Genomic DNA, 57,389 nt, shown 5'->3' with positions numbered 1-57,389 from the left:
CCGAACCTGACGAACCGTCCAGTCGGCACGATCCAGGGAGCGTCCTTGACCACGGGCAACACAGCAACGATCAAGAGAAGCGCCGGAACGATCACGAGAAGCGCCGGAACGACGCGGCGCGGGTTCATCTCCTCGCTGGCGGTGGTGTCGGCCGCCGGTCCGCTGGCGGCCGCCTGCGGGGGCGCGGCCGGGAGCGTACGGAAGACCAGCACGCTGCGTTACCAGGGCTGGACCGGGCAGGTCACCCTGCCGGAACTGGCCGCCGACCTCGGCTACCTGGGCGAGGTGAAGCTGGAGTGGGTCGGCAACACGATCAGCGGCCCGCAGGACGTCCAGTCCGCCGCGACCGGCCAGGTCGACTTCGGCGGCGCGTTCAACGGCGCGGTCGTCAAGCTCCAGGAGGCGGGGGCGCCGATCACCTCCGTCATCGGCTACTACGGCAGCGACAAGCAGACCTACACCGGGTTCTTCGTCCTGGACGACAGCCCGATCAGGACGCCACGGGACCTCATCGGCAAGAAGGTCGGGATGAACACGCTCGGCGGCCACTCGCAGGCCGTCCAGGACCTCCACCTGCGGCGCAACGGGCTCGCCTCGGGCGACATCGGGAAGGTCGAGTCGCTGGCGGTGCCGCCGGTCACCATGGAGCAGTCGCTGCGCCAGGGACGGCTCGACGTCGCCGCGCTGAGCGGCATCTTCCGCGACAAGGCCATCGCCACCGGCGGCGTCCGCACGCTGTTCAAGGACATCGACTTCCTCGGCGAGTTCACCGCCGGGTCGTACGTCTTCCGCGACGACTTCGTCAAGCGCAACCCCGACACCGTGCGGGCCTTCACCGCCGGGGTCGCCAAGACCATCGAGTGGTCGCGGCAGCGGCCCCGCGCGGAGGTCGTCGCCCGCATGACGGCGGTGCTGCGGCGGCGCGGCCGCAACGAGAACGCCGACGCGCTCCAGTACTGGAGGTCGTGGGGCGTCGCGTCCAAGGGCGGCGTGATGGGCGACCGGGAGTTCGACACCTGGCGGGCCTGGCTGGAGGACGTCGGCCAGATCCGCAAGGGCCGCGTCAAGGCCCGCGACCTGTACACGAACAAGTTCAACCCCTACGCGGGAGGGGGGAGCAAGGGATGACCGCGAAGATCAACGTGTCCGGCGTCGGCAAGGTGTTCCCGGTCCGGGGCGGCGGCGAGTTCACCGCGCTGCGCGACGTCCACCTGGACGTCGCCGAGGGTGAGTTCCTGGTCGTGGTGGGCCCGTCCGGCTGCGGCAAGTCGACCCTGCTCGACCTGATCGGCGGGCTGACCGCGCCGACGTCGGGCGGCGTCCTGATCGACGGCGCGCGGGTCACCGGCCCCGCCCTCGACCGGGGCATCGTGTTCCAGCAGTACGCGCTGCTCCCGTGGCGGACGGCGCTGCGCAACGTCGAGTTCGGCTTGGAGGCGGCGTCCGTCCGCACCCGGATCGGTCGCCGGGAACGGTCCAAGATCGCCCGCGAGCATCTCGACCTGGTCGGCCTGTCCGGGTTCGCGGACCGCTACCCGCACGAGCTGTCCGGCGGCATGAAGCAGCGGGTCGCCATCGCCCGCAGCCTCGCCTACGACCCGGACGTCCTGCTCATGGACGAGCCGTTCGCCGCCCTCGACGCCCAGACCCGCGAGTCGCTCCAGGACGAGCTGCTGCGCATCTGGTCGGCCACCGGCAAGACCGTGGTGTTCATCACCCACGGCATCGACGAGGCCGTCTACCTCGGCGAACGGGTCGCGGTGCTGACCGCGCGGCCCGGCACCGTGAAGGAGATCGTCGACATCGACCTCGGCCCCCGGCACGCGGACCGGGACCTGCGCTCCAGCCCCGAGTTCGCCGAGCACCGGCACCGGGTCTGGTCCCTGCTGCGGGACGAGGTCCAGACGGCCCAGCGGGCGACCGTCACGGCGCCGCGCGGAGAGGAGATCAGCCATGGCTAGCACCACCCGGGCCCCCGAACTCACCCCACGCCCCGCGCCGCCGCCGGAACCGGGCGGTCGCGCGGGCCGGGCCGTCGCGGCCGCTGTCGCCTCGACCGTGGGCACCGCCTTCCGGCGCACGATCGCGCTCGTCCTGTTCTTCGCCACCTGGGAGTTGGCGCCGCGTGTCGGGCTGGTCGACCCGATCTTCCTGCCGCCGGTGTCGGAGGTCGTCCCGGCGCTGTGGCATCTGGCCGAGGACGGCCAACTGTGGACCAACACCAGGACGAGCCTCGTCCGGTCCCTGTCGGGGTTCGGGCTGGCGATCGTCCTCGCGGTCCCGCTCGGCCTGCTGATCGGTTGGTACCGGCCGGTCGCCGAGCTGCTGAACCCGCTGCTCGAACTGTTCCGCAACACCGCCGCGATCGCGCTGCTGCCGGTGTTCATCCTGATCCTCGGGATCGGGGAGACGTCGAAGGTCGCGATCGTCCTGTACGCCTGCACCTGGCCGATCCTGCTGAACACGATCAGCGCCGTCCGCGCCGTGGACCCGACGCTGGTCAGGTCGGCGCGGTCGCTCGGGCTGTCCGCGCCGCGCGTGTTCCAGAAGGTCATCCTGCCCGCCGCCGTCCCCACGATCTTCACCGGGATCCGGCTGGCCGGGGCCACCGCCGTGCTGGTGATGATCGTGGCGGAGATGGTGGGCGCCAAGGAGGGCCTCGGGTTCCTCATCAACTCGTCCCAGCAGAACTTCGCGATCAACGACATGTACGCGGGGATCGTGGCGATCTCCGCGCTGGGGCTGTTGTTCAACCATGTGCTGATCCTGATCGAGCGCCGCTTCACCCGCTGGCGGACCGAGCCAACCGGCTGAGCGTGGCCGAACGCGGACACATCCCGCCGAATCGCGCCTTGACGGGGTGTGTCCGTCTGTATCATTCTTTGTTGACCAAACATGTAGGGAAAGTTGGGGAGGGGCACGATGACTGGACGCAAGCCGGGGTGGGTGCTGGGACCCGCCGCCGTGGCGGCCGCCATCGTCGTCGGGGCGGCGGCATGCGGGGGATCGGGGTCCTCGGGCGGCGGGAAGGTCCGGCTCTCGCTGGTGGCCTACTCGACGCCCCAGGCCGCGTACGAGGCGATCATCAAGGAGTTCCAGAAGACGCCGGAGGGCAAGAAGGTCACCTTCACCAAGTCGTTCGCGGCGTCCGGCGAGCAGAGCCGCGCGGTGGCGTCCGGCCTGAAGGCCGACATCGTCGGGTTCTCGCTGGAGTCGGACATGACGCGGCTGGTGGACGCGGGCCTCGTCGACACGACCTGGAACACCGACCCGCAGAAGGGGATGATCACCGACTCCGTGGTCGTCCTCGCGACCCGCAAGGGCAACCCGAAGAACATCAGGACCTGGGACGACCTGCTCAAGCCAGGCGTCCAGGTCATCACGCCCAACCCGTTCACGTCCGGCGGGGCGCAGTGGAACATCCTCGCGGGGTACGGCGCCAAGGCGAACAAGGGCACCAACAAGGCCGCCGGGACCGCCTACCTGCACGCGCTCTTCAAGAACGTTCCCGTGCAGGACTCCAGCGCGCGCAAGTCGCTCCAGACCTTCGCGGGCGGCAAGGGCGACGTGATGCTCTCCTACGAGAACGAGGCCATCTTCGCCAAGCAGAACAACCAGCCGCTGGACTATGTCGTCCCGGACTCCACCATCCTGATCGAGAACCCGGTGGCGGTGACCAAGAAGAGCGAGCACCCGGCGGAGGCCAAGGCGTTCCTGAAGTTCCTGCACGGCAAGAAGGCGCAGGAGATCTTCGTCAAGAACGGCTACCGGCCCGTGGTGGACGGGGTCCCCGGCGCCGAGAAGTTCCCGACGCCGTCCGGGCTGTTCACCATCGCCGACCTCGGCGGCTGGCCCAAGGTGAAGAAGGAGTTCTTCGACCCCAAGGGCAGCATCATGGCCGATGTCGAGAAGGGCATCGGCGTCTCGGTGGAGGGTTAGTCCCTTGTCGACGATCGAGAAGACCACCGAGAGCGCGCCCGAGGACACGTCGGGCCCGCCGAAGCCGCCGCCCGACCGCCGGATCGCCGTGCCCGCCTGGGGCGGCACGGCGGTCGGCCTCGGCACCGCGACGATCTTTCTCAGCGCGGTGGTGCTGATCCCGCTGGGCGCGGTGCTGTGGAAGGGGACCGAGCAGGGCCCCGGCGCCTTCTGGGACGCGATCACCACCCCCGACGCCTGGGCCGCGCTGAAGCTGACCGTCGTCGCCTCGCTGATCGTGGCCCTGGTGAACCTGGTCATGGGCACGCTGATCGCCTGGGTGCTGGTGCGCGACAACTTCCCCGGCAAGGGGCTGCTCGACCTGCTGATCGACCTCCCGTTCGCGCTGCCGACGATCGTGGCGGGCCTGGTCCTGCTGGCCCTGTACGGGACCGACAGTCCGCTCGGCGTCTCGCTCGCCTACACGCGGATCGGCGTGGTGGTCGCCCTGCTGTTCGTGACCGTCCCGTTCGTGGTCCGCACCGTCCAGCCGGTCCTGATGGAGATGGACAAGGACATGGAGCAGGCCGCCGCGTCGCTGGGCGCGGGCAACTGGACGATCTTCCGGCGGATCATCCTGCCGAACCTGATCCCCGCCATGCTGGCCGGGACGGCGCTGGCCTTCACCCGCGCCGTCGCCGAGTTCGGCTCGACGGTGCTGATCTCCGGGAACGTCCCGTTCAAGACGCAGGTCGCGGCCGTGCACATCTTCGGCCAGATCGAGAGCGACAACACCGCCGCCGCGGCGGCCACCTCGACGGCGCTGCTCGTGCTGTCGCTGCTGGTCCTGCTGATGATCGACCTGCTCCGGCGCTGGGGGGTGCGCCGTGGCTAGGTACGCGCTGCGCTCGGCCGCCCTCGTCTACCTGCTGTTCCTGCTGATCCTGCCGGTCGGGCTGATCGGCTGGCGGACGTTCGAGGACGGCGTCGGCCCGTTCGTCGACGCGCTCACCACCCATTCGGCGCTGCACGCGTTCCGGGTGACGTTCGTGGTCGCGGGCTGGGCCGTCGTCCTCAACACCCTGTTCGGGGTGCTGGCCGCGCTGCTGCTCGTCCGGCGCGACTTCCCGGGCAAGCGCCTGTTCAACGCGCTGATCGACCTGCCGATGGCGGTGTCCCCGGTCGTCGTCGGCCTGGCGCTGATCCTGGTGTACGGCGCGTTCAGCCCGGTCGGCGGCTGGCTGGAGGGCCGCGGCTTCCAGATCATCTTCTCCACCCCGGGGATGGTGCTGGCGACGGTGTTCGTCTGCCTGCCCCTGGTGGTCCGCGCGGTCGCGCCGGTCCTGGAGGAGATGGGCGACGAGCAGGAACAGGCCGCGCGGACGCTGGGGGCGGGCGGCTGGCAGACCTTCAGCCGCATCACGCTGCCCGGCATCCGCGCCGCGCTCGGCTACGGCATCGTCCTGTCCCTGGCCCGCGCGCTGGGGGAGTTCGGCGCGGTCGCCGTCGTGTCCGGCCGGACCGTGGACGAGACCCAGACCCTCACCCTGTTCGTCGAGGAGCGTTTCGAGAACTTCGACGCACAGGCCTCCTACGCCGCGGCGTTCGCGCTGGCGGTGATCGCGGTCGTCGGACTGCTGGCGACCAGGCTCCTGCGACCCAAGGACGGCACCTGATGGCGATCGAGATCCGAGAAGTGAACAAGTCCTTCGGCGAGGCGGCGGTGCTGCGCGACGTCTCGGTGGACGTGACGTCCGGCTCGCTGACCGCGCTGCTCGGCCCGAGCGGCGGCGGCAAGTCGACCCTGCTGCGCGTGATCGCGGGCCTGGAGCGGCCCGACTCGGGCCAGGTGCTGATCTCCGGCCGGGACGCGACCCGGCTGCCCCCGCAGCGGCGCGGCGTCGGGTTCGTGTTCCAGCACTACGCCGCGTTCAAGCACATGACCGTGTTCGACAACGTCGCGTTCGGGCTGAAGATCCGCAAGCGGCCCAAGGACGAGATCAGGCGGAAGGTCGAGGAGCTGCTGGAACTCGTCCACCTCGACCGGTTCGCCGCCCGGTACCCGGCGCAGCTGTCGGGCGGGCAGCGCCAGCGCATGGCCCTCGCGCGGGCGCTGGCCGTGGAGCCCGAGGTCCTGCTGCTGGACGAGCCGTTCGGCGCCCTGGACGCCCAGGTCCGCAAGGAGCTGCGCACCTGGCTGCGGCGCCTGCACGACGAGGTGCACGTCACGACCGTGTTCGTCACCCACGACCAGGAGGAGGCGATCGAGGTCGCCGACACGATCGTGGTGCTCGCCGACGGCGTCGTCCAGCAGGCCGGGGCGCCCGGCGACATCTACGACAACCCGGCGAGCCCGTTCGTGATGCGCTTCCTCGGCCCCGTCACGGAGATCGGCGGCCGCCTGCTCCGCCCGCACGACGTGGAGGTCTCCACCGAGCCCGGCCCCGACACGACCCCGGCGGTCATCACGCGGGTGGTCCGCCTCGGGTTCGAGATCCGGGTCGAGTTCAAGGTGCGGGAGACGGGGGAGGAGCGCCAGGCATGGGCGCAGCTGACCCGGGAGTCCGTCGAGCGGATCCGGGCCGAATCGGGCACGGAGATCCATGTCAGACCCGCACTGAGCGCGGCGACGGTCCCGGCGAGCTGAGGCGACCTGGGACCGGGAGGCAGCGCGTTGTACGTCACCGCCCGCACCAACTACGCGATGCGCGCCCTGCTGGCCATGGCGGCGGCGGGGCCCGACCCGGTCAGCGCGCCCGCGCTGGCCGAGGCCGAACAGATGCCCTTCACCTTCCTCCAGACGATCCTCGGCGAGCTGCGCCGGGCCCGCCTGGTGGTCAGCCGTCGCGGACACGACGGGGGATACCGCCTCGCCCGACCGGCGATGCAGATCACGGTCGGCGAGGTGGTCAGGGCCATGGACACCACCTTCGCTCCCACCACCGTCGAGACGCACCGGGGGCGACCTCCGTCCGGCGCCACGGAACAGCTCGACCAGCTGTGGCGCGCGGCGGAGATCGCCCTGCGCGGCGTGCTCGACGAGACCACGCTCGACGACCTCACCCGCGGCCGCCTGCCCGCCCATGTGCGCACCCTGGTAGACTCAACTATTCCGATTGATTAAGTAGGAATTCATCCAGGGGGAACACGGGCATGGCCATCAGCACGACGACGCGACGGGAGACCGGGCTCGCCGCCACGGCCGCGACACTGGCGGAGAACTCGGACGAATGGTTGCCGCGCGTACGGCTCGACCCGCAGGGACGCTGGTACGAGCGCCTGCACCGCATCGACGACCAGGAGATCTGGCTGATCAGCTGGCTGCCGGGCCAGACCACGGGCCTACACGACCACGGCGGGTCGCGCGGCGCGTTCGCGGTCGCGCTCGGCAGCCTGGAGGAACGCGATCTCGGCGGCGTCCGGGAGTTGACGTCCGGGCAGTCCCGCGCGTTCGGCTCCGAGTACGTCCACGAGGTCCGCAACACCTCGGCGGCACCGGCGGTCAGCGTGCACGTCTACTCACCGCCACTCGCCACCATGAACCGCTACGACCTCGTCGGCGACCGGCTCGTGCGCCTGGTCACCGAGGAGGCCGGCCAGTGGTGAGCCGCCCCCGCTCCATCGACGAGATCCTCGCCGACGCCCGTGCCCGCCTCCGGAGGCTGACCCCGGAGGCGGCGCACGCCCGCTGGCAGCGCGGCGCCCTCCTGGTCGACATCCGTCCCGCCGCCCAGCGCGTGACCGAGGGCGAGGTCCCCGGCGCGCTGGTCATCGAACGCAACGTCCTGGAATGGCGTCTGGACCCCACCAGCGACGCCCGCATCCCCCAGGCCACCGGCCACGACGTGGACGTGATCATCCTCTGTTCGGAGGGCTACACCTCGAGCCTTGCCGCCGCCGCCCTCCAGGACCTCGGCCTGGACAGCGCGACCGACGTCGACGGCGGCTACCAGGCGTGGCGCGCGGCGGGCCTCCCCGTCACGTGAGGACCCCGGCGGCACGGGCCGCCCGGAGCCACTGGGGGAACTCGCCGAGCAGCCGGTCGTAGAGTTCCTCGTCCGACACGGAGTCGATGTCGTCGACGGCGAAGAACCCCGCGTTGTCGACGACACGTCCGGGCAGCGTGTCGAGATCCTCCAGAATGCCGTAGTTCGACTCGCCGAGCCCCACGAACTGCCAGAAGATCGGCAGCGCGGACGCCTCGCGCAACAGGTCGGAGATCTCCTTGTTCTCGTAGACGCCGCCGTCGGAGAAGAACAGCACCAGCATCGGGCGGCCCGTCGGCCGCGCCCGGCAGAAGTCGATGACGTCCCTGATGACCACGGGTTCGTTGTTCCCGTAGCCCAGCCCTTCCCTGCGCCGGATCTTGCGGCCGCGTCCCTGCGGGCTCGCGTCGCGCACCGGCAGCCGCGTGGGGACGTTCTCGGGCACCCACCGCGGCAGTTCGGGGATGGTGAGGGACGGCAGCCGGGCGGAGCGGTCGGCGAAGATCCAGGCGTCGAGCGAGCCGTCCTCGTCCAGGCGGGCGGCGACCGGCGCCATTCGCTCCACCACCCGTCTGACCGTCCCCTCGCGGTGACGCCGTAGTCGGTGGCGAGCCCGCCGAGCCCGCTGTCGTAGCCCTGCCCGATCGCCCGCAGCTTCCACTGCTCCCCGCGGCGGTACAGTTCGCCCAGCACGAGCACGGTCTCGCCCACGGCGCCGTCCACCCGATACCGGACGATCGCCTCGCCTTCGGCCTCCACCAGCAGTTCCAGCCCGGTCAGAGCGCCGAAGTCCAACGAGGCGGCGACGACCACACGCTCCACCCGCGCGGGCAGCGCCCCTGGCCGGACCGCCAGCCCCTGTTCGCCACCCTCGCCACCGAGATGCCGCACCGCCCCGGCCACCGCTTCCGGCTGGTTGTAGAAGACGAAGTCGGCGTCGGACGCGACCTTCCCCGACGCGCCGATCAGCAACGCCGAGGCGTCCACCGCCGGGCCGCCCGGCTCGGCCGACCAGCGGACCCTGACGACGAGATCGCCGCCGGGAACCCCCGTGTTCCCGCCCTTGCTCAAAAGGATCATGGCCGAGGCTATCCGCCCCGCACCGCTCCCCACCCGCGCTCTGTCCAGGTACGGCCACCCGCGCCCGCACCCCACGGGACACGACCAGATCGCTCCCTTCGCCCTGATCACCCGCCGCCTCCCGGGACGACGCGCCTCAACCAGCACTGACCTGGTCGGCCCATGGAAGCGACCACATGGGTAAGAACGTTCCCTTACCACTCTGCTGAGGTGTGTCAGAACAGCAAGCCGAGACGAAGCACCTCGCATTATGCGCACATGCTTTCGAGGCAACTCCCCGCAGTTCAATGACGCCTCACCGTAATTCCCGGTCACCCATTTCCCTGAGGTCCGACCGGCAGGCCAGCGCCTATACGCGCCCACCACGGCTGCCCCCGCGCGAAACCAACAAACACCGGCACCCCGCCCCCCGGACGGGCTAGCCGCCCCAGCCCAAGCAGGCACACAAAGCCCCCAGCCACCCACCACCAGGACCTCCGTGCCAACGTTGACCTGAGGGCAAACAAGCGGACTGAAATGCTAAACATGTAATCTGTCCGCATGGCCGAGCAAGCTGATCTACCACCGGGTTCGGGCTACTTGCTCTGGCATCTGTCGCTGCGCTGGCGGGTGGCCATGGACCGTGCACTGTCCCCACTGGGGCTGACGCACGCCCAGTACGCGGTGGTGGCCTCGCTTCACAGCATGGAAAAGGGTGGCGACAAGCCCAGCCAGCGGCAACTGGCCGACTACAGCGGCCTGGAGCCCATGTACGTCTCCAGGCTCGCCCGCGCACTGGAAACGGCCGGCATGGTCGAACGTCGGCACAACCCGTCCGACCCCCGCGCCGTCCAACTGTCACTTACCCCGAAAGGAACCGCGACCGTGGAGACGGCGGTCAACACGGTGCGCGACCTGGAAGACCACCAGATGCGCCCGCTCGGTGGCAAGGACAGCCCCGAGTCCCTGGCGATGAGACGGACCCTGGTGACCTTGCTCGACCACGCCAGATCCCTCCCCGCCCACTAGAACGGCCCACCGGGCCGCCGCGGAGTTCGGCGGCCCGGTGCTCAAGCGTTGCCCACCGGCCGCGTCCCGCAGGCGACCACTCCACCAACGGTGGCAACGACCAACGCCACGGTCATGGCCCAGGCCCCAACGAACCCGCCCACCGGGCTCAATTCGCTCAGCCTGTCCGCGCCCTTGAACGCGAAGACGCCCAGATTGAGCAGCCCCGCGGCCGGAGCGGCGAGGAACACGGCCCGTCCAGGCACAAAGGCGACCAGCCCAGCCGCCCCCACGATCGCGATCAGCCCCGGCGGAACAGTGGGCGTGTCCGTTATCCCGGCAAGCATCTGAAGTACGAACCCGACACCCCCGACCACCAGCGCCCACAAGGTCACCCCGCCAACTCCGGAGCTGAGACCCCACGCACGCATCACGTCACTCCTCTCCCATCTCGACGGAAACTATACATGTTTACTATAAACATAGTTATCAGCCGCCGCGACGCCTCCACGACCAAGTGGCGCACCCCCCCCGGCTCGTCGCCCTCGCCACCGGCCGCGCGGCGCTGACCGACCGGAGACGCCATACCGGCATGCGTTCGGAGAGGAGGGAGCCCGCGTTCCCCGCGGGCACACCTCTCCCATTGCGAGCGGGCGATACTGGGGTCGAACCAGTGCTTGATTCGCATGCCTCGCTTTGCGGCGGTCTGGCTCCGCCATCCGCCTGCTGAACTCCTTCGGGTTGGCGGCGGAGTTCACTCGGAACCGGCACAGTGGTGGCCCTGTAGGGAGGCAACGCGACCGAGGAAGGCGAGGTCGTCAAGCCAGCCGTTCAGCTGAGGTATCTTGGAGCGACGCGAGACGACGCGATGTACCGGCTTGAACATTGTGGGTATGCGGAAACTTGCGTGACAGCGTCCGGATCACCACTTCTGTCGTTGAGGCGATAATCGAGTTGACTTCTAAGAGACCGCGTACGTCGAAGAACGGCCTTGTCGAGAGCCGGAACCACTTGGATGATCTGAGCCCGTCGCTGCGGGAATACGTCTTGGACCGTTGCAAGCGTGAGGGGATCCTCGTCACGTCAGTTCGCGTCGTCTCCTCAACCGAGGTCATCATTCCCTGATCGCTGAATCGGCTGGTGGGCCAGCGCTCCAGCGTGTCGGCGGGAACCCTCGATCGGATCTACCGTCGGCGTCGATAACATCGATCACCGCATTTGGTCAGCCGTTCAAGGTACCGCTTGAGTCCGCCTGCCCAGACCAAATCCAGACCAAATCAAGTCCGATGCCATGAGCGCCTCCAGAGGCGTTTTCGATGGATACGCGGCAGATAGCCTGACGTGGATGAGGTTTTCGGCGCGCACAGCGACAGGAGCGTCCGCTGAAGCCGTGATGGCATCTGCGGGGGCGTTCTCTTGATGGGGTCGGGAGACGCCGCCGCGGACTCGCACCTGCCGAGTGCGCTCCGGCAGAACCCCTGATCAGGGGCCGGCTGTTCAGCTGTGGGTCTGTCGGTGGACGGCGTCGGTGATCGGTTCGGGGCCTTGGGTGAGTTCCAGGATCTGGTGGTGGATACGTGGCGTGTGGACGAGTTCGGCGAGGGAGCCGTCGATGGCGGTGGTGGCGGTGGCGCCGCCTTCGCCGCCGGCTCCGGCGGTGAAGACGAGGACGTCGGCGCCGTGGAGGAAGGCGGCGAGGGCGGGGGCGTCGAGGCGGGTGAGGTCGCCGTGGGTGGCGTGGATGCCGTGGGTTTCGAGCTCTTGGCCCTGTTCCGGGCGGCGGTAGAGTCCGTCGACCTGGTCGCCGGACGCGGTCAGCAGACGGGCCAGGCGGCTGCCGATGCCGCCGGCGATGCCCACGACGAAGACCTTCATTGCTGTCGCTCTCCTTGATCGGTGTGCCGACGAGCGGCGGGATGCGCGGCCGGGCCGCTGATCTGTGCCTCCAGCCGTGCCAGGTTATGCGCGGGACTTGTCGACCTCGTCGAGGAGGGCGAGGAGGGCATCGGCTCCGGGCCCGGAGGACGCCGGGTTCTGGCCGGTGACGAGCTGGTCGTCGGTGAGGACGTGTGGCTGCCAGTCATCGGTCTTGGAGTAGTCGGCGCCGAGGCGCTTGAGTTCGTCCTCGACGAGGAAGGGGACGATGCCGGTCAGGCCGACGGCGGCTTCCTCCTCGTTGGTGAAGCCGGTGATCCTCCGGCCCCGGACGAAAGGCGTGCCGTCGGGGTTGGTGACGTGGCGCAGGGCGCCGGGTGCGTGGCAGACCAGGGCGAGGGGTTTGCCCGCGCGGACGATGGTCTCGATGAGCCGGACGGAGTCGGGGTCTTCGGCCAGGTCCCACAGGGGTCCATGGCCGCCCGGGTAGAAGACGGTGTCGTAGTCGTCGGCGGACACGGAGCCGAGGCGGACGGTGTGGGAGAGGGCCGCCATGGCTTCCGGGTCGGCCTCGAAGCGGCGGGTCTCGTCGGTCTGGAAGGCGGGTTCGTTGCTCTTGGGGTCCAGGGGCGGCCTGCCGCCCTTGGGGGAGGCGAGGACGACCTCGGCGCCGGCGTGCTTGAAGCGGTAGTAGGGGGCGGCGAGTTCCTCCAGCCAGAAGCCGGTCTTGCGGCCGGTGGTGCCGAGTTCGTCGTGCGAGGTGAGAACGATGAGGACCTTCATGGTGCGAACTTCCTTTGAGTGGACCGGTCGTCTCGACGGGTGCGAGAATTGGTCGGTGTTCGGACGGCACTTGGGGGCGTGAGCGGGTTCTACAGGTGCAGCAGTTGGCGGGTGACTCTGGTCGTGGTGTCCAGCGGGCCGATGTCGCGGTGGATCTTGGCCATGACGCTGGCGCCGAGCCACATGTCGTACAGGACCTGCGCGGTGTCCCGGGAGGTGCCGTCGACGGCGATCGATCCGTCCTTCAGACCGCTGGCGATCGTCCGTTCCAGGCGGTCGATGATGGCGGTGGTGCCTTCCTTCAGGGCGAGCCGCATCGTCTCCGACAGGTCGGAGACCTCCGCGCCGAGCTTGACGGCCAGGCACTTGCCCTGGCATTCGTCGACGCTTTGCGTCTCGCGCCAGTTCTCCCAGTAGTTCATCAGCCGCTGTGCCGAGGTCAGGTCGGGCTCGGCGAGGATGCGGTCCATGTCCGCCAGGTAGCCGGTGAAGTAGGCCCGCATCATGGCCTCGCCGAAGGCGTCCTTGGAGCTGAAGAAGTGATAGAACGACCCCTTCGGCACCCCGGCCGCGGAAAGAACTTCATTGATGCCCACCGCGGAGAATCCCTTACGGGACATGATCCGCTGGGCGGCGTCGAGAATGCTGCGGCGAGTGTCGCCATGGATGGCTGCCATGCTTTCCATCCTACCGAGCATTAGACCGGTCGTATATTCGAGTCGGTGCGTCACCCGCGCCGCCTGACACGTCACTGGCCGAGGAAGTCCAGAAGGATCTCGTTGACCTCGGCGGTGTGGGTGGTGAGCAGCCCGTGCGGCGCCCCGTCGATCTCGACGTACTTCGCGGTGGGCAGCGCCTTGGTGAAGCGGCGTCCAGTGGCGTCGATGGGCAGGGTCCGGTCGCCCGTGCCGTGCACGATCAGGGCGGGCACGTCGATCCGGGGGATGTCGGCCCGAAAGTCGGTGGGCCAGGTCAGCGGTGCGGCGGCCGAGGCGATCGGCCCCGCGCCCGCCGCCACGTTCCAGGCGTTGCGGACGGCTTCCTCGCTCACCCGGGTGCCCAGGTTCTCGTCGAGGTTGTAGAAGTCAGAGTAGAAACCGGTGAAGAAGGCGTGGCGGTCCTTCTTCACCGTCTCGGAGATGCCCTCGAAGAAGGACAGTGGGGCGGCGCCGTCGGGGTTGTCCTCGGTGACGGCCAGATACGGCTCCAGTGACGCGAGGAAAACGGCCTTGGCGACGCGTCCGGAACCGTAAATGGACAGGTAGCGGGCGACCTCACCCGTGCCCATCGAGAAGCCGACCAGCACCGCGTCGCGCAGGTCGAGAGTCTCCAGGACGATGTTCAGGTCGCCGGCGAAGGTGTCGTAGTCGTAGCCGGTGGACGGCTGCGAGGACTTGCCGAACCCGCGCCGGTCGTAGGTGACGACCCGGTAGCCCGCGGCCAGCAGTGCCGGGACCTGCCCCTCCCAGGAGTTGCCGTCCAGCGGGTAGCCGTGGATCAGCACGACCGGCTGCCCGCTTCCCTTGTCCTCGTAGTGCAGTTCGATGTCGGTGCTGTTCTCCGTGCCGACCTTGATGCGCCCCATGATGCCTTCCCCTTCCGGGAGTTCGATGTCCGTCGCGCTCTGACGATCAGGACTATACGACCGGTCTACTCAAACCGCAACTCGCTCGGCCATCCACGTCCGTCGCGGAACTCGCGCCGCACGGTTGTGAGCCCGGCGAGCCCGGGAGAAGCGTTACGCGGGCCAGGCCCGGGCCGCGTGACGGGCCGCGTCCAGCAGTCGGGTCCGGTCGGCGCCGTCGCGAGCCAGGGCGGCCATGCCGGCCAGTACGGTGTCGACGAACGCGGCCACACCGTCGGCCTCGGCGTCCGACGCGAGTTCTCCCTCGGCGGCGGCCCGGCGTAGACGTGTCCGGATCATGTCGCGTGTCCTGTCGCGCCGTTCGGCGAGCCGGGGCTCGCTCATGACGAGGCAGCCGGGGGGCTGCCCGGGCGCGGAGAAGTGCTCGGCCGAGGACCGCAGTAGACGCTCGATCGCCTCCCGTGCCGTCGGTGCCGAGAGGTCGCGCTCCAGGTCCTCGTCCAGATGTTCGGTGTAGAGCGCGGACGCCTTCTCGAACAGCGCGTTCTTGTCGCCGAAGGCCGCGTACAGACTCGGTGCGGCGATCCCCGCCTCCGCGCACAGCTGGGCGACGCTCACTCCGTCGTAGCCGCGCTCCCAGAACGCGCGCATCGCCATCCGGAGCACCGCGTCCTTGTCGAACGTCCTCGGTCTGCCCGTCACACTCATACTGTATCGCACGCTAAAGAACGTGCTAGGCTCCTTCTGTAATGTACATTAAACAACGTCGGGTGGCCGTGCCGCGGCATGCGCCCGGAGGAGTGCGGCGATGAGCTACAACGGTTACAGGTCCCTGGTCGTCCGCGTGGAGGACCGGATCGCGTGGGTGACCATCGACAACCCGCCGGTGAACATCGTCGACGCCACGCTGGCCGGCGACCTCAAGGCGTTCGCGGACGAGGTGGCGTCCGACGAGAACGTCGCGGTGATCATCTTCGAGTCGGCCGACACCGAGTTCTTCTCCGCCCACGCGGACTTCGAGTGGTCCTTCGATCCGAGCACCCTCATGGCCCTGGCCGACCCCGATGCCGACCCCGCGCTCAACCCGCTTCAGCAGCTCAACGAACGCCTGCGCACACTGCCGCAGGTGACCATCGCGAAGCTGCGCGGTTACGCCCGCGCGGGCGGCGCCGAGTTGGCCATGGCCGCCGACATGCGATTCGCGGCCGCGGACCGGACCTGGCTGTCCCAGCCGGAGTCGCTGATGGGCATCTTCCCGGGCGGCGGCGGCACCCAGTACCTCAACCGGCTGGTCGGTCGGGCCCGCGCCCTGGAGATCGTGCTGGGGGCCGAGCTGTTCGACACCTCCGTCGCCGAGCGCTACGGGTGGATCAACCGCGCGGTGCCGGACGAACACCTCGACGCGTTCGTCGACGCCCTCGCCCACCGCATCGCCCGCCTGCCCCAGGGCGTGGCCGCCGCCGCGAAGGAGGCGCTGGACGCCGCCGAGGCGAGCGGCCCCGTCCCGCACCTGGCGGAGGAGGCCGCCGCACACGCGAAGGTCTACCCTTCGCCGGACGACGTCGTCCACCGGCTCCGCGTGCTGATGGACCACGGCGGCCAGACCCGCGAAGGCGAAAAGGGCCTGGAGCGCCTGCTCGAATCCATCCCCTGGGCCCACCGCTCCTGAACGAACGTAGGTCATGTCCGCCGGACACCGCATCGTTGGGTTCCGGGCTGGACCCGGCCGAAGGGTCCAGCCCGACTCCAAGAAGAAGCTGTGAGTACTCACCGGCGCCGTCGGTCTCCCCGGCGTCCTCCGCGCCGGACACGGCGTCCATGCTGGTCGGCGAGCGCGCAGCCGAGATCCTCACAACCGAACAGGGCCTGAGCTGAAAAGGCCGATCTCAGGAGCAGGGTGCGCGCGAGATCTGGAGGAGCAGAGATGATCGGTCACCCCGCAGGGGTGCCTCCGACCAACAACCTGAACCGGCAAAGACCGTAGAAGTGAAGCCCCCACATCGAAGCCCGCCGCCGTCAACAACCCAGCCCGGCAAGGCCCGTAACCCCCCGCCGATCAATGACCCGGCCCGGAGGGGGCGTAGGGGCGGAGCCCCACAAGGGGGGGCGAGGGGCGAAGCCCCACAGGGGGTGTGGGGGCGGAGCCCCCACCTCGGGGGTCTGGGGGTCGCCCCCCAGACAAACACCGGGGAATGGCCCACGCTCTCCGTGGGCATACCTCCCCTACGTGGGCGATACTGGGATTGAACCAGTGGCCTCTACCGTGTCAAGGTAGCGCTCTCCCACTGAGCTAATCGCCCTTGCGAGGTGGAGACGGGATTCGAACCCGTGTGGACGGCTTTGCAGGCCGCTGCCTCGCCTCTCGGCCACTCCACCAGAAGGAGACCTCTGGGGGATAGCCGGAAGGCCCCTCAGAGCGGAAGACGGGATTTGAACCCGCGACCCTCACCTTGGCAAGGTGATGCTCTACCCCTGAGCCACTTCCGCTTGCGCCTTGCGGCGACGTGGAAAACCTTAGCGCGTCGGGGGCGGTTACCCAAACCGGTTTCGTGGGGGACGCTTCGATGCCGGTCGAAGGGTGGGGCGCTTAGGGTCGACGTATGGGACGGAAGTACGACCTGAGCGTGGATTTCGCGCCGGTGGCGGCGCTGCTGGCGGACCGGGCGCGGGCGGCGATGGTGACGGTGTTGTTGGACGGACGGCCGCTCGCGGCGGGGGAGTTGGCGCGGGTGGCGGGGGTCAGCGCGCCGACGGCGAGCGCGCATCTGGCGCGGCTGCTGGACGGCGATCTGGTCACGGTGGTGCAGCAGGGGCGGCACCGGTACTACCGGCTGCGGGGGGCGGAGGTCGCGCAGGTGGTGGAGGCCTTGTCGCGGATCAGTCCGGCGGTCGAGGTGCGGAGTCTGCGGCAGTCGCGGGACGCGCGGCGGCTGCACGAGGCCCGGACGTGTTACGACCACCTGGCGGGGGAGGCGGGCGTGGTGTTGTTCGCCGCGCTGGTGGACGGCGGGCTCATCGAGGCCGACGGTGACGAGTCGTTCGAGGTGACTGTGAAGGGTGAGGAGCAGTTCGGGGCGCTGGGCCTGGACGTGGCGGCGTTGCGTAGGTCGCGCCGCAGGTTCGCGTGGCGGTGTCTGGACTGGACGGAGCGCAGGCCGCATCTGAACGGCGCGCTGGGCGCGGCGCTGACGGCGCGGATGATCGAGTTGGCCTGGTTCGAGCGGGGGTCGACGCGCCGCGCGCTGGCGGTGACGGACGTGGGCCGCGCGGGCCTCGCGGATTCGTTCGGGTGCGTGCTGGGGTGAGTTTCGCGTATGCGGGCGGCCTGCTGGCGACGGGTCTCGCGGATGTGACGAGCGATGTGGCGGCCCTGGATTCGCGGGGCTGGTGGGCCGTGGTCGTGACCTACGAGGGCAAGGTGACGTGCGCCCGTTTCACCGACGTGCGCCGGGCGCCGCACCCGGAGGGCATGTGGGCCGCGCCGGGGGAGTGGAGCACATCGCTGGACGAGGCCGCGTACAAGGCGGGCGTCCAGCGGATCAGGGACGAGATCGCGGACGGCGTCGTCTACCAGGCCAACCTGTGCCGGGTGCTGTCGGCGAAGTTGCCGCCCCGGGCGACGATCGAGGGTCTGGGGGCGCGGCTGATCCGGGGGAATCCGGCGCCGCACTCGATGACGGTGAAGCTGCCCGGACTGGAGGTCGCGTGCGCGTCGCCGGAGCTGTATCTGGCGCGGGACGGGGACGTCGTCGAGTCCCGTCCGATCAAGGGGACGGCGCGCACCGCGGCGGGCCTGCTGCCCAAGGACCAGGCCGAGAACGTCATGATCGTCGATCTGGTGCGCAACGATCTGGGCCGGGTCGCCGCGGTCGGGTCGGTGGAGGTGCCGGGGTTGTGCGAGGTCGAGGAGCATCCGGGGCTCGTCCACCTGGTGTCGACGGTGCGGGCGCGGCTGGCGGGCGGCGGCTGGCCGAAGCTGATCGCCGCGACGTTCCCGCCCGGTTCGGTGACGGGTGCCCCGAAGTCGAGTGCGGTCGAGCTGATCGGGGTACTCGAACCGGTGCCGCGCGGCCCGTACTGTGGGGCCATCGGCTGGGTCGACGCGGACTCGCGGCGCGGCGCCCTCGCGGTGGGGATCCGGAGCTTCTGGGCCGAGGAGGGTCTGCTCCGGTTCGGCACCGGCGCGGGCATCACGTGGGGGTCCGATCCGCTGCGCGAGTGGCGCGAGACCGAGCTGAAGGCGGCACGGTTTATGGAGGTGGCCTCCGGTGACGGAGCAGGCCAGGATCTGGCTGAACGGTGAGCTCGTCGACCCCGGGCTGGCGATGGTGCCGGTCCTCGACCACGGGATCATCGTCGGTGACGGGATCTTCGAGACGATCAAGGTGCAGGGCGGGACGGTCTTCGCGCTGACCCGCCATCTGCGGCGGTTGGCCCGGTCGGCGGCGGGCCTCGGCCTGCCCGAACCCGATCAGGACGCCATCACGCGCGGCATCGCGGACATCCTGGCGGAGTCCCCGAGCTGGCCGCTGGCGCGCGTCCGCGTGACGGTGACCAGCGGTCCGGGTCCGCTCGGATCGGCGCGGGGCGACACGGGACCGACCGTGTCGATCATTGTGGCGCCGCAGGACCCGTTCCCCGAGACGGCGGACGTGACGGTCGTCCCATGGCCGCGCAACGAGCGGGGCGCGCTGGCCGGGCTGAAGACGACGTCCTACGCGGAGAACGTGCTGGCCCTCGCCTACGCGCGGGAACGCGGCGGAGGTGAGGCGATCTTCGGCAACACGGTCGGGAACCTCTGCGAGGGGACGGGCAGCAACATCTTCGTGGTCATCGGCGGGCGCCTGATCACGCCGCCGCTGTCGGCGGGCTGCCTCGACGGGGTGACACGGGCCCTGACGCTGGAATGGTGCGGCGGCGAGGAGGCGGACATCGCGCTCGACGACCTGTACCGCGCGGATGAGGCGTTCCTGACGTCCACCACCCGGGACGTCCAGCCGATCCGGGCCGTGGACGGGACGGTCCTGCCCGCCGCCCCGGGCCCCATCACCGCGAAGGCGAGAGCGGCGTTCGCCGCCCGCTCCGCCGAGCACGTGGATCCCTGACCGGATGACGGTCCATCGAGGGCGTTGGAGCCTGGAAGACCGCCTCGAGCGGCCGCTTCGCGAACTGCCGTTCGACGTCCCGCCCGGCGCGGCGTCGATCACGGTCGAGCTGTCCTTCGAGGGCGGCGTCATCGACCTTGGCTGCCACGGCCCGGACGGGTTCCGTGGCTGGTCAGGAGGGGCCCGCCGCCAGTACACGGTGGGCGCGGAGTGGGCGACGCCCGGATATCTGCCCGGTGAACTCGAACCGGGCATCTGGCACGTCTGGCTCGGCCTGCACCGGATACCGCCGGACGGCGTCCCCTACGAGGTCACGATCACCACGTCCACCTCGGCTGCGCGCCACCAGGACGAGGCGCCGCCGCCCCCGCCGGAACGTCCCCCGCCTCGGGATCTCCCCGCGCCGGACGGCCTGCGGTGGCTCGCCGGTGACCTGCACTCCCACACCGTCCACAGCGACGGGACGCTGACCGTCCACGAACTGGCGTGCCTGGCCGCGTCCCGGGGGCTGGACTTCCTCGCCGTCACCGACCACAACACCGTCAGCCACCATCCGCTGCTGCCCGCCGCCGGGGCCCACGCCGGGATCACGCTGCTGCCCGGCCAGGAGGTCACCACCGACCTCGGGCACGCGAACGTGTTCGGCGACGTCGGCTGGGTCGACTTCCGGCGGCCGAGCGCCGACTGGGCCGCGTTCGCGGCGGCGCGCGGCGGGCTCATGTCGATCAACCATCCGCTGAGCGGCGACTGCGCGTGGCGCCATCCGCTGCCTGAGGAGTCCCGGCCCCGGTTCGCCGAGATCTGGCATCCGTCCTGGTGGGACCGGCGCTGGGGCGCGCCGCTGGCCTGGGCTGACCTCTGGCGGCCCGGCGGGGTCGTCCCGCTCGGCGGCAGCGACTTCCACGACCCGGGCCAGTTCAAGAACCTCGGCGAGCCCCTCACCTGGGTTCTCGCCGAGGACGGAGGCGCGGCCAGCCACGTGCTGGACGGCATCGCGGCGGGCCGGACGGCGGTGTCGGCCGGGCGGGACGCCCCCGGCCTGCTCCGCGTCGACGACGAGCTGATCGCGGTCGACGCCGACGGCACGGTGCTGATCCGCCCGGACGGCCGGCGCACCGCGATCCGCGGCGACCGCGTCCGGATACCGGCGGACGCCCCGGGCATGCACCGCCTGGAGACCCACGAGAACGAGGTGATCGCGCTGTGCGGGTGACGGAGACGGAGGAACGCCGGGAGATCGTCGTCGTCCCGCACACCCACTGGGACCGCGAGTGGTACCTGCCGTTCCAACGTTTCCGGCTCCGCCTCGTGGCGCTGCTGGACGCGGTCGTCGACCACATGGAGGCCGACCCGCGCTGGCGGTTCACGCTGGACGGCCAGATGGCGGCGGTCGACGACTACCTGGAGGTCCGTCCCGACCGCCGTGACCGGCTGGCCGCGCTGGTCGCGGACGGGCGTCTCGCCGTCGGTCCCTGGCAGATCCTGCACGACGAGTTCCTGTGCTCGGGGGAGAACATCGTCCGCAACCTGGAGCTCGGGATGCGGCGCGCGGAGGAGCTGGGCGCGGCGATGATGGTCGGCTACCTGCCCGACCAGTTCGGGCATTGCGCGCAGATGCCGCAGATCCTTCGGCTCGCGGGCATCGACCACGCCTGCGTGTGGCGCGGCGTGCCCGCCCGCGTCACGTCCCGCGCGTTCGCCTGGGAGGCGCCGGACGGGACCGCCGTCCGCACCCAGTACCTCCCCGAGGGCGGCTACGGCAACGCGGCGTCGATGTTCGAGCGGGTCGGGGACGGCCCGCCGCCGCTGTCCCGCCGCGCCGCCGGTTTCGCGACGGCGATGGGCCGCTGGTATCCGGACGGCGGCCCGCTGCTGGCCATGTACGGCGCCGACCACACCGCGCCCGCCGCCGACCTCGCCGACCGGATCTCCGGCGCCGGGCTCCCCATGCGTCTCGACACTCTCGCCGGATACTTCGCGGGGGAGACCACGTCGGTGGACGGGCTGCTCCACGTCCGGGGCGAGCTGCGGTCGCACGCCCGCGCCAACATCCTCCCCGGGGTGCTCTCCGCGCGCGTCAGGCTGAAGCGGCTGCTGGGACGCGCCGAACGCCTCGTCGAACGGTACGCCGAACCGCTGGCGGCCCTCTGGTACGCGGGCGACGCGCGCACGTTCCTCGACCTCGCGTGGCGCCGCCTCATCGAGACGAGCTGCCACGACTCGGTCACCGGCTGCGGCAGCGACGAGACCGCCGAGCAGGTCGCCGCGCACATGGCGGAGGCCGAGCAGCTCGGCCGCGCCGTCTGCGACATCGTCACCGCCGAGCGCGCCGCGTCCGTGCCGCTCGGCTCGCACCTGGTGTTCAACCCGACTCCGGCGCCGCGCACCGGCCTGATCATGGTGGACGTCCCGTCCGAGGGTGAGCCGGGGCTGGTGACGGGCGACGGCCGTCCCGTTCCTGTACAGACTCTCGACATCGCGCCGACCGTGCTGGACGACGCCGTCCACCAGGCCGCCGAGCTGCCGATCGTGCTGGAGCGCGTGTACGGAAGGGTGCTCTTCGGGCAGGAGGTCCGCGACTGGTCGGTGTCGCGCGACGACCGCACGCTCACCTTCCACGTGACGGCCCGCGCCGACACGCCGTTCGACATCGGCGACGTCCGGGCCGCGCTGCGCGATGTGGAGGGGGAGTGGCGCGTCCGAATCCTGGCCGATCCGCGCCGGACCGTCGCCGCGCTCGTCGACGCGCCCCCGCTGGGCCTGACGACCGTGTCCCCGGCGCCGCCCACCGCCGTGGAGGGCCCTGTCACCGCCTCCGAGGGCGTTTTCGACAACGGCCTTCTCCGCGCCGAGATTGACGACGACGGCACGCTCACGTTGCGCACCCCGTCCGGCCACATCGTCGAAGGCGCCGGACGGATCGTCGACGGCGGCGATCTCGGCGACTCCTACAACTATGCGCCGCCCGCCGCCGACCGTCTCGTCGAGAGCCCGCTGACCGTCCGCGTCGAACCCGTGTGGAGCGGGCCGCTGCTCGCCGCGTACGACATCGTCCGGACTTACCGGTGGCCCGCGTCAGGGGACGTCGAGAACGACGCGCGCTCCCAGGCCGAGGAGGACGTGACCGTCACCACCCGCGCCGAACTCCGCGCGGGCGAGCCGTTGCTGCGGCTGCGCGTCACGTTCGACAACCGCTGCGACGACCACCGGGTCAGGCTGCACCTTCCGCTGCCGCGCGCCGCCCGCGCGTCGTTCGCCGAGGGCCAGTTCACGATCACCGAGCGGGGGCTGACGGCCGAGGGCGGCTTCGGGGAGCGTCCCGTTCCGACGTTTCCCGCGTCCGGGTTCGTCGCCGCCGGGGGCCTCGCCGTCCTGCTGGAGCACCCCACCGAGTACGAGGTCACCGGCGACGGCGGGGAGCTGGCCGTCACCCTGCTCCGCTCCATCGGCTACCTGTCGCGCGACCGCAACCGCTACCGCGACCAACCCGCCGGCCCGCAGCTTCCGACCCCGACGGCCCAGTGTCGAGGCCCCCTGACGACGAGCCTCGCGATCATGCCGCACCACGGGGAACGGCCGGGCGCCGACGTCATCCAGGCCGCCGAGTCATACCGCCACGAGCTGCTCACCGCCGCCGGATACGGGCCCGTCTCCGCGTCGCCGCCACCGCCCCGCACCGGGGTCGCGATCACCGGCGACGGCGTCGTGATGACCTCGCTCCGGACCCGCGACGGCTGGATCGAGACCCGGCTGGTCGCCGAGTCAGCCGAGCCGACGACGGCCGTCCTGCGCGGCCCGTTCACCGAGGCCGCCCGCGTCGACCTGCGCGGACGTCCCGTCCTGCCGCTCGACGTCCGCGCCGGGACGGTCACGCTGGCGCTGCGCCCCTGGGAGATCGCGACCGTCCGCCTCAGACAGGGCTGAGGGTCGTTCCGGCGGCGGCCATGGCGGCGCCCACGATGCCCGCGTTGTTCACCAGCCGCGCCGGGACGACCTCCGCCCGCAACCCCGTGATCAGTGGGACGAAGTGCGCCGACTTCCGGCTCACCCCACCGCCCAGGATGATCAGCGACGGGGAGATCAGCGCCTCCAGATGCCGCAGGTACGCCTCAAGCCGCCTGGCCCACTTCTCCCAGCTGAGGTCGTCGTCCTCGCGGGCCTTCGACGACGCCTTCTCCTCGGCGTCCCGTCCGCCCAGTTGCAGGTGCCCGAACTCGGTGTTGGGGACCAGGACGCCCTCGGTGAACAGGGCGCTGCCGATGCCCGTCCCGAGCGTGAGGACCACGACCGTCCCGCCGCGCCCGCGTCCCGCGCCGAACCGCATCTCGGCGATCCCGGCGGCGTCGGCGTCGTTGAGCAGCGTCGCCCTCCGCCCGGTCGCGTCGGAGATCAGGGCCGCCGCGTCCAGGTCGACCCAGTGTTTCGACACGTTCGCCGCCGACAGCGTCATCCCGTCGATCACCACGCCCGGGTAGGTGACGCCGATCGGGCCGTCCCACCCGAAGTGCTCCACGATCTCCGCCAGCACCTTCGCGACGGCCTTCGGTTTGGACGGATGCGGCGTCGCCACCCGGAACCGCTCCCGCGTGAACGACCCGTCCGCCAGATCGACCGGCGCGCCCTTGATTCCCGACCCGCCGACGTCGATCCCGAGCATCTCCTTCGCCATGCCCTATCTGTGCCCGGTCTGTGGCCGATCTTCACCCCGACGATTCCTCGACGAGTTGCAGCCCGATGACGCCGACGACGATCAGCGCGAGGAAGCCCAGCCGCGCGGGCGCCGCGCTCTCCCCGAACGCGATCATCCCGGCCACCGCGACGCCGACCGCGCCGAGCCCGACGAACACCGCGTACGCCGTGCCGACGGGCAGCGTCCGCAGCGACAGCGCCAGCACGACCACGCTGAGCAACGCGACGCTCAGCCCGATGACCGTCGGCCAGAGCTTCGTCAGGCCGTCCGACTCCTTCAGCGCCGTCGCCCACACCAGCTCCATCAGCGACGCGACGATGAGAAACACCCAGGCCATCAGGCCGCATACCCCCCGTCCACGGCGATCGCCGCGCCCGTCACGTAGTCGCCGCCCGGGCCCGCCAGGTGCGCGACCATCGCGGCGATCTCCTCAGCGCGACCGTACCGGCCGAGTGCCGTGAACCCCCGTTCGAAGTCCGCGTCCGGCGAGTCGGCCGGGTTCATCTCGGTGTCGGTCGACCCCGGCTGGACGACGTTCGCCGTGATCCCGCGCGGCCCGAGATCGCGTGCCAGGCCCCGGGTCAGCCCGGTCAGCGCCGACTTGCTCATCGCGTACAGCGTCCAGCCCGGGTACGGGACGCGCTCGGCGAGGCTGCTGCCGATGTTGACGATCCGCCCGCCGGGGCCGAGATGGCGGGCCGCCGCCTGAGCCGCCACGAACGCCGCCCGGACGTGCAGGGCGAGGGTCTGGTCGATCTCCTCGGCCGTGACGTCCTCCAGCGGCCCGTACGGCGCGATCCCAGCGTTGTTGACCAGGATGTCGAGCCGTCCGAGTTCGCGTGCGGCCTGGTCGACGGCCCCGGCGGCGGCCGCCGGGTCGGCCGCGTCCGCCTGGATCGCCGTGCCGCGCCGTCCGGCCGCCTCGATTCCCCGGACGACCTCCGCGGCCCGTTCGGCGCTCCTGACGTACGTGACGGCGACGTCCGCGCCCTCTCCGGCCAGCCGCAACGCGATCGCCGCGCCGATGCCGCGCCCGCCACCGGTCACCAGGGCCGCCCGTCCCGCGAGTTCCGCTGCCATCCTCACCCTCCCGATAACTGGAAAAACTTCCGGTTATCGAGATTAACTGGAGAACTCTCCGGATACAACTCCGGCTACGCTGCTGTGCTGTGCCGAAAGGGGACAGGATGCGGGACCTGCCGGTCGTCGGAACCCCGCCCGCCGAACGCGCGGACGCCGCGCACAACCGGCGCCGCATCGTCCGCGCCGCCGCCGAGCTGATCGCCACCCGTGGCCCCGAGGCCGTCTCCATGGACGAGGTCGCCCGCGCCGCCGGGGTCGGCGTCGGCACCGTCTACCGCCGCTTCGGCGACCGCGCCCGCCTCGTCTACGCCGTGATCGACGACCGGGAGCGCGAGTTCCAGACCGCGTTCATCCACGGCCCGCCGCCGCTCGGCCCCGGTTCGCCCGCCCCCGACCGCCTCCGCGCGTTCCTGCACGCCCTGGCCGACCGCACCGACGCCCAGGCGGACCTGCTGTTCATGGCCGAATCCGGCCCGTCCGACGCCCGGTTCAGAGACGGCTCCTACGGCCTCTACCACCGGCACGTGGCGATGCTGCTGGCCCAGGTCCGTCCCGGCGCCGACACGGCCTACCTGGCGGACGCGCTCCTGGCCCCCTTCGCCGCGAACCTGTTCCTGTTCCAGCGCCGCACGCGCGGCATGACCCTCGACCGTGTGAAGACCGGCCTGGACGCGCTCGCCGACGCTCTCATCGTTCGAACCCTTTAACCGGACCGCCACGGACCGTCAGACTGGTGGACGTGACTGACTTCGATCTCCTCGTCCTCGGCTCGGGCCCCGGCGGTCAGCGCGCCGCCATCGCCGCCGCCAAACTCGGCCGCAAGGTCGGCATCGTCGACCGCCGCGACATGATCGGCGGCGTCTGCATCAACACCGGGACGATCCCGTCCAAGACCCTCCGCGAGGCGGTTCTCTACCTGACCGGGCTCAACCAGCGCGAACTGTACGGCCAGAGCTACCGGGTCAAGGACGACATCACGGTCGCCGACCTCGGGATGCGCACCCAGCACGTGATCAGCCGCGAGACCGACGTCGTCCGCAACCAGCTCGCCCGCAACCGCGTCACCATCCTGCCCGGACGGGGCCGGTTCCTGGAGCCCAACACCATCGGGATCAGCAGCGTCGGCGACCGGGAGCAGAAGGTCACCGCCGACCGCGTCGTCGTCGCCACCGGCACCCGCCCGGCCCGTCCCGACACCGTCGCCTTCGACGACCGGGCGATCATCGACTCCGACGGCATCATCCACATGGACCGCATCCCCGAGACCATGGTCGTCGTCGGCGCCGGGGTCATCGGCATCGAGTACGCCTCGATGTTCGCCGCCCTCGGCACCAAGGTCACCGTCGTCGAACGCCGCGAACGCATGCTCGACTTCTGCGACCTGGAGATCATCGAGGCCCTCAAGTACCACCTGCGCGACCTGGCCGTCACGTTCCGGTTCCGCGAGACCGTCGCGTCCGTCGAACGGATGCCGCAGGGGGCGATCACCGTCCTGGAGAGCGGGAAGCGCATCCCCGCCGACACCGTCATGTACTCGGCCGGACGCCAGGGCATGACCGACGACCTCGGCCTGGACGCCGCCGGCCTCACCGCCGACCACCGGGGCCGGATCAAGGTCGACGAGAACTACCGCACCGCGGTTCCGCACATCTACGCCGTCGGCGACGTGATCGGCTTCCCCTCGCTCGCCGCCACGTCCATGGAACAGGGCCGTCTCGCCGCCCACCACGCCTGCGGCGAGCCCGTCGCGGAGATCAACGAGACCCAGCCCATCGGCATCTACACGATCCCCGAGATCAGCTTCGTGGGCCGCACCGAGGACGCCCTCACCGAGGCAAAGGTCCCCTTCGAGGTAGGCATCTCCCGGTACCGCGAACTCGCCCGAGGCCAGATCATCGGCGACTCCTACGGGATGCTGAAACTCCTCGTCTCACCCGAGGACCGGCGCCTGCTCGGCGTCCACGTCTTCGGGACGGGGGCCACCGAACTCGTCCACATCGGGCAAACGGTCATGGGCTGCGGCGGAACCGTCGACTACCTCGTCAACGCCGTCTTCAATTACCCCACCTTGGCCGAGTCGTACAAGGTCGCCGCCCTGGACGCGATGAACAAGATGCGCCACATAGCCCGCCTGTCCGGCTAGGACGGCCAGAGCAGGTTCTCCAACTCCGCGTCGATGTCGATGAACTCGGTCTCCTCACCTGCCGGGACGGTCTGGTACGTCCGGTGCAGGAAATCGGCCAGCGGCGACAGCGGCACCTCGAACAGCGCGTCCCCGAACGGGGACGACAGCGCGATGTGGAGCGTGCCGTCGTCGGGGCCGGGCCAGACCTCCACGTCCCCGTCCCCGACCTTCCGCACGATGCCGACCGTCAGCAGTTCCCTGGCGAAGATCCACTCCACCGGCTCGTCGTCGCCCACATAGAAGGCCATCCGGATCGCGTACGGGTCGTCGGCCGCGTACTCCAGCCCGGCCAGCAGAGGGACGGTCGTGCGGTCGGGGACGACGAGTCGAAGGCCCAGCTGCGCTGAGACGGTGGTGTTCATAGGCCATTCCCTCTTACGTCGGTCCCGCTGGCGGGGCCCCGGTGAGTACATCCCCTCCCTCACCGACATCCCCGCGAACTAAGACGCCTAACGGCCTGAGCTCCTCCGAACATTCCGACGTCCTTACCCAATGTGACCCATCTCACCGCACCTGACCTGCGCAAAGACCGCCTCAACCCACCGCTCACCGTGGCCTAGGGTAAAACCGTGGCAATCAAGGACGCAGAGAAGGCCCCACCACCACAGCCGCCCCGCATCCACCGCTTCCGAGAACGCATTCGCCGCAACAGGCTCCTCAACACAGCCTGGCGCCTGGGCGTCCTCCTGGTCGGCTCCACCGTCCTCCTGGCCGGCCTGATCATGATGGTCACCCCGGGCCCAGGCATCCTCGGCATCATCCTCGGCCTAGCGATCCTCGCCACCGAGTTCACCTGGGCCCAACGAGCCCTCCACCGCGCCCGCGCAGCCGCAGACCGCGCCAAGGACAAGGCCCTGGACCCCCGCAAACGCCGCCGCAACCTCATCCTGGGCACCCTGGCCACCGCCCTGGGCATCGCCGCAGCAGTCGCGTACCTGGTCATCTACGGCTTCGTGGTCCCCTGGCAGATAGACGACCTGACCTTCTGGACCTGACCGCCCCCATAACGATGCACGCCCTGCCCCCGACATGCGCTAAAGTTTGCGACGTCGAGGGCGATTAGCTCAGTGGGAGAGCGCTTCGTTCACACCGAAGAGGCCACTGGTTCGAACCCAGTATCGCCCACCCCTATGACACAGGCCCTCCAGCAATCTCGCCGGAGGGCCTCAGTGATCAACTGGGAGGATTTTGGGAGATCATCTCCCTCCCGCCCAAACAAGGTCACAAGAATGCCTCTACGATCCATCACTCTCCGTAGCCGCATAGCGGGGGTGGACGCATGCGTCCACCCCCGCTATGACGACCGTCACGCGCTGACGAGAAGCTCTCGCGAACCCTTCCTCTTCCGCGCGGCCTTCAGCAGCCCGTTGAGCACCGACACCGGCGAGTGAGCCCCGAATTCGAGCCGCGCCGCCAGTGAGTCCTCCCACCTCCGTTGGAGCTTGGCCTTGAGGTCGTCGCGCATGCTCTCCGACACATGGGAGTACACGCCCCGGATCCCTGGCACGGTGTGCCCCAGCCTTTCGGCTTGAACGATCTCGGGAATCGCGTCCTCCAACATCCAGGTCATGTGGCTGTGCCGCAGCCCATGCGGAGTGAGCCCCTCGATCAGCGGCAGCCACACCGCGACCGAAACGTCCTCACCGATGACCTGGATTCCTCGACCGCGTGGAGGGACGAACACCGTCCCGGGTACAGCGTCCGGCCAGGCAGGGATGGGCGTGCCCGGCCATACCGCCGCATCGACCAGGACACTCCTTCCGACCTGCCGGGTGCCGCGGGGATACCGACCGTCGGCCGCCGGCTGGAAGATCCGGCGGGCGTAGGTGGATCGCCGATGATGACGCCCGTTGGGGCTGAGGAAGAGGTACTGCCCGCCGCCCCCGCATTTCGGAGTGCGGCCCTCACAGCCGCATCGTCCCCGCGTGCGTGTGCTCTGGTCAGACACCAGCGCAGCCAAGAAAGGTGGCATGTCCATGGGCCGATGCGAGTCGTCCTTGGGAGGCACCTTCTCCACCTTCCCGGCGAGCTCGCGCAGCTGCCAGTCGATCTGAATACGATCCAGTCGGCAAGCAGGCCGCTCCAGCCCGTGAACCTCCCCCCAGCGCATGCCGGTGTACGCGGTGAGGACGATCAGGACGAAGTCGTCGTCACGCCCCGACAGCAGTGCGCACCGCTCGGCCAGCAGCAGCACCTGCAACGGCGTACCCCACACTTTCTCCGGACCCCTTACAGCGACCGTCCGGCGAGTCCGCTTGCGCCCACGTCCTCGCCGCTTGACGGCGACATTCGTGGCGACCATTCCCCGATCCTTGGCGTCCCCAAGGACGGTGCCCAGCAGAGAGCGCGCGTCCGCCGCCGTACGGTGCGAGAACCCCTTCGTCCGAGTCCGCTTCTCCCAGGCGACGATCTCCTCTGGGCTGGTGAACGTGTTGATCGGCCGGTTCCCGAACGCCGGAACGATGTGGTGATCGATCAGGTAGCGGTACTTGGCCTCAGTGGTGGCCTCCAGATCTTGCCCCGACCACCACAGCTCGACCCAGTCGGCCAGTAATCCCGATCCATCCCGAGGATCGTTCCACCTATGTCGTCGGATCTCCGACTCCTGCTCTTCTCCCCACTGGAGCGCGGCCTGCTTGGTCTCGAAACCCGACTCCGACGCCGCGCTGCCATCCGGCCGCGTGTACCGCACTCGCCACTTCTTCCCACGCTTCTCGGCATATGCCATGAGTTCCTCCTTGTTCGCCTGGACGCGGCTCACCTCCGGTCGCGTCGTCGAACGACCGGCTGCTTGGCGCCGGCCGCGATGATCGCGTCGATGTCCTGCTCGCTGAACCGCAGATGCTTGCCGATGAACGTGCAGGGGACCGTCCGAGCGCTGGCCTTCTTCCTCAGCCAGGACTCCCGCACCTGCAACATCGCCGCCGCCTCGGCCGGCGTGTACAGCCGGACGTCATCAGCTCTGCGCTCGCCACGACGTGGAAGCCGGTCGTTCTGCAAGGGCACACCTCGCCTTATCAACGGGCCGCAGGACGTGCCGCCGTGCAGGCTCGCTCTACAGCCCTCTCCGTGAGATGGACAGCGGCTTTCGCGAGAGTACGACGATCTTGCCGAGATTTTACACTTAGGGTAGTCATCACGCTACTCACGGGCGCGTGTCGGCTGATCATAGTTAGCCGCGACCACCGGCCGTTCCGTCGCCGTTGCCACGCCGCGGACGCCGGTTCGTGTGCTGACGAGGGGGCCGACACCGCATTGCCCGTCCGCAGTGTGAGGCCACGCCTGGAGGCTGTCGCCACCGCGGCGGCGCCGGGGCAAGAAATGGAAAACGTTCACTTAACGCCGTTGGACCGGGCGCGGTCCAGCGGAACGGACGAGGGATCGGGCGCGATCCGTCCGGGCCGGGCGATCGGCTGACGGTGTCGTGAACCGCGTGCACAGGTCCTCTAGGGTGGTTCACGTCATGCGGGAGGCCGGATGGTGTGGACGCTGGTGCCGGGAGGTGCGGTGGCGCGGGACGAGGGGATGGTGACGGCCAGCGAGATCGCCCGGCTCGCCGAGGTCGGCAGGGCGGCCGTGAGTAACTGGCGCCGCCGCTTCGACGACTTCCCCGACGCCGTCGGGGGGACTCCGGCGAGCCCGGCTGTTCTCGCTGGCCGACGTGGAGGGGTGGCTGGTCCGGCGCGGCAAGAACGGTGAACTCTCGCCGGCGGGCCGCATCTGGCGGCGGCTCCGGACGGCTGCGGGCGACGCCGACCTCGCCGACCTCGTCGGCGTGCTCGGAGCCTTCCTCGTCTATGCGGAACGGAACCGCGACGACTGGACGGCCCTCGCCGAGCAGGACGACGGCGAGCTCGCGGTCAGGCTCCCCAAAGCCGTGGCGATTGGCGTCCCCGAACTGCCCGGCGAGCTACCGGCCGCCGTCGACCCCGGGGTGATCCGCGAACTAGCCGAGATCTCCGCCGAGGACGCCGCCGGCCTGTTCGACGACCTGTGCCGCAGGCTCGCCGAGACCCAGGGGCGCCGCGTGCGGGTCGCGCCGCCGGAGGTGGCCGCGCTCATGGCGAGGCTGGCGGGGACGGTGGGCGGCACCGTGCTCGACCCGGTGTGCGGGCTGGGCGGCCTGCTGACGGCCGCGGGAGACGTCGACCTGCTGATCGGGCAGGAGCCACGGACGGCGGCGGCGCGGATCGCCGCCGCCCGGCTGCTGCTCCGGGGTCGGCGCGTCCGGATCGCCGTCGGCGACGCGCTGGGCGAGGACGCGTTCCGGGACGTCGAGGCCGGCGCGGTGGTCTGCGCCCCTCCGCCCGGCGACCGCGGCCGGGGGCATGAGGATCTGCCGGGTGATCCGCGCTGGGTGTGCGGACTGCCACCCCGCGGCGAGCCGGAACTCGCCTGGCTTCAGCACTGCCTCGCCCACGTGGAACCGGGCGGCCGGGTCGTGATGCTCATGGCCGCCGCGGCCGGCCGCCGATCGGGCCGCCGGATACGCGCCAACCTGCTGCGCGCTGGTGCGCTTCAAGCCGTCATCACCGTCACGCCCGGGAGCGGTGCGTCTCACCGTGCCCCCGACCTGTGGGTGCTGCGGCGTCCCGAACGCGGGGAGCGTCCGCCTTTCCACGTGCGCTGATGGCCGACGCGTCCGGTGACCTGTCGATCGCCGACTCCGCATGGGCCGCGTTCGCCGAGGACCCCGACGGCACACCCGATCTTCCGGCCGGATGTCGGGCCATCAGCGGTGCGGATCGTTCGCGGCGTCCCCGACATCGTCCCCGGCGACGTCCCCGGTGATGAGGGACGGGAGACGCCCCGCACCAGCGTCGCGGAACTCGTCAAGGCCGGTGCCGTCGTCCTGCTCCAGGCCCCGATGACGCCCGACGTCGGCGACGGCGATCACCTCCTGCTGACCGCCAAGGACGTCCGCCTGGGACGCCGGCCCTCCCAACGCGCCGCCTACGCGGACGGGGCGGTGCTGACCGAGGCGGGGACGTGGTGGTCCCCGCCGCCGCGAGTGGCACGACGGTACAGGTGCTCCACGAAGGCGGTGCCGTACTCGGGCCGCGGCTCTACCTCTTCAGGGTCGATCCCCAGCGGATCGACCCTTTCGCTTTGGCCTGTTTCCTCCGCGTCGCCTGCGGTTCCCGCCCGTCCCGCACCTCGTCCGCGTCGCCCAGGACCGATCCGCGCCGCGCGCGGATCCCGATGCTTCCGCTCGAAACCCAGCGACGCTACGGGGACGTCTTCCGCGGGCCGTCGCCCTGGAGGCGGCGGTGCGGGACGTCCGCGTGCCGGGGGAGCAGGCCGTCCAGGCGGCGTTCGACGTCATTGCTGAGGGATCCCTACGACCCTGACCACGCTCGGTGTAACTTTGCCCCATAGCGGGGTACTTGGGAGGGCTGTTGCCGTCGGAGCAGACGATCATCGGTGGTCGTTACGAGCTCGAACCGCTCCCGATCGGCCAGGGCGGTATGGGGCAGGTCTACGCGGGCTATGACCAGCGCCTCGACCGGAAGGTCGCGGTCAAGCTCATCCGGTTCCCCTACGGCGAGTACGACGAGGAGCTGGTGCGGCGCTTCCGGCACGAGGCCCGCATCATGGCGAAGCTGGAGCACCCCGGGGCGCCGTCGATCTACGAGGCCGACGTGCACGACGACCCGCGGCGTGGCGCCCAGCCGTACCTGGTCATGCAGTACATCGACGGCATCACGGTAGAGGATCTGCTGGCCGAATACGGTCCGCTGCCGGTCGGCTGGGCCGCCGCGATCGCCGCGCAGGTCGTCGCCGTCCTGCACGCGGCGCACGGGCGCGGGATCTTCCACCGCGACCTGAAGCCGTCCAACCTGATGCTCGGCCCGGACGGCACCGTGAAGGTGCTCGACTTCGGGTTGGCCATGTTCCACGACCCCGACCTGACGCGGTTGACGCGCAGCGGGGTGCCGCTCGGAACCCCTTCGTACATGTCCCCGGAGCAGGTGCGTGGAGCGGCGGTCGGCCCCCAGTCGGACTTCTACTCCCTCGGCCTGGTCGTCCACGAGACGCTGACGGGCCGTCGGCTGTTCGAGGGCACGACCGACTACGCGGTCTTCGAGCAGCAGATCAACGACCCACCGCCCCCTGTCCGCGACCGCCGCGACGACGTCCCCGCCGGACTGGACGCCCTGGTGCTGCGGATGCTTTCCAAACGGGCCGAGGACCGGCCCTCCGACGCGCCCGGCCTGCACGCGGAGCTGGTGCGGTACGCCGCCGACCTTCCGTTCCTCGTCGGCGTGGTCGCCCCGGAGCCCAGCTCGATCCGCATGTACGCCGACGTGCTCGTCCAGATCTCCCCGGACCACCGGGCGGCCAGGCTCCCGGGACCGGGCCCGCGTCCGGTCCCGGTGCCGGCGGACTTCAGCCGCGGCGACCTCCAGCGCGCCCGCGCGCAGGCGGAGAGCCTCGCCGGGGCGTCCCGGTACGGGCAGGCGGTGGAGGTCCTCGGAGCCGTCCTCGACCCGGCGGGCCGGGCGCTCGGTCCCCAGGACGCGGACGTCCTGCGGGTGCGGATGTACATGGCGGAGGTGCTGTTCGAGGGCGGCGACTACCGCCGGGCGGAGCCGGCCTTCGGCGACCTGGTCCGGGACGTCGCGGGCCGGTACGGGCCGCGCGACGACCGCGTGCTGCACTGCCGCCGCCAGGAGGCGACATCGCTCGCGCTTCTCGGGGAAACCGGGCAGGCCATCGCGCTCCTGCGGCGTCTGCTCGCGGACGAGGAGGAGATCTACGGCCCGAGCGAACCGCCAGTGTTCGAGCTACGGCGGCAGATCGGGCTCCTGGAGCTGGGCGCCGGGGACACCGACGGCGGCGCGCACACCCTCGCCGTCCTGCTGGACGACCTCGCCGAGACCTACGGGCCCGATCACCCGGACACCAGACGGGTCCAGGACAGCCTCGCCCGCCTGTCCTTCGAATGATCTAGGCGCGATGTGGTCAGCGGCTTGCGCTGCCGGACGTAATGGTGAAAACTGAAGTGGATTAATCCTCCGGTTCAAGGTTGAGGTCTTTCTTGCCTTGTGGAGTTTCATCAAGGTACCTAGCTGATTCTGCTACGAGCAGTAGGCGCATGCCAGACGAGCGGCATAATTTGGAAGGGTCTCTCGTAAGTGACCGATCAGTCCACCATTTTCCTCGGTGATGATCGGTGAGCGCCAGACTTGAGGATCTGACTCCTGGGGCATTGGTAGGCGGGGTGGTGCCGACAGGGGATGTGGTTGTCGTTGCTGTCGAATGGTACGGATCCAATGCCGTCAACCTCACCTGCCGAACCGATGACGGCGTGGCCGACCGGCTCATCTACCGCGATCACGAGCCCCGTCTCGTCCTCCGGCGGCCGTCCGCAGCGTACAGATTCGACGGCGCTGGCGCCTTGTTCAAGCTGATCGCCGAGGCACTCCGCATCCGGATGGCAGCCCTTTTCGACCCCATGCTTGCGGTGACCAGCAGCGACTTGGAGCCGTTACCGCACCAGATCCAAGCCGTCTATGGCGAACTGCTTGACCGGGTGCCGCTCCGTTTCGTCTTGGGCGACGATCCGGGTGCAGGCAAGACGATCATGGCGGGTCTGTACGTAAAGGAGCTGATGCTCCGCGGCGACCTGGAACGCTGCCTGATCGTCGCGCCCGGCGGGCTGGTCGAACAATGGCAGGACGAGCTGACCCACAAGTTCGGCCTCCGGTTCGAGGCGCTCACCCGCCAGCTCATCGACGCGCAGGCCGGTGACAGCGTCTTCGACCGCTACCCGCTCCTCATCGCCCGGATGGATCAGCTCTCCCGCAGCGACGAGCTTCAGGAACAGCTCCGGCGCAGCGACTGGGACCTGGTCGTCGTGGACGAGGCCCACCGCATGTCCGCCCGCTACTTCGGCGACGAGCTGAAGAAGACCAAGCGCTACCAGCTCGGCGAACTGTTCGGGCGGATCGCCCGACACCTGCTGCTGATGACGGCCACCCCGCACGCGGGCGACGAGGCGGGCTTCCAGCTCTTCATGGGCCTGCTCGACTCCGACCGCTTCGAGGGCCGCTACCGGGAGGGCATCAGTTCCAACGACACCGACGGCCTGATGCGCCGCATGGTGAAGGAGGACCTGCTCACCTTCGAGGGCAGGCCCCTGTTCCCGGAACGCCGCGCCTACACCGTCCCGTACGAGCTGTCGCCCGCCGAACGGCAGCTCTACGAGGTCGTCACCGAGTACGTTCGCGAGCAGATGGGCAAGGCCCAGCAGCTCGCCGCGAAGGGTGAGGGCCGCCGCGGCAATACGGTCGGGTTCGCGCTCACCGTGTTGCAGCGCCGCCTCGCGTCCAGTCCCGAAGCGATCCTGAAGTCCCTCGAACGCCGCCACCGCCGCCTCCAGCGGCTCCGCCACGACCTCGCGACCGGAGGACAGGCGGACGGCCGCCTCCCGCCGCACCTGGCGCACCTCCTCGGCGACGACATCGACGCCGACCTCGAAGAGATGCCGAGCGCCGAGGTCGAGGAGCTTGAGGACGATGTCACCGACGCCGCCACCACGGCCGAGACCATCGCCGAACTCGACATCGAGATCGGCATCGTCGCCGACCTCGCCGAGGTCGCCCGCCGCGTCCGGGGCTCCGGCACCGACCGGAAGTGGACCGAGCTCTCCGAGCTGTTGCAGAGCAACACCCTCATCCGCGACTCGGGCGGCGTCCCGCGCAAACTCATCGTGTTCACCGAGCACCGCGACACCCTCGACTACCTGGTCGACCGCATCCGCGGCCTGATCGGACGGGACGAGGCCGTCGTCGCCATCCACGGCGGCGTCCCCCGCGACCAGCGCCGCTGCGTCAAGGAACAGTTCACCCAGGACAAGGACTGCCGCGTCCTGGTCGCCACCGACGCCGCGGGCGAAGGACTGAACCTCCAGCGCGCCCACCTGATGGTGAACTACGACCTCCCGTGGAACCCGAACCGGATCGAGCAGCGCTTCGGCCGCATCCACCGCATCGGCCAGACCGAGGTCTGCCACCTGTGGAACCTGGTCGCCCTCGACACCCGCGAGGGCGCCGTGTTCACCCGCCTCCTCGACAAGATCGAGGAGCAGCGCCGCGCTTACAAGGGGAAGGTCTTCGATGTTCTCGGCGAGGCGTTCCAGAGCGCGCCGCTGCGCACGCTGCTCATGCGGGCCATCCAGTACGGCGACCGGCAGGACGTCCGCGACAGGCTGAACGAGGTCGTCGACGCGTCCGTCGGCGACGGCCTGGACAAGCTGATGGCCGAACGCGCCCTCGCCTACGACAGGCTGGCCGAGGCGGACGTCGCGACCTGGCGCCTGCGGATGGAGGAGGCCCGCGCCCGCCGCCTCCAACCCCACTACATCAAGGCGTTCTTCCTCTCCGCGTTCACGCTCCTCGGCGGCCGGATCACCGAACGGGAGAGCGGACGGTACGAGATCACCCACGTCCCCGGCGATCTCCTCGCGCACGACCGGCAGATCCGCGCCGGCGTCCCCGTGCTGCGCCGGTACGAGCGCGTCACGTTCGACCGCGACCTGGTACGCCCGCCCGGCCGCCCCCGCGCCGACCTGCTCGCCCCCGGACACCCGCTGCTCGACGCCGCCGTCTCCCTGGTGATCGAAAGGTACGGCGGGCAGCTCAAGCAGGGCACCGTCCTGGTCGACCGCCGCGACGAGGGCGAGGAACCACACCTGCTCGTCGCCGTCGGCCAGGAGATCACCGACGGCCACGACCGCCCCATCAGCAAACGGTTCGACTTCGTCGAGTTCGGCAGGACCACGGCCCGCACCGCGGGCACCGCCCCCTACCTCGACTACACGCCCGCCACCGACGAGGAGCGGGCGCTCACGGCCCCGCTGCTCGACGAGGACTGGCTGGCCTCCGGCGCGCAGGACCTCGCCGTCGCCTGGACGATCGAGAACGGCCTCGCCTCCCACCTCGGGGAGATCCGCGCCCGCCTCGCCCGGCAGAACGAACGCACCCGCACCATGGTCCGCCGCCGCCTCCTCCAGGGCATCAACTACTGGGACGCCCGGCACGCGGAACTCCTGGACGCCGAACAGACCGGCCGGAAACTGAAGACCAGCCCGGAGACGGCCTACAAGCGCGCCCGCGACCTGGAATCACGCCTCGAACGCCGCATGGCCGACCTGGACCGCGCCGAATTGCTCCAGGTCCGCACCCCCGTCGCTGCCGGTGCGGCGCTCGTCGTCCCGCAGGGCCTCCTGGACCGCCTGTCCGGCCTGCGCGACGGCCCACCCGACGCCTACGCCCGCGACACGGCCCGCGTGGAACGCCGCGCCGTCGATCGCGTCCTCGACGAGGAACGCAAGCTGGGTCGCCTCCCTGAGGAGATGCCGCACAACAATCCCGGCTTTGACATCCGATCCCGAACTGCTGACGACCACTGGATCTTCATCGAGGTCAAGGGGCGGATCAACGGGGCCGAGGACTTCCACGTCACTCGCAGGGAAGTCCTCACCGGCAAGAACGCCGGCCGGAACTTCCGGCTCGCGCTCGTCAGCGTGCACCCGGACGAATCGGAACACGACGTCGTCCGCTACATCGCCGACCCGTTCGCGCACGTGGACTTCGGAGACTTCGCCGCCACTGACCTGGTCGGCGATTGGCCAGAGGAATGGGATAGAGGAAGAGCACCATTTTGAGCACGGAACCCCCCACATATAAAAAGAAACTGATCGAAGTCGCGCTTCCCCTCGACGAGATCAACAAGCAGTCGGCCCGCGAGAAGTCGATCCGCCACGGTCACCCCTCCACCCTGCACCTATGGTGGGCCCGCCGCCCTCTCGCCGCCTGCCGCGCCGTCCTGTTCGCCCAGTTGGTCGACGACCCGTCCGCCCACCCCGACAAGTTTCGGAGTGACGAGGACCAAGCGCTGGAACGCAAGCGTCTGTTCAACATTATCGAACGCCTCGTCAACTGGGACAACATCAACGACAAGGCCCTGTTTGAGGAGGCCCGCAAGGAGATCTGGAAGTCCTGCGACGGCAACCCGCCGCCCATCCTGGACCCCTTCGCGGGCGGCGGCTCCATACCCCTGGAGGCCCAGCGCCTCGGCCTGGAGGCCCACGCCTCCGACCTGAACCCCGTACCCGTGCTCATCAACAAGGCCCTCATCGAGATCCCCCCGAAATGGGCCGGAATGCCGCCGGTCTTCCCCGGCGCAGCCGACGAGCGCATGGGCGACTGGCCCGGTGCGACCGGCCTGGCGGAGGACGTCCGCCGCTACGGCAAGTGGATGCGCGACGAAGCCGAGAAGCGTATCGGCCACCTCTACCCCAAGGTCAAACTCGAGGACGGCACCGAAGCCAACGTCATCGCCTGGATCTGGGCCCGCACCGTAACCTGCCCCAACCCCACCTGCGGCGCAACCATGCCTCTCACAAAGTCATTCTGGCTTAGCAAGAAGAATGGAATGGAGCGCTACGTTGAGCCAATTACTAGTGGTAAAGACGTTCGATTCGAAGTTCGGGGACCTGAAGGTAAGCCCAGGGAAGGGACACTTCAGAATCGCAAGGCTACATGCCTTGTATGCGGTTCTCCCGCAAAGACGGATTATATCCAGGGTGAAGGCCGAGCGAGCCGAATGGGCGTCAAGCTTCTGGCGATTGCCGCAGAAGGGCGACGCACGCGCTACTACGTTTCGCCTAGCGAAAAGCATGAATGTGCTGCGGAAGTCGATCGTCCAGAAGATATTCCCGACGCATTGCTTGCGGATGATCCTCGAAACATCTGGTGCGCAAACTACGGTCTAGATAGCTTTGCCAAGCTATTCACTAATCGACAACTTGTTGCAATTGTCGAATTTAGTGACCTTGTAGCGGAGGTTCACGACAAGGTGATCATCGATACCGATGCATTCAATGCGGGGATGGAAGATTCTCCGTATCTGGCGCGTAGTGAGGAGTATGCAGCCGCTATCGCCCTATACCTTGGATTCCTGGGTAGTGCACTAATTGACGATCTTTCGAGCCTGGTTTCCTGGCGGCCATCTCACGGTACTGGCGCTACAAGGTCAACTTTCTCACGACAATCCCTTCCTATGGTTTGGGACTATGCTGAAAGCAATCCCTTCGGCGGTGCTGCTGGGGACATATCGTCAGGTGTAGCTACGCTTTCAAAGGCCATTGAGGCCCTTCCAGCGTCGCTTCCAGCGGGTAGTGTTCGCCAGGTAGATGCGGCATCGGTTCGTAATCAAGGGCGTCTTGTGACGACGGACCCGCCCTATTATGACAATATATCCTATGCGGACCTCTCTGACTTCTTCTACGTTTGGCTACGGCGGACGCTGAGAGAGTACTGCCCAGATCTACTTGACACGATGCTTACCCCTAAGGCGCAAGAACTGATCGCTAATACATATCGCCAGGGTGGTAAGGATGAGGCTAAAAAGTTCTTCGAGGATGGTTATCGAAGGATGTTCACTTCCATCCGACCTGACGCACCTCTCTCATTCCCCATGGCGGTGTTTTATGCGTTCAAACAGGCCGAGAGTAGCGAACTGGGCAAAGTTTCGACAGGCTGGGCAACTCTACTCGAGGCGATGATTGGTGCAGGGTGGTCAATTACTGCCACCTGGCCCGTGCGTACTGAGCGCGTAGTCCGTATGCTCGGCAATAAATCCAACGCTCTTGCTTCATCGGTGGTACTGGCCTGCCGCCCGCGAGGTGAGCACGCACCTGTGATCGATCGACGAGGCTTGATCAATAAACTCCAAGAGGAACTTCCCGCTGCGCTAGGGGGCCTGCGGCAAGGGGGAATCGCTCCTGTTGATCTGGCGCAGGCCGCGATTGGGCCGGGGATGGCAGTGTATTCGCGCTATTCGCGAATAATGGAGTCTGATGGTTCCTCCATGTCCGTAAGAGCCGCACTTGCCCTGATCAACAGCATCCTTGCGGACGTCTTGGCCGAGCAGGAAGCTGACTTCGATTCGGACACTCGTTTCTGCATTAAGTGGTTTGAGACATATGGGTTTGACATGGGAAGATTCGGTGAGGCCGATACCCTAGCCAGAGCCATCGATACATCGGTCGCTGGACTTGACCGTGCGGGGATCATCAAAGCGCGAGGTGGGATCGTGCAATTGCTCGATCCGAGTGAGCTAACTGAGGAGTACGATCCTGTAACAGACGACCGGATATCGGTTTGGGAAATTGTTATGCATCTGGCCAAACAATTCCATGAAGGCCAGGAGAAGAAGGGTGGTATCGACGTTGCAGCACGGTTGATGGCTGCGGCCGGGAGTCGAATCGATCTCGATGCCGCCAAGGAACTAAACTTCCTTCTATATTCAATATGTGAAAAAAGAAATTGGGCCGAGATGGGACTCTTGTTTAACGATCTCGGCACAGCTTGGTCCGAGATCGAGAAAGCGGCGCAGAACGCAGCTCCAATTGGGGATATTCAGGGCTCTCTCGACTATCCGGAAGAGGACTGACGGTGCCACTCAATAACAAGGACCGGGTCGGGCGTGGGCTGGAGGTACTTCTCAAGGGGCTTGAGCCGTTTGTGGACATGATGATGAGCATGGCCACACAGGGGAGCCGGGACTGGGTTGAGGTCCTGGAGGCTCGGGACGCGCAGAAGCACGGTGCGAACAAGTCGTACAGCAAGAGCGACGTTCGGTTCCTGCTTCGGGTCATGACTGAGGAATGGCGGGTCTTCAAGGAGCGCCTGTCCCGTGTCGAGCAGAACTTTGCCAGTGAGCTGAGGGACGTCGGTAACAGGTGGGCGCACACGGGGCCGTTCACCGGTGATGACACCTACCGTGCGCTCGACACGATGGAACGGCTGCTCACCGCCATCGGTGCGATGGACCGTGCGGATGAGGTCCGCAAGCTGCGCCAGGACCATCAGCGCACCTTTTACGACAGCGAGACGAAGAGGGCCACGAGCGCCGTCACATCGATGCCCCGGATTGACAGCAACGGCATCAAGCCGTGGCGGGAGATCATCACTCCGCATCGAGATGTCGCCGCCGGTCAAATGGACGCGGCGGAGTTCGCCGCCGACCTTCACATGGTGTCGATCGGGGAGAGCGCGAGCAGCGAGTACACCGATCCGAAAGAGTTCTTCCGGCGCACGTACCTGACCGAGGGACTTCAGGATCTGCTGAAGACGTCCGTCGCCCGGGTCGGTGGCGACATGAACGCCACGCCCGTATGGAACCTCCAGACCAACTTCGGTGGCGGCAAGACCCACTCGATGCTGGCGCTCTGGCACATCTTCTCCGGCACGAAACTGCACGAATTCCCGCAAGAGGTGGTCGATCTCCTCGCCGGTGCCGAGGGGAAAGCCGTGGGCGCCGAGGTCAGAAGGGTCGCGCTGGTCGGTAACCACCTTGACCCGTCCAAGGGGAAGGTCAAGGACGACGGCACCCACGTTCACACGATCTGGGGCGAGCTGGCCTGGCAGCTCGGCGGCCGGAACGCCTATGAGGTCGTGCGCAGCGCCGACGAGGCGAACACCAATCCCGGCGACGGGCTTCGGGAGGTCATCAGAGCGCATTCGCCCTGTCTGATCCTGATCGACGAGTGGGTCGCCTACGCCCGGCAGCTCTATGAGCGCAAGGACCTGCGCGCCGGAACCTTCGACACACAGTTCACCTTCGCGCAGACCCTCACCGAGGCCGTCAAGGCGGTGCCGGGTGCGCTCCTTGTCGTTTCCATCCCGGCTTCGACCAAGCGGGAGGCCGAGGAAGGAACGATGGGCAGCGCTCTGGAGGTCGGAGGCGTCAACGGCATCGCCGCGCTCGACCGGCTTCAGAACGTGATCCGGCGGGTCGCGCAGCAGTGGCAGCCCGCCCGCGCCCACGAGTCGTTCGAGATCGTGCGGCGTCGACTGTTCGAGGAACCGGACGCGAAGGCCAAGGCGGAGATCTCAGCGGTCGCGAAGCAGTTCTGGAAATTCTACAACAACCACAAGGGCGAGTTCCCGCGAGAGTGCTCCGACACGGCGTACGAGCGGCGGATCATCGAGGCGTACCCGATTCACCCGGAGCTGTTCGACCGGCTTTACGAGGACTGGTCCACCCTGGACCGCTTCCAGCGGACGCGCGGCGTGCTGCGGCTGATGAGCACCGTCATTCACCGGCTCTGGGTGGACCAGGATGCCGGGCCGCTCATCATGCCGGGTTCTATCTCACTCGGTGACCCGTCGATCGCCAGTGAGCTGACGCAGTACCTTCAGGACAACTGGAAGGCCGTCATCGAAGTCGACGTGGACGGGGCCAACTCCACTCCTGTCCAGATCGACAAGGAACGGTCGGTGTTCGGCAAGCGGGCGCTGACCCGTCGGATCGCGCGCACGGCCCTGTTCGGAGCGGCACCGACGCTGACCAAACCACACAAGGGCATCGAGAAGCAGAACATCTGGCTTGGTGTCGCCATCCCCGGTGACGTGGTGGGCAACTTCGGGTCGGCGCTCCACGTGCTGTCGGAGCGGGCGACCTTCCTCTATCTGGACGGCGAGCGCTACTGGTACGACACGCAGCCGTCCATTGCCCGAACCGCCAAGGACCACGCGGAGCGTCTTCATCGCGAAGACGTGTGGGCGGAGATCACACGGCGCTTGGAGGGTAAGGAACGGAAGGCTCGGGGTGACTTCGCCGCCGTCCACGTCACCGAAGGGAGCGCCGACGTCCCGGACAACGGGGAGTGTCGGCTCGTCATCCTGCACCCGAAGTTCCTGCACGCGAAGAATGAGGCCAGTTCGTCGGCCAGAACGTTCGCTCAGCAAGTCCTGGACACACGAGGAACGTCGCAGCGCATCAACCGCAACATGGTGGTCTTCCTGGCGGGTGACGTCAAGCGGATGGAGGAGCTGAACGATTCGGTACGCGAGTTCCTCGCCTGGGATCACATCTTCGGCCGCACGGACGAACTCGATCTCACCACCCAGCAGATCAAACAGGTCGAGACGCGGCGGACGAACGCGAACCAGGCCGTGGGGCTGCGTATCCGGGAGACCTTCTATTGGACGCTCCTTCCCGTCCAGCAGCCCGGCGGGCACATCACCTGGCAAGAGGAGAAGGCCGAAGGGCGTCAGGACCGGCTTGCGGAGCGGGTGAGCCCCAAACTGAAGCAAGTTGATGGCCTGCGCGTGGTACAGGGCGCGTCGCTGATCCGAGGGAATCTGGATCGCGAGCTGGCGAGCGTCTGGGAGAAGGGCTACATCTCGGTCGGTGAGCTGTGGGCGTACTACTGCCGCTACCCGTACCTGCCGCGCCTCCGTGACCGCGAGGTTCTGGACGCTGGCGTTCTCGCCGGGCTTGATGAGCTGGACTGGGAGAACACCGGATTCGCGCTCGCGGCAGGCCGCGACGACAAGACCGGCCGGTTCGCAGACCTGTACCTTCCTGACCAGCATGGCTCGATGTGGCAGGTCACCGATGGGACGCTGCTCGTCCGCCCGGGTCTGGCGCTCGCACAGCACGAGGCCGACAAGGCGGAAGCGGCAGCCCGCGCGGCCGAGCGCGAGAGGGAGAAAGGCTCGACGCCCGGCGGCGGCTCGACGGGCACACCGGCCCCGGGGCCTAACCCGGACCCGACGCCACCACCGCCGCCCGGACCAACGAACACTCGGTTCTTCGGCGCGGCCAAGCTCAACCCCGAGTTGCCGCAGAAGAGCTTCACCAAGATCTACACGGAGCTCATCCAGCACTTGAGCGCCGTAGACGGCACCGAGCTGGAGATCACTCTGGAGATCAGCGCGAAGAACGCCGAAGGGTTCCCGGAGGACAAGATCCGTATCGTCTCTGAGAACGCCAAGGTCCTGAAGTTCGACCCGTTCGGCTTCGAGGACCAATGAGAGGTAGGGGCCGGGAGCGTCGCTCCCGGCCTGACTGGTTCGTTGGTCTGTCGGCTGCCTGATCTAGAGGTTTTCGAGACAGTCCGTGCAGCGGACAACGGCGGCTCTGGACGTGTCGCCTTCCGTCGCCCGTGCGGGATGGTCGGTGCTGATCCGATCCCAGATGGCGGGATCAGGATCAGGTATCCATCCCCAGCCATTCGCCGGGTTCAGAACGTACTCTTCGGTGACGTGGTTGCATGCTCCCGGGATGTGGGCCATGTTCCGGCTGGAGATCAACAATGCGCTCGGTCCGAAGCGCTTCCACCGGTAGTAGCTTGCGTACGGTCGGCGTGCTGACTCGATCATGGCTAGCCGATCTTGTCGGCTGCGCGGATGGACCTGAGGAACATCGTCCATTCACGTCGCGTGAGTTCGAGGATCGGGCCGCTGTCAGCCGCCTTGCTGTCGCGTAGTCCGATCGTGCCGCGGAGGGAACGGGCAACCTCGACACAGGCCCCATTGGCCTCACTGAGGCGGGACTTGCGCCATGTGCCGTACTGCGTGGTCATCTAGAGAGCTCGATCCTGTTCTCAAGGTCGTCGGCCGCATCGGTCAGCAGACCGAGACTAGCGGCGCCTGAGAGAGCGGCCTGCCGGAGATGCTCGTACCGTTGGTTATACCGCATGATCTCGTCATGCTCGGTATGCACGATATCAGTGCTCACGGTGTCGACCACTGCCATCGGTGGGTCAGAAGGGTCGATGAAGTCGAAAAGAAAGAAGGCTGACTTCGGCAGCAAACGACCGGTGAAGTCTGCGGCGAGCGGGAGGATGAGCACAGTGACGCGGGGGTGCTTGGCGGCTGTCTCGATCAGAGCGCGGAGTTGATTGAGCATGACCTGTGCAGGAGCGGTCGGACGACGGACGACGACCTCATCGAGGATGATCTCGTAGCGCGGCCCTTGCGGTCCTAGTAGGTGCGCCTGACGGCGTTGCCGAGCCTCCATCAAACGTTCGGCGACGAAGTCGATTCTCCCTTCGGCGGCTGCCATCTCGATGATGAACTTGATGAAGTCCGGCGTCTGCAACGCACCAGGGATTGTGAACTGGTTGTACTCGCGGATGGTGGCGGCGCCGGATTCGAGGTCGGCGTAGATGCGCTGGCGGGCGCCCATGGCGTCGCCGTAGGCGTCCCACCAGCCGCGTTCGGCGGCGTCGCGGGCGATGGTGACGATGTCGTTGTACTGGTCGGCGGGGGCCTCCAGGACGTCGAGGATCTTCATGACGACGCCGATGTTGGGGCTACAGCGCGCGTTCTCCAGTTTGGAGACCATCATGCGGGACCGGTAGATCTGCGCGGCCACCTCGTCCGCGGTCAGGCCGCGCTGTTCGCGGAGCGCGCGGAGTTCGGTGGCGAGGCGCCGCCGCCGGACGAACGGACTGGACACCGGTGACCTCCAAAGATCGTGCCGGTGAGCGGGGGAGGGGCGCCGCTCGGGGGTTTCGGCATATCCACTCTGTGTTAGCACGTGATGCCCGAGCGTGTCCTCGATCGCCACGCTGTTCGAACGACCCAATCTGACGAATGCCGGTCCGCTCGGTGGTGTTCCCGAGGCGAACGTTCTCCTCGTGAACAGTTCCGCTCCTGAACGCGCCCAGGCCGAGCTCCGCGTCTCGACCGCGCTGATTCACGGGCCGAGCAGGCCGAACGCCTTTCGCGACATACCGAGGCGATACTCACGTACTTGTCTCTGGCGGGACAGCAGACGGCTGAAGGCCCGTGCATGACGATGTGTCGATGGACGCCTCACCGACGCCGGGGCCGGCGATGACGGCCCGCAAGAGGCGCGGGCTGGAGATCGACGCGCGCGAGGCCAAGCTTGAGGCCCGGCGCGGCGAGTTCGACCGTGAACGTTCGCGGATCTTCCGCGTGACCAGCCGCAAGCCCGGCGGGAAGCAGACCTGGAGCGACGAGGAGCGCGCGGTTCGAGCGGAGCTGCGCGCGCTGGCCGACGAGCGAGCCGCACTGCTGGCGCGGATCGAAGCTGAGCTTGCCGAACTGCGGCCCCGTCAGTCGGAGTTCGACCGGCTGCGCGCCGAGGCCCGCGCGGCGGGCAGCCGGAAGAAGCCCCCGGTCACCAAGAAGGAACAGAAGCTGCGCAACAGGGTGGCGCTGTTGCAGAGCGAACGCGCCCACCTGGACGGCACCGTGCGCCGCGACAGGGAATCGTCCCGCCACGAGGAAGCGGTCTGGAACACGGTCCTGGACGCCACGAGCGACGACTCCTCCTACTGGTGACCAACCTTCCCCGAGGCGCCTCACGGTGATTCACGGCGTGTTGTTGTCTCCCGGGCGGCGACCAACACGCCGGACGACCGGACTCGTACGCCCGTGCGGGCAGGGCCGCGGCCACCGGACCAGGGCGAGCAGGTCGGGGTGGTGGTCGTGGAGCCAGGCGGCGGTCCAGACTCCGTCGGTTCCGTCGAGCCCGAGGGACAGGGCGTCGATGAGGGGGCCGGGTTCGGCGCCGCGCGGCATATCGACGGCCTCATCCTTGTGCTTCTGCGTGAAATGCCGCTTCTGTCGTTGTCAACGAGCTTCCTTTCTGGTTCTCCCCAAGCCTGGTTGGGGACCTGCCCGAAAGGTCCAAGGAAGCTCACCGTGCCATTCATCGACGCCGACATCCGCGACGGCGACGTCATACCAGTTCTCGGCGGAGCACTGCGCAGGTAGGCGTACTACGCCTACTCGCCTCAGCCCACGACTGCACGGAACCTACAAAAGGACCCTCGCAAACCTTGTCCTTCCAGTGAGCCCCAGGAGTGCCTCAGGGCGAGGAGGATGGTCCGCAAGGAATTTCGAGAATGGACGCGCTAATGCGACTTCCACTGTCCTGGGGACCTCCGAGGTTCGAACCTCCCCGAGTTTCCTCGGAGTCTTACTATCCCGTCGCAGTGGAAATCTACGCGCTCAGAATTCGAAACTTCTACGATCTCCGAGCCCGCTGGGATCGGCGATTCTTCCGCCTGACCAGCATCTCATTGATGTCCATCGGTGCTGGTCTGCCGCTGGCCGCTGGTCTGAGCTATGGCGGCAAACCTGTTGTACTCGCTGCGCCAGGTGTGACGGTCTCGATGTTGGCGGCGTTACGGGCCTTCTACCAATGGGATCAACTCTGGGTGATGCACCGCAGCACCGAGATCACCATCCATGACGCCTATACATCCTGGAAACGTGAGGACGACGATTTCGCCCGGTCACGCGATCCGGCCGCTGGGGACCTGCGCGTGCAGGCTGCGGTGCAGTTCATGGATGAACTTCTAGCCGTGCGCAAAAACGAGTCTCAAGCCTTCTTTGAAATGCTCCTTAATGCCGCATCCATCCGCGGCTAACCGCTGGGCTCGGCAATCCCGCCAGGCCGACAGGTTCGATACTGAACCTGTGTTCTCCGCAGCGAGATGTGATGATAATGCACATCTCGACGAACCAGCCTGTTCTGTCAAAGAGACCGTGCCGGTTGGCGGGGAGGGAGTACGCCGCCCAAGAGGATCGGCACAAGAACTGTGTGGCAGATTGCTTTCTGAGCGTGTCCTCAATGGTCGGCTCGAGTGCCGAATCCGGTGGATGCCGGTCCGTTCGGTGGCGTTCCCGCGGTGAACGTTTGCACGTGAACCGTTCCGCTCGTTGACGCGACGCGAGCGAACATGCGATGCCGGACCGTGCCGATCCGCGAGATGAGCGGCCCGGATGGCTACCGAGCCGTACCGGAGAGGGACTCACGGTGAGGATGGAACGGCTCGATCGCACACCGTTCCCACCCCCGCGAGGTGATCAATGCTGCTCGCCATTCCCGTCCTGGCCGACGGCGACACGATGATGTTCTGGCGCCGCGAGTTCCCGGGCACGACCGATCAGGTCCGGGTCGTCCGGGCCTTCGCCGCGCACCTGCTCGCCGGGTTCCCGGCCCTGGACGACGTTCTGCTCGTCCTGGACGAGCTGGCCGTGAACGCACTCGCCCACACCCGGTCGGGCCAGGACGGCGGGCACTTCGCCGTGGACATCCAGAAGGACGTGGCCGGGGTCATCGTGCTGGTGGCCGACGAGGGAGGCCCGGGTGAGCCGCGCGTCCACGTCGCCGACGAGCTGGCGGAGGGCGGCCGCGGCCTGCTCACCGTGGAGGCCCTGGCGGCCACCTGGTCATGGATGGGCGGCCCACGCGGCCGCACCGTCCGCGCCACCTTCCCCGCGGACTCCTGATGCGCGAAACGCTCTCCCAGCCGTGCACCGCCGCCTGCTAACGACGGCGCCGTTCAATGCCTTCCCCGTTTCGGTGGTGTCGGCGGACGAAGGTGTAACCGGGCTTCAACGGCTCCCGGTTGGCCAGTTCCGCGGCGCGTTGCGCGTCCTTGTGCGCGTCGATCGCCTCATCGCTGGGACTGTGGCCTGCCGGTAGCCGCCGGACGAATCCTGAGACAGTGTGCGCCCTCTGCTCCGCAACGTCCATGGGACGCTTCCGCTTCTGGGCGTGCGCCTCCGGTCGGCCGGGTGCTGGGACGAACGGAGAAAAGCTCAGGAGCGTCACCGGAGTTCGTCCCGGAACCGGCGGATAGACGGGAGTTCCGCGCGAGTCGAGGGACCCCGTGACCCGGTTGACCAGACCGGAACCGATGAGCTGGGCCACGGCCGGGCTGATCCGGTGGACCTGCCCGCGTGGAAATCCGAGCTCCCCCACCATGTTGCGCTCCAGTGCGTCCTCCGCCAGGATCGCGCGTCCTTCGGCATCGAGGTATCCGAGGACATGAAGTGCCCTTAGCACCCAGTCGGTCTCGCTCAGGCCCTTCGGGACCACGGTTCCGGGGCCGCCGGGTGCGGTCTCCCTGGCGACGACCCGAGGATCGTACCGGTGCCCGACGTGACGGCCGTCGATCCTGGCGGCCGTTCCGTGGACCACCAGCGGACGGTCGAGCTCGTGGGTCTGCCCGACGAACGTTCCACGTTCCGGTATCCAGGACATCTCCAGGACGATCCCGGGGAAGAAGTCGGCGGGCCAACCGGGCGGCTCAAGGATCAGATGCGAGCCGTCCTCACTCACCCTCGTCCTCGACACCTGGACCCTGCCCGCCTCCGTCCGCGACCGGTGATCGATCCCCAGGGAAACGCCGCGCCCCGCACGCTTACCGGTGATCCTCACTCCGGCGGGAATCGGAAGGACACCCCGGCGCAGGTGTTCGCGGTGAAGCGTCTGCCGCCAGGTGGGCATCCTCGCGGAGGGGCGGAAACCGGAGATGCCGTCCTTGCTTTGGCCGATCGGCGCCTGAGACGCACCGTCGCGAGACCTCTGCGCGGCCGCTCGTTCGGTCATCCGCTTGCCCTCTTGCTGAGCCTCCGGGAAACCACCCAGCTTCTCATAGGCTTTGACGACACGCATGAAGTCCGCTTGTTTTCGGTTCTTGGCCCGCTTACCGGCGATCGTTCGGATCACCGATTTAACCGCAGGCTGCGCGTCGGCCTTACCTAGCTCGCGCCGTAGTCGGCCGTGCGCGCGCGAGGCCAGTTTTCCGTGGACATCGAGGAGCAGGCGCCGCTGCCTCCGGAGATGGCGCAATCCCGGAGTGGTCGGGTCGCCCAGCTTTGTCGCCGCGATCTCGCCCTGCACCTGCCAGAGCGCCAGTTCCAATGCCGCCGCAGCATTTCCTTCCGCCCGAAGCACTCGGACGAGAACATCTGGGTCCACCCCGATGGCCAGATTGGATCGGGTGCCCCGGGCCAGTTCGTCGACCGCCTTCGGCTTTGCCGTTCGCGTGCCGTGCTTCAAGTTCGACGGTCGAAAATCTCCGGCCATGTGCGCTTCCACCTGCCACGATCCGAATCCCCGTCAAAGACGGTATCGCACGGCTTGTGGCGGAAGGTAGGGCTTGGGAGGGGTTATTGTCGCGGACCGCTCCTACTCGACGCTGGTCACGGGGAAAGGTAGCCGGTCGTCCGTCCAGGGGGACTCGTCGAGTTCGGGGCACTGGGAGATCGGGCGGGCGTTCTGCTCCTCGCGCTCCATCATCTCCCGCCAGGCGGTGATGGTTCCGGTGACGAGGAAGGGGCCGATCGCGATCTCGACCGTGTCGTTCTCCACCCGTACGGGCGCTGACTCCCCGGCGATGTTCATGTCGCTGTCGGTTCCGTTGTCTGCCTGATCGATGGCGATGACCAGGTCGCCGAATACGAAAGAACCCGTCCATTCGAACGTCAGGTCGAGGTCGTCGGTTTTCGCCGTCGCCACCATGCGGCCGATGTCCCAGCTACTCCGGTACAGGTCGAACTGCAGAGAGCACCCGGGCTGCTGTTCGACCCGGTCGACGGACTGGTCGAGCCAACTCGGGCGGAAGCGGTCGAGTAACTCCGTCATGGCCGCCGCCAGCAGCCTGCGGCGAGCGGAGAGGAACTTGCGGAATGCGGCCGCGTCGCGCAACTGCACATCGAACGGGACGAAATGGGCGCACAGTTCGTCCTCGGTCAGCGGTGGGAGCTGAGGATCGACGAAGTAAACGCTGGGCGACCGGTCGCTGATCTTGCGATTGGCCGGTCCCGAGATGAAGGCCAGGTTCGCCAGGTCGTTGATCTCGGCCTTGCCGTACCGTTTCGGATGGTTCTTCAACGTGGCCTGGGGATGGATGTGGTGGTACTCCAGCTTCTGGGCGTCTTCCGCGGTCGCGGAGATCTCCGTGCCGAACCATCAGTCCTTGGCGCCCGCGTCTTTGCACACCAGGTAGCTGAGCGTGAAGTAGGCGCTCTCCCGGGTCTTGCCCGCGAGGTCCTGCGGCGTGACCTCAACATGGCTTCCGACGACGCCGAGGTTGGTGAGCAGGTGCTTGACCGGCTCAGGCTCACGGGCGGCCGGGATGTCCTGGCCGAGACGGGTGTCGGTCGAGCCGCTGTAGCGGTTGCGGAGACCGGCGAGGAGAAACCAGTAGAGGATCCCGTCTCTCGTCTCGGCGTCCAATGGCGCATGCGGACGCTCGCCCAGCAGCACGATCAGCGGCAGCAGCGAGATGTGGGACGGGATGAGCGCGCTGTTCGTGATCCGCAGATTCTGCTGGAGGAGGGGGACCAGGTGGCGCAGCCCCCGCCTGACGGTGCGCCAGCCCTTGCTCGAGCTCCTCGTCGGTGGCCGCGGCGAGGCGTGAGTGCGACCACGTCGACAGGCCGCGCCCGAGAACCGCACCGGTCAACGCACGGGTGAGGAACATGATGTCGAGATCACGGTAGTGATGGTGCGCCCAGTGGTCGGCCTCGTCCTGCAGCTTCTCGAGGACGCCCGGCCACCGCGCCGACAGGGTGACCAGGGCCAGGTCGCTGGTCTTCAGGGCCCGGCCGCTGTTCACCCGCACGAAGATCTGCGCGACTTCGTCGTAGCCGAAGTCGGTGAGGATCTCCATGTAGAACTTCCGCTGGGAGATCCCGGCAAGGCGGCTCAACCGCCTGCCGAGTTCGGTGGACCCAGTGCGCACGCCCGCTTCCAGCAGTTTCGCGTGGATTTCGAACAAGTCGGCGTCCTTGCGCAGGACATCGTGCACCTTGATCCAGCGGGCGTCGTTCGCGGTGGCCGCACTCTGGTTCTGGAAGACCTCCGTCTCCACGTTGAAGACGATCTGCGCCTCAAGTGCGTCGGTGAACACCCGATGCAGGGACGTGAGGCGCTGCTGACCGTCCAGCAGGAAGAGCGGTGGCAGAGGCGAACTGCCGGGCGTGGTACCGACCGCCATCTCCCGGGTCTCCGGTACCTCCGTCGTCCGCCAGAACAGGAGAGACCCGGACGGGTAGCCGCGGTAGAGCGAGTCGACCAATTTGGCAACTTGCGTTGGTTTCCACACGTAGCCACGCTGGATCTCCGGAAGCCGGATCTCACCTGCGGAGACCTGATTGATCAGCGTGCCGATCTCTTGCTTGGTCTCCTCGACGGGCATGCACGCGCCTCGCTTCGCTCGTTGCCTTCGAAGGAGACGATACGACAATTGCGGCATTGGTGTTAGAGGCTGGCCAATCCGACCATCCTTCGTGAGCTGGAATGCGGTGGGTGCTCCGATATAGGGGGCGGGGCCGAGTCACCTCCGCCGAGGCCGCACCGGTGTTCGGGAGAGAAACATCCAGATGCCGCCGGCGTACTGCGCACCGAGGACTCGCTTCTCGTCCATGAGCCAGGGGTACTCCACCTGGAGTTCGGCGTAGTTGTCATTGGTGACCACGGTGGCGCCGGTTCGTCCGGCCAGTTCCGTGACCGAACGGTCGGCTTTCCCATGCGTACCGGAGGGAACCTGGAGAACCTCCTCGTTGCCGATGGCCGCGTTGAGGGCTGCCTGCTCCGCTGGCTCGATCTGATGGCGGAGAGCCGGATCGACGAACACCGTGATCCGGGCACCCGGGTATTCCTTGGAGAGGGCTGCGACCGCGTCAGTCAGCCGACTGAAGCTGGGCTTCTCGCCGCGTGTGCGGTCCTTGCCCTGCCATGCGATGTTCGAGCCGTCCACGACAAAGGAGCGATCGTCCACTGATTCGACGCCCGCCGCTCGTTCCTTCGCATGCTTCGCGAGGACCTTCGGCGTGGGAACCTGGGGCTGCGCGGGCTTCGGCTTGGGGCGCCGGAACTCCTGCAAGGGCGGTGTCAGGGCGAGCTCACGCAGGTCCTGTCTGATCTGGTGGGCCGGCAGGCAGCCGCCGTGCGCGAAGTCGCGGATCTCCTCGTCCAAGAGCACCTCACCTGTCGCGGCCAGTGTGGCCCGGACCTGCAGCAGACCTTCGTCGGTGTAGGTGTACTTCAGGTGGAACTCGGCGTCTTCGCGGGCAAGTCGTTCGGGGAACTCCACTTTCAGCGTCGTGAGCTGGAAGTTCTCCGGGTCATGCAACGGCCTCTCCGGGTCCGCCTCCCAGATCGGGATGGAGACCTGGCTGACGAACTCGCCGTTCGGCATGTAGCTCTTCTCGTGGACCGCCGGAAGCGGCGACCCCGCCTTGATGAGGGGACTGAAGACCATCTTCGCGTTCCGCCCGCCAGGTTGGTGCGTGGTGCCGAGCGCGTACATCGACGTGACCTTGAGGACGCCGTCGATCTCGCGATCGAACAATGCCGCCGCGACGGCGGCGCCCTCGGCGACCGCCGTCATCGGGTCGCACAGCCCGGTACTGACCGTCTCGTCGCCCATCAGTCGCTCCACCGCACGGCGGACGGACGGGATCTGGCTGGTCCCGCCGATCATGAGGATGTCGTCCACCTCGGTCGGTTTCATGCCCAGTTCGTTCAGGCACCGCCGGGCCGGCTGGAGGGCCTCCTCGACAAGATCCGTGATCGCCTCTTCCAGCTCCGTGCGCGCGATCTCGACGGACGAGCGGCCGGGGACCTCCACGTGCACCGATTCCTCGGTGGACAGGCGGATCTTGGTCTGCTCGATCGCGAGGGCGAACTGCCTCTCCTCCGTTGGAGTGAACTCGGGCACGCGCCTGAGTCTGCCGATGACGAGGTCGCGAAGCCGGAGGTCGACCTCGATACCGCCGAGCTGCGTGATGCCGTGGGAGATCTTCTCGTGGAAGAAGCCGTCCACGTGCTCTAGGACCGTGACATCAATGGTGCCGCCTCCCCAGTCGAACACCATGATGGTGCCCTCCTCCTGGAGATGATGCATGTACGCGAGAGCCGCGGCCGTGGGCTCGTTGAGCAACGCCTTCACCTTGATTCCGGCCGCGTCCGCGGCCGCGCGGGTACGGTAGCGCGCACCGCCCTTCGCATTCGCCGGGACGGTGATGACCGCGCTTTCGATATCGGTGAGCACGCTGTTCGCCCGCTCCCGCATGGCGGCGAAGACACCGGCCGCCACGCTAATTGCCGGGAAGCGGCGGCTGCCGACCTGCACGGCGCCGTCACTCTTGAGCATGCGCTTGCACGCCTCGATGGTGCGCTGTGAACGAAGCTTCGCCTCCCAGCCGTACAGCAGGCCCTGCCGCAGTGAACTCTGGCCCGCCACGGTCGGGAAAAGGTTCTCGAAGGAGGGATAGAACCAGTCCGCGTTCAAGTTGTCGCCGTCGAGGGAGAGCGGCTCGACCTCCGAGCCGTTCCACTGGGCGATGACCGAGTTGGTGGTCCCGAAATCGATCCCTGTGGCCATGTTCAGTCCCCCTCTGCGGAGCCGGTCACTTCCTCCGCGCCGGCTGTCAGCTCCTCAAGCAGCACACACCAGCTCTTCTTGGCATGCAGGTCATGATCGCCGATTCTCAGTTGGCCGCTCTGCACCAAGGCTCCCGTGCCTGTGTCCACGTACGCCGGATGCACGACCCGAACACAGTCGCCGCCGTCGTCCGGATTGAGGACGGTGAACAAATCCTTGGTCGTGCTGTCCAGCACGTCAACTCTGGATAGGTCAGTCCGTGCGAGCCAGCCGGGCAAGCGTTCTCTGAGCCTCCTGTTGCTTGTCTCCCGCCTCACCAGCCGGTCGAGCTCGATGATCTGAGCGTGATGCCGCTTACGATCGCGCAGAGCCGCGAATACTGCTTGTCGGACGATGGCGGAGACCTGCTCCTTCGCGAGCGGCGCGGGGCCGCGCTCACCGATGAGTTTCGCGGCCACCTCGGTGAACTCCCGCACCAACTCGCGGGCATCGAGCGGAGGCGCCACCGGGAGAGGCTGGGGCCTCGGCCGACCCTGTCGGGGCCCGCGGATGGCCACCTTCCTCTTGTGTGCCTTGCCCGCCTTACCGCGAGGGGTCTTACTGGCGATCGTGGTCACCCCTTGCCGTGTCGTCGAACTCATTGAGCAGATCTGGCGCTGCCAGCGCCTTGACGAAGTCGAGGTCGTCAGCGGTCGTGGTCGTACGTCGAGACAGTGCTGGAAGTGGCGGAACCAACGCGGATGAGCGCTGTGGCGGGGCATCCAGGACATCATCGTCGAGGGGGACTCTGAAGAACCCCGTGGCCTGCCCGGCGTCACGGATACGCTGCCACGCCCGGTTAACACGAGCGAGCGCGTCAACGTCATCACGATGCCGTCGGCTCAGTTCCCGCCATCGAGGCGTCCAGTCGGGATCACCATGGGGCAGCCCGAGAACGAAGTAGGGATTCTCCCAGGACTCCCGGTCATTGAGACGGATGTGCTTCCGCTCATGAACGAGTACCAGGTTCAGCTTGACCTGGGGATGTGCGTCGACGATGCCCTCCAGTATTTCCTCGGCGGCATCGAGATCCTCTCGCCGGTTCCTGGCCGGTCGCATGGCGAGGTAAGCGCGGACATTGTTGATCTCCGCGCCGAGGCGTCCACCGGTGATGTCGGTGCTCTGGAAGAGGGCTGCCTGCCGGACGGCGCCATCGATATCTCCGGCGAGTATCCGGTCGTAGGCCGCGCAGAACGCGCGCCAGGAATGAAAAGCCCCTTGGTTCGGGTCGATCGGCTTGGCGCGAGTGGCGTTCGAGCTGATCGAGGCGCCCCACTGGGCGGCGAGAAGCCGCCAGAGGCCACGGTCGGCCGTGACGGCATTGGGCCAGCGGCCGACTTGGGCCCCCTCGATAATGGTTTGGAGCAGCCCACGCTGCCGGTTCGGAAGTGCGGCCCGGAGGTCGAAGAGCCGGGACCGGTCTCCACGGTGCAGGTCGATCAGCATGTCCAGCACTGTGTCCCCGGTCTCGTCGGCGCCTGCAAGGTAGGTATGACGGGCGACGGCCTCGGGCCAGCCGAGTTCTGCGGCCTCCTCACTGGTGACCGTCTCGGGGACCAGACGTGCTCGCAGATAGCTTCCCTCCAGGGAATCCCTCCGGTGCTGCCACGGCTGGTCGTCTGCCCCAAGGAATCCGCCGTCGATCAGGTCGTCGATCAGGGCGAGGGGAAGTCGTTCAAGTTCTGGTGCGAGTTCCTCCACGGCCAGTGGAGCCGGATGGCCGAGAACGGCCACGTACAAGCGCCAATGAAGCGCTCCCTCCCGGACCTCATCCGGCAGAGGGCCGATCGCGTCAGCGGTGGGGCTCACCTCGGCCAGCAACAGCGCCTTCGTGAGGCCGCGTTGACTGATCCAGGGCGGGCTGGCCGCCCCGAGCCGAGCCAGATGGGCGACAAGGAGGAATGGGTCCAACTCGCCGAGTGCTTTCCGCAGCATGACGGGGAAGCCCGTGGTGGGTACGGTGTTCACCGCGTCCTGAAGCGGAGCGAAGCCGTCCGGATCGGCGAGGTCGCTGATCAGGAGCGCGATGGCTTCCCGGAGCGCGCTGATCGTGTCAGCGCCGTGGACACCTAGCGCAGCCCAGGCTTCCACAGCGGGATCGGTCTTTGAGGCATCCCGGGCGGCACGCTTGCGAGCACGCCGCGCTCGTTCTGCGGCAACAAGTTCTTGTTTCGATGGCACGGTTGATGAAGGACCAAGTGGTACGGAGGGGACGCAAGGTACGAGGCATCTTACTGGTCGATTCCCGTCACAGCCATGCAGGTGGGAGTGCACCCCGATCCATACTCCTTCGGCACTCGACTGCCGAAGGGGCCGAGTCTGCACCCCAGGGACTGGCTCCGGCGGTTGGTAGAGCTTCGATCGGGGACACCCGCGCGGCGGGTCTCGATCGAGTTCGTCGTACCGCCGTCGTGTGCCGCACGGCCTTGTCCGGCAGTTCGTCGTCTGGGCGGGGCACCAGGCCCCCGTGTGCTGGGTGAGCGGAGCCCGCCAGGGAGCCGTCGTTGGTTCCCAGACACCGTGACCGAGTGCCTGGACGAACAGCCGTGACACGAGCAGGCGCGACATCAACGACCCCCAAGCGATGAGCTTCCACCGGCACCCGCCGGACGTCCTCGTCGGGTCGCGAACTCTGTGGCCGGACTGGCGGTGTATCAGGTGACGGGGTCGGGCAAACACCGGAGTCGCGGCTGACCGGGATCGAGGGGCCGCCCCCATCGGCTTGGTCGCCAGTCCGGGGTTGTTCCGATGGGCACCGCCGCCGATGGCGCCAGACATCGTGGCCGGGGTCGGGTTCGACCCGCAGACTTCGGAGTCATCACGGACCCTGACCGGTTGCGGTCTGCGGGGACGCCCTGGTCGCGCTCTCTGCCCACGTCCGCTTCACGAGCATGTGACGAATGACCACCGGGCGTCCGCTGACATGTGACGATCGGTCGTGGCCGCGGCGACCGTCTGGGGTCGCTGTTCAAGGTTCAGGCGCCGAACGCGGTTATCGCGATTCGCGAGGACCTTCGGACGGTCGATGGGGCAGACTGGTGCGTATGAAGGGGCACAAGGCGGCGCCGTTCAGCTACGCCGAGACCAAGCCGTACGCGGCGGTCGAGT

Annotated in this window: 54 protein-coding genes, 4 tRNA genes and 1 pseudogene (2 of these 59 cut by a window edge); 32 read left to right on the top strand and 27 right to left on the bottom strand. The window is 68.2% G+C overall.

What is annotated here, in order from left to right; all coding sequences use genetic code 11:
• From ABD808_RS38470 to ABD808_RS08470, 11 genes are all read left to right on the top strand, one after another.
• Positions 1–10: the 3' end of a putative leader peptide gene (locus ABD808_RS38470; RefSeq protein ID WP_425548897.1), read on the top strand. 83 nt of this gene lie to the left of the window's left edge; only the last 10 of its 93 coding nucleotides appear in the window; its start codon lies beyond the left edge, outside the window; its stop codon occupies positions 8–10.
• A gap of 35 nt (positions 11–45) precedes the next feature.
• Complete coding sequence (locus ABD808_RS08515) at positions 46–1,128, top strand: ABC transporter substrate-binding protein (protein WP_344892421.1); 1,083 nt, start codon at positions 46–48, stop codon at positions 1,126–1,128.
• The gene (locus ABD808_RS08510; RefSeq protein ID WP_344892418.1) at positions 1,125–1,961 is read left to right on the top strand and encodes an ABC transporter ATP-binding protein; all 837 of its coding nucleotides are present in this window, start codon (positions 1,125–1,127) and stop codon (positions 1,959–1,961) included. Before ABD808_RS08515 ends, ABD808_RS08510 begins: the two co-directional genes overlap by 4 nt.
• Positions 1,954–2,814, top strand: a complete 861-nt coding sequence (locus tag ABD808_RS08505; protein WP_344892415.1) for an ABC transporter permease — start codon at positions 1,954–1,956, stop codon at positions 2,812–2,814. The genes ABD808_RS08510 and ABD808_RS08505 overlap by 8 nt, the downstream gene beginning before the upstream one ends.
• Positions 2,815–2,922: 108 nt before the next feature.
• Positions 2,923–3,939 carry a sulfate ABC transporter substrate-binding protein gene (locus ABD808_RS08500; protein WP_344892412.1) on the top strand — a complete coding sequence of 339 codons (1,017 nt, stop codon included), beginning with the start codon at positions 2,923–2,925 and terminating at the stop codon, positions 3,937–3,939.
• 4 nt (positions 3,940–3,943) lie between these two features.
• Positions 3,944–4,813: a sulfate ABC transporter permease subunit CysT gene (gene cysT, locus ABD808_RS08495; RefSeq protein WP_344892409.1), complete on the top strand. Its 870-nt coding sequence runs from the start codon at positions 3,944–3,946 to the stop codon at positions 4,811–4,813.
• Positions 4,806–5,594: a sulfate ABC transporter permease gene (locus ABD808_RS08490; protein ID WP_344892406.1), complete on the top strand. Its 789-nt coding sequence runs from the start codon at positions 4,806–4,808 to the stop codon at positions 5,592–5,594. Before cysT ends, ABD808_RS08490 begins: the two co-directional genes overlap by 8 nt.
• Complete coding sequence (locus ABD808_RS08485) at positions 5,594–6,565, top strand: sulfate/molybdate ABC transporter ATP-binding protein (RefSeq protein WP_344892403.1); 972 nt, start codon at positions 5,594–5,596, stop codon at positions 6,563–6,565. Before ABD808_RS08490 ends, ABD808_RS08485 begins: the two co-directional genes overlap by 1 nt.
• Positions 6,566–6,592: 27 nt before the next feature.
• Complete coding sequence (locus ABD808_RS08480) at positions 6,593–7,042, top strand: RrF2 family transcriptional regulator (protein ID WP_344892400.1); 450 nt, start codon at positions 6,593–6,595, stop codon at positions 7,040–7,042.
• Between the two features lie 29 nt (positions 7,043–7,071).
• Positions 7,072–7,524 (top strand): cysteine dioxygenase, encoded by a 453-nt coding sequence (locus ABD808_RS08475; RefSeq protein ID WP_344892397.1) that lies wholly within the window; start codon positions 7,072–7,074, stop codon positions 7,522–7,524.
• Positions 7,521–7,904: a rhodanese-like domain-containing protein gene (locus tag ABD808_RS08470; protein WP_344892395.1), complete on the top strand. Its 384-nt coding sequence runs from the start codon at positions 7,521–7,523 to the stop codon at positions 7,902–7,904. The genes ABD808_RS08475 and ABD808_RS08470 overlap by 4 nt, the downstream gene beginning before the upstream one ends.
• On the opposite strand, the gene ABD808_RS08465 is transcribed toward ABD808_RS08470, so the two are convergent.
• The gene (locus ABD808_RS08465) at positions 7,897–8,472 is read right to left on the bottom strand and encodes a vWA domain-containing protein (protein WP_344892393.1); all 576 of its coding nucleotides are present in this window, start codon (positions 8,470–8,472) and stop codon (positions 7,897–7,899) included. The two genes, ABD808_RS08470 and ABD808_RS08465, sit on opposite strands and share 8 nt — an antisense overlap.
• Before the next feature lie 41 nt (positions 8,473–8,513).
• Positions 8,514–8,984: pseudogene (locus ABD808_RS38465) on the bottom strand (TerD family protein); the annotation flags it as partial.
• 540 nt (positions 8,985–9,524) lie between these two features.
• On the opposite strand from ABD808_RS38465, the gene ABD808_RS08460 reads away from it, so the two are divergent.
• Positions 9,525–9,992, top strand: a complete 468-nt coding sequence (locus tag ABD808_RS08460) for a MarR family winged helix-turn-helix transcriptional regulator (RefSeq protein WP_344892392.1) — start codon at positions 9,525–9,527, stop codon at positions 9,990–9,992.
• A gap of 41 nt (positions 9,993–10,033) precedes the next feature.
• Here ABD808_RS08460 and ABD808_RS08455 read toward each other — a convergent pair whose 3' ends face one another.
• The 6 genes from ABD808_RS08455 to ABD808_RS08430 form a co-directional block, all read right to left on the bottom strand.
• Positions 10,034–10,366, bottom strand: coding sequence for a hypothetical protein (locus ABD808_RS08455; RefSeq protein ID WP_344892390.1), 333 nt, complete (start codon positions 10,364–10,366; stop codon positions 10,034–10,036).
• Between the two features lie 1,102 nt (positions 10,367–11,468).
• Entirely contained in the window at positions 11,469–11,846 is a 378-nt protein-coding gene (locus ABD808_RS08450) for an NAD(P)H-binding protein (RefSeq protein ID WP_344892387.1), read from the bottom strand.
• 84 nt (positions 11,847–11,930) lie between these two features.
• Complete coding sequence (locus ABD808_RS08445; RefSeq protein ID WP_344892384.1) at positions 11,931–12,629, bottom strand: type 1 glutamine amidotransferase domain-containing protein; 699 nt, start codon at positions 12,627–12,629, stop codon at positions 11,931–11,933.
• A gap of 89 nt (positions 12,630–12,718) precedes the next feature.
• Positions 12,719–13,306: a TetR/AcrR family transcriptional regulator gene (locus ABD808_RS08440; RefSeq protein ID WP_344892381.1), complete on the bottom strand. Its 588-nt coding sequence runs from the start codon at positions 13,304–13,306 to the stop codon at positions 12,719–12,721.
• Positions 13,307–13,377: 71 nt separating this feature from the next.
• Positions 13,378–14,214 carry an alpha/beta fold hydrolase gene (locus ABD808_RS08435; protein WP_344892379.1) on the bottom strand — a complete coding sequence of 279 codons (837 nt, stop codon included), beginning with the start codon at positions 14,212–14,214 and terminating at the stop codon, positions 13,378–13,380.
• A 153-nt stretch (positions 14,215–14,367) separates the two neighbouring features.
• Positions 14,368–14,916, bottom strand: a complete 549-nt coding sequence (locus ABD808_RS08430) for a TetR/AcrR family transcriptional regulator (RefSeq protein WP_344892376.1) — start codon at positions 14,914–14,916, stop codon at positions 14,368–14,370.
• 106 nt (positions 14,917–15,022) lie between these two features.
• Here ABD808_RS08430 and ABD808_RS08425 point away from each other — a divergent pair, with 106 nt between their 5' ends.
• The gene (locus ABD808_RS08425) at positions 15,023–15,883 is read left to right on the top strand and encodes an enoyl-CoA hydratase/isomerase family protein (RefSeq protein WP_344892374.1); all 861 of its coding nucleotides are present in this window, start codon (positions 15,023–15,025) and stop codon (positions 15,881–15,883) included.
• Positions 15,884–16,442: 559 nt separating this feature from the next.
• On the opposite strand, the gene ABD808_RS08420 is transcribed toward ABD808_RS08425, so the two are convergent.
• The 3 genes from ABD808_RS08420 to ABD808_RS08410 all read right to left on the bottom strand — a co-directional run bounded on the left by ABD808_RS08420 (position 16,443) and on the right by ABD808_RS08410 (position 16,701).
• A tRNA-Val gene (locus ABD808_RS08420) sits at positions 16,443–16,514 on the bottom strand.
• A gap of 5 nt (positions 16,515–16,519) precedes the next feature.
• A tRNA-Cys gene (locus ABD808_RS08415) sits at positions 16,520–16,590 on the bottom strand.
• A 39-nt stretch (positions 16,591–16,629) separates the two neighbouring features.
• Positions 16,630–16,701, bottom strand: a tRNA-Gly gene (locus ABD808_RS08410).
• A gap of 113 nt (positions 16,702–16,814) precedes the next feature.
• Between ABD808_RS08410 and ABD808_RS08405 the strand changes: the two genes are divergently transcribed.
• The 5 genes from ABD808_RS08405 to ABD808_RS08385 are packed head-to-tail and all read left to right on the top strand — an operon-like array spanning position 16,815 to position 23,243.
• Entirely contained in the window at positions 16,815–17,519 is a 705-nt protein-coding gene (locus ABD808_RS08405) for an ArsR/SmtB family transcription factor (protein WP_344892371.1), read from the top strand.
• Entirely contained in the window at positions 17,516–18,517 is a 1,002-nt protein-coding gene (locus ABD808_RS08400; RefSeq protein ID WP_344892369.1) for a chorismate-binding protein, read from the top strand. The genes ABD808_RS08405 and ABD808_RS08400 overlap by 4 nt, the downstream gene beginning before the upstream one ends.
• Positions 18,483–19,319 carry an aminotransferase class IV gene (locus ABD808_RS08395; RefSeq protein WP_344892366.1) on the top strand — a complete coding sequence of 279 codons (837 nt, stop codon included), beginning with the start codon at positions 18,483–18,485 and terminating at the stop codon, positions 19,317–19,319. The genes ABD808_RS08400 and ABD808_RS08395 overlap by 35 nt, the downstream gene beginning before the upstream one ends.
• A 4-nt stretch (positions 19,320–19,323) precedes the next feature.
• Entirely contained in the window at positions 19,324–20,532 is a 1,209-nt protein-coding gene (locus ABD808_RS08390; protein ID WP_344892363.1) for a CehA/McbA family metallohydrolase, read from the top strand.
• On the top strand, positions 20,529–23,243 hold the full coding sequence (locus ABD808_RS08385; RefSeq protein ID WP_344892361.1) for a glycoside hydrolase family 38 N-terminal domain-containing protein: 2,715 nt from the start codon (positions 20,529–20,531) through the stop codon (positions 23,241–23,243). The genes ABD808_RS08390 and ABD808_RS08385 overlap by 4 nt, the downstream gene beginning before the upstream one ends.
• Here ABD808_RS08385 and ppgK read toward each other — a convergent pair.
• From ppgK to ABD808_RS08370, 3 genes are read right to left on the bottom strand one after another with little or no spacing between them, the layout of a single operon-like run.
• Positions 23,230–23,988, bottom strand: a complete 759-nt coding sequence (gene ppgK / locus ABD808_RS08380) for a polyphosphate--glucose phosphotransferase (protein ID WP_344892358.1) — start codon at positions 23,986–23,988, stop codon at positions 23,230–23,232. The genes ABD808_RS08385 and ppgK overlap by 14 nt on opposite strands.
• A gap of 31 nt (positions 23,989–24,019) precedes the next feature.
• A complete protein-coding gene (locus ABD808_RS08375) occupies positions 24,020–24,346 on the bottom strand; it encodes a DMT family transporter (protein WP_344892355.1) in 327 nt (108 codons plus the stop codon).
• Positions 24,346–25,089 carry an SDR family oxidoreductase gene (locus ABD808_RS08370; protein ID WP_344892352.1) on the bottom strand — a complete coding sequence of 248 codons (744 nt, stop codon included), beginning with the start codon at positions 25,087–25,089 and terminating at the stop codon, positions 24,346–24,348. Before ABD808_RS08370 ends, ABD808_RS08375 begins: the two co-directional genes overlap by 1 nt.
• Positions 25,090–25,196: 107 nt before the next feature.
• Here ABD808_RS08370 and ABD808_RS08365 point away from each other — a divergent pair, with 107 nt between their 5' ends.
• Both ABD808_RS08365 and sthA read left to right on the top strand, forming a co-directional pair.
• Positions 25,197–25,799 carry a TetR/AcrR family transcriptional regulator gene (locus ABD808_RS08365; protein ID WP_344892349.1) on the top strand — a complete coding sequence of 201 codons (603 nt, stop codon included), beginning with the start codon at positions 25,197–25,199 and terminating at the stop codon, positions 25,797–25,799.
• A 32-nt stretch (positions 25,800–25,831) separates the two neighbouring features.
• Entirely contained in the window at positions 25,832–27,235 is a 1,404-nt protein-coding gene (sthA, locus tag ABD808_RS08360) for a Si-specific NAD(P)(+) transhydrogenase (RefSeq protein WP_344892346.1), read from the top strand.
• Here sthA and ABD808_RS08355 read toward each other — a convergent pair.
• Complete coding sequence (locus ABD808_RS08355; protein WP_344892343.1) at positions 27,232–27,639, bottom strand: SsgA family sporulation/cell division regulator; 408 nt, start codon at positions 27,637–27,639, stop codon at positions 27,232–27,234. The genes sthA and ABD808_RS08355 overlap by 4 nt on opposite strands.
• 207 nt (positions 27,640–27,846) lie before the next feature.
• Between ABD808_RS08355 and ABD808_RS08350 the strand changes: the two genes are divergently transcribed.
• Together ABD808_RS08350 and ABD808_RS08345 are read left to right on the top strand one after the other, a co-directional pair.
• Entirely contained in the window at positions 27,847–28,272 is a 426-nt protein-coding gene (locus ABD808_RS08350; RefSeq protein WP_344892340.1) for a TIGR02611 family protein, read from the top strand.
• Between the two features lie 58 nt (positions 28,273–28,330).
• A tRNA-Val gene (locus ABD808_RS08345) sits at positions 28,331–28,402 on the top strand.
• 181 nt (positions 28,403–28,583) lie between these two features.
• Here the strand turns inward: ABD808_RS08345 and ABD808_RS08340 are convergent.
• The gene (locus ABD808_RS08340) at positions 28,584–30,005 is read right to left on the bottom strand and encodes a tyrosine-type recombinase/integrase (protein ID WP_344892337.1); all 1,422 of its coding nucleotides are present in this window, start codon (positions 30,003–30,005) and stop codon (positions 28,584–28,586) included.
• A gap of 29 nt (positions 30,006–30,034) precedes the next feature.
• Complete coding sequence (locus tag ABD808_RS08335; protein WP_344892334.1) at positions 30,035–30,283, bottom strand: helix-turn-helix domain-containing protein; 249 nt, start codon at positions 30,281–30,283, stop codon at positions 30,035–30,037.
• 471 nt (positions 30,284–30,754) lie between these two features.
• Between ABD808_RS08335 and ABD808_RS08330 the strand changes: the two genes are divergently transcribed.
• Both ABD808_RS08330 and ABD808_RS08325 read left to right on the top strand, forming a co-directional pair.
• A complete protein-coding gene (locus ABD808_RS08330) occupies positions 30,755–30,976 on the top strand; it encodes a hypothetical protein (RefSeq protein WP_344892332.1) in 222 nt (73 codons plus the stop codon).
• Positions 30,939–31,907 (top strand): N-6 DNA methylase, encoded by a 969-nt coding sequence (locus ABD808_RS08325; protein ID WP_344892329.1) that lies wholly within the window; start codon positions 30,939–30,941, stop codon positions 31,905–31,907. The genes ABD808_RS08330 and ABD808_RS08325 overlap by 38 nt, the downstream gene beginning before the upstream one ends.
• A gap of 102 nt (positions 31,908–32,009) precedes the next feature.
• Here the strand turns inward: ABD808_RS08325 and ABD808_RS08320 are convergent, their stop codons facing one another.
• The gene (locus ABD808_RS08320) at positions 32,010–32,222 is read right to left on the bottom strand and encodes a hypothetical protein (RefSeq protein WP_344892326.1); all 213 of its coding nucleotides are present in this window, start codon (positions 32,220–32,222) and stop codon (positions 32,010–32,012) included.
• A gap of 454 nt (positions 32,223–32,676) precedes the next feature.
• On the opposite strand from ABD808_RS08320, the gene ABD808_RS08315 reads away from it, so the two are divergent.
• The 4 genes from ABD808_RS08315 (at position 32,677) to ABD808_RS08300 (ending at position 44,112) form a co-directional block, all read left to right on the top strand.
• Entirely contained in the window at positions 32,677–34,227 is a 1,551-nt protein-coding gene (locus ABD808_RS08315) for a serine/threonine-protein kinase (RefSeq protein ID WP_344892324.1), read from the top strand.
• Between the two features lie 362 nt (positions 34,228–34,589).
• A complete protein-coding gene (locus ABD808_RS08310; RefSeq protein ID WP_344892322.1) occupies positions 34,590–37,949 on the top strand; it encodes a helicase-related protein in 3,360 nt (1,119 codons plus the stop codon).
• Positions 37,946–40,741, top strand: coding sequence for a DUF1156 domain-containing protein (locus ABD808_RS08305; protein ID WP_344892319.1), 2,796 nt, complete (start codon positions 37,946–37,948; stop codon positions 40,739–40,741). The genes ABD808_RS08310 and ABD808_RS08305 overlap by 4 nt, the downstream gene beginning before the upstream one ends.
• Positions 40,742–40,743: 2 nt before the next feature.
• A complete protein-coding gene (locus tag ABD808_RS08300; RefSeq protein WP_344892316.1) occupies positions 40,744–44,112 on the top strand; it encodes a Swt1 family HEPN domain-containing protein in 3,369 nt (1,122 codons plus the stop codon).
• 350 nt (positions 44,113–44,462) lie between these two features.
• Here the strand turns inward: ABD808_RS08300 and ABD808_RS08295 are convergent, their stop codons facing one another.
• Both ABD808_RS08295 and ABD808_RS08290 read right to left on the bottom strand, forming a co-directional pair.
• On the bottom strand, positions 44,463–44,663 hold the full coding sequence (locus tag ABD808_RS08295) for a DUF397 domain-containing protein (protein ID WP_344892313.1): 201 nt from the start codon (positions 44,661–44,663) through the stop codon (positions 44,463–44,465).
• Positions 44,660–45,652 carry a helix-turn-helix domain-containing protein gene (locus tag ABD808_RS08290; protein ID WP_344892310.1) on the bottom strand — a complete coding sequence of 331 codons (993 nt, stop codon included), beginning with the start codon at positions 45,650–45,652 and terminating at the stop codon, positions 44,660–44,662. The genes ABD808_RS08295 and ABD808_RS08290 overlap by 4 nt, the downstream gene beginning before the upstream one ends.
• A gap of 239 nt (positions 45,653–45,891) precedes the next feature.
• On the opposite strand from ABD808_RS08290, the gene ABD808_RS08285 reads away from it, so the two are divergent.
• Positions 45,892–46,392, top strand: a complete 501-nt coding sequence (locus tag ABD808_RS08285) for a hypothetical protein (RefSeq protein WP_344892308.1) — start codon at positions 45,892–45,894, stop codon at positions 46,390–46,392.
• A 30-nt stretch (positions 46,393–46,422) separates the two neighbouring features.
• On the opposite strand, the gene ABD808_RS08280 is transcribed toward ABD808_RS08285, so the two are convergent.
• Positions 46,423–46,632: a hypothetical protein gene (locus tag ABD808_RS08280; RefSeq protein WP_344892306.1), complete on the bottom strand. Its 210-nt coding sequence runs from the start codon at positions 46,630–46,632 to the stop codon at positions 46,423–46,425.
• Between the two features lie 416 nt (positions 46,633–47,048).
• On the opposite strand from ABD808_RS08280, the gene ABD808_RS08275 reads away from it, so the two are divergent.
• Both ABD808_RS08275 and ABD808_RS08270 read left to right on the top strand, forming a co-directional pair.
• Complete coding sequence (locus tag ABD808_RS08275) at positions 47,049–47,486, top strand: SLATT domain-containing protein (RefSeq protein ID WP_344892304.1); 438 nt, start codon at positions 47,049–47,051, stop codon at positions 47,484–47,486.
• Positions 47,487–47,928: 442 nt separating this feature from the next.
• Positions 47,929–48,351, top strand: a complete 423-nt coding sequence (locus tag ABD808_RS08270; protein WP_344892301.1) for an ATP-binding protein — start codon at positions 47,929–47,931, stop codon at positions 48,349–48,351.
• Between the two features lie 37 nt (positions 48,352–48,388).
• On the opposite strand, the gene ABD808_RS08265 is transcribed toward ABD808_RS08270, so the two are convergent.
• The 6 genes from ABD808_RS08265 to ABD808_RS08240 all read right to left on the bottom strand — a co-directional run bounded on the left by ABD808_RS08265 (position 48,389) and on the right by ABD808_RS08240 (position 56,372).
• Positions 48,389–49,948, bottom strand: coding sequence for a hypothetical protein (locus ABD808_RS08265; RefSeq protein ID WP_344892298.1), 1,560 nt, complete (start codon positions 49,946–49,948; stop codon positions 48,389–48,391).
• 90 nt (positions 49,949–50,038) lie between these two features.
• Positions 50,039–50,743: a hypothetical protein gene (locus ABD808_RS08260; RefSeq protein ID WP_344892295.1), complete on the bottom strand. Its 705-nt coding sequence runs from the start codon at positions 50,741–50,743 to the stop codon at positions 50,039–50,041.
• Between the two features lie 229 nt (positions 50,744–50,972).
• Complete coding sequence (locus ABD808_RS08255; RefSeq protein ID WP_344892292.1) at positions 50,973–52,052, bottom strand: DUF262 domain-containing protein; 1,080 nt, start codon at positions 52,050–52,052, stop codon at positions 50,973–50,975.
• Between the two features lie 138 nt (positions 52,053–52,190).
• Positions 52,191–54,242: an Hsp70 family protein gene (locus ABD808_RS08250; protein WP_344892289.1), complete on the bottom strand. Its 2,052-nt coding sequence runs from the start codon at positions 54,240–54,242 to the stop codon at positions 52,191–52,193.
• A gap of 2 nt (positions 54,243–54,244) precedes the next feature.
• The gene (locus ABD808_RS08245; RefSeq protein WP_344892286.1) at positions 54,245–54,748 is read right to left on the bottom strand and encodes a hypothetical protein; all 504 of its coding nucleotides are present in this window, start codon (positions 54,746–54,748) and stop codon (positions 54,245–54,247) included.
• Positions 54,749–54,839: 91 nt separating this feature from the next.
• The gene (locus ABD808_RS08240) at positions 54,840–56,372 is read right to left on the bottom strand and encodes a hypothetical protein (RefSeq protein ID WP_344892283.1); all 1,533 of its coding nucleotides are present in this window, start codon (positions 56,370–56,372) and stop codon (positions 54,840–54,842) included.
• 953 nt (positions 56,373–57,325) lie between these two features.
• On the opposite strand from ABD808_RS08240, the gene ABD808_RS08235 reads away from it, so the two are divergent.
• Positions 57,326–57,389, top strand: partial view of a hypothetical protein gene (locus ABD808_RS08235; RefSeq protein ID WP_344892280.1) — the start only. It continues 266 nt past the right edge of the window; the window shows 64 of its 330 coding nt (coding positions 1–64); its start codon is at positions 57,326–57,328; its stop codon lies off the right edge, out of view.

Origin of the sequence: Actinomadura meridiana, assembly GCF_039537545.1 — a bacterium.
Classification (GTDB): Bacteria; Actinomycetota; Actinomycetes; order Streptosporangiales; family Streptosporangiaceae; genus Spirillospora; species Spirillospora meridiana.
Note: the sequence above shows the minus strand (reverse complement) of the source record. Positions and strands in the feature narration are given on the sequence as shown.

Coding starts and splice junctions, on each gene's coding strand:
- ABD808_RS08500 (WP_344892412.1), top strand. CDS start 2,923: ATGACTGGACGCAAGCCGGGGTGGGTGCTGGGACCCGCCGCCGTGGCG.
- ABD808_RS08425 (WP_344892374.1), top strand. CDS start 15,023: ATGAGCTACAACGGTTACAGGTCCCTGGTCGTCCGCGTGGAGGACCGG.
- ABD808_RS08330 (WP_344892332.1), top strand. CDS start 30,755: ATGGTGTGGACGCTGGTGCCGGGAGGTGCGGTGGCGCGGGACGAGGGG.
- ABD808_RS08475 (WP_344892397.1), top strand. CDS start 7,072: ATGGCCATCAGCACGACGACGCGACGGGAGACCGGGCTCGCCGCCACG.
- ABD808_RS08295 (WP_344892313.1), bottom strand. CDS start 44,663: ATGACCACGCAGTACGGCACATGGCGCAAGTCCCGCCTCAGTGAGGCC.
- ABD808_RS08340 (WP_344892337.1), bottom strand. CDS start 30,005: ATGGCATATGCCGAGAAGCGTGGGAAGAAGTGGCGAGTGCGGTACACG.
- ABD808_RS08390 (WP_344892363.1), top strand. CDS start 19,324: ATGACGGTCCATCGAGGGCGTTGGAGCCTGGAAGACCGCCTCGAGCGG.
- ABD808_RS08270 (WP_344892301.1), top strand. CDS start 47,929: ATGCTGCTCGCCATTCCCGTCCTGGCCGACGGCGACACGATGATGTTC.
- ppgK (WP_344892358.1), bottom strand. CDS start 23,988: ATGGCGAAGGAGATGCTCGGGATCGACGTCGGCGGGTCGGGAATCAAG.
- ABD808_RS08255 (WP_344892292.1), bottom strand. CDS start 52,052: ATGCCCGTCGAGGAGACCAAGCAAGAGATCGGCACGCTGATCAATCAG.
- ABD808_RS08365 (WP_344892349.1), top strand. CDS start 25,197: ATGCGGGACCTGCCGGTCGTCGGAACCCCGCCCGCCGAACGCGCGGAC.
- ABD808_RS08505 (WP_344892415.1), top strand. CDS start 1,954: ATGGCTAGCACCACCCGGGCCCCCGAACTCACCCCACGCCCCGCGCCG.
- ABD808_RS08485 (WP_344892403.1), top strand. CDS start 5,594: ATGGCGATCGAGATCCGAGAAGTGAACAAGTCCTTCGGCGAGGCGGCG.
- ABD808_RS08435 (WP_344892379.1), bottom strand. CDS start 14,214: ATGGGGCGCATCAAGGTCGGCACGGAGAACAGCACCGACATCGAACTG.
- ABD808_RS08375 (WP_344892355.1), bottom strand. CDS start 24,346: ATGGCCTGGGTGTTTCTCATCGTCGCGTCGCTGATGGAGCTGGTGTGG.
- ABD808_RS08250 (WP_344892289.1), bottom strand. CDS start 54,242: ATGGCCACAGGGATCGATTTCGGGACCACCAACTCGGTCATCGCCCAG.
- ABD808_RS08445 (WP_344892384.1), bottom strand. CDS start 12,629: ATGAAGGTCCTCATCGTTCTCACCTCGCACGACGAACTCGGCACCACC.
- ABD808_RS08510 (WP_344892418.1), top strand. CDS start 1,125: ATGACCGCGAAGATCAACGTGTCCGGCGTCGGCAAGGTGTTCCCGGTC.
- ABD808_RS08460 (WP_344892392.1), top strand. CDS start 9,525: ATGGCCGAGCAAGCTGATCTACCACCGGGTTCGGGCTACTTGCTCTGG.
- ABD808_RS08440 (WP_344892381.1), bottom strand. CDS start 13,306: ATGGCAGCCATCCATGGCGACACTCGCCGCAGCATTCTCGACGCCGCC.
- ABD808_RS08355 (WP_344892343.1), bottom strand. CDS start 27,639: ATGAACACCACCGTCTCAGCGCAGCTGGGCCTTCGACTCGTCGTCCCC.
- ABD808_RS08450 (WP_344892387.1), bottom strand. CDS start 11,846: ATGAAGGTCTTCGTCGTGGGCATCGCCGGCGGCATCGGCAGCCGCCTG.
- ABD808_RS08280 (WP_344892306.1), bottom strand. CDS start 46,632: ATGCCGCGCGGCGCCGAACCCGGCCCCCTCATCGACGCCCTGTCCCTC.
- ABD808_RS08405 (WP_344892371.1), top strand. CDS start 16,815: ATGGGACGGAAGTACGACCTGAGCGTGGATTTCGCGCCGGTGGCGGCG.
- ABD808_RS08370 (WP_344892352.1), bottom strand. CDS start 25,089: ATGGCAGCGGAACTCGCGGGACGGGCGGCCCTGGTGACCGGTGGCGGG.
- ABD808_RS08285 (WP_344892308.1), top strand. CDS start 45,892: ATGGACGCCTCACCGACGCCGGGGCCGGCGATGACGGCCCGCAAGAGG.